49 protein-coding genes, 1 other RNA gene and 1 pseudogene (2 of these 51 cut by a window edge) are annotated in these 57,671 nt (G+C 41.1%); 25 read left to right on the top strand and 26 right to left on the bottom strand.

Features of this window, described 5'->3' with window-relative positions; all coding sequences use genetic code 11:
- Nucleotides 1–1,194: the 5' portion of a long-chain fatty acid--CoA ligase gene (locus MKI79_RS07845; RefSeq protein ID WP_241571738.1), read on the bottom strand. 435 nt of this gene lie to the left of the window's left edge; only the first 1,194 of its 1,629 coding nucleotides appear in the window; it begins with the start codon at nucleotides 1,192–1,194; its stop codon lies beyond the left edge, outside the window.
- Between the two features lie 269 nt (nucleotides 1,195–1,463).
- On the opposite strand from MKI79_RS07845, the gene ubiH reads away from it, so the two are divergent.
- The 3 genes from ubiH (at nucleotide 1,464) to MKI79_RS07830 (ending at nucleotide 4,419) form a co-directional block, all read left to right on the top strand.
- The gene (gene ubiH, locus MKI79_RS07840) at nucleotides 1,464–2,672 is read left to right on the top strand and encodes a 2-octaprenyl-6-methoxyphenyl hydroxylase (RefSeq protein WP_241571736.1); all 1,209 of its coding nucleotides are present in this window, start codon (nucleotides 1,464–1,466) and stop codon (nucleotides 2,670–2,672) included.
- A gap of 8 nt (nucleotides 2,673–2,680) precedes the next feature.
- On the top strand, nucleotides 2,681–3,937 hold the full coding sequence (locus tag MKI79_RS07835; RefSeq protein WP_407651598.1) for an FAD-dependent monooxygenase: 1,257 nt from the start codon (nucleotides 2,681–2,683) through the stop codon (nucleotides 3,935–3,937).
- A gap of 218 nt (nucleotides 3,938–4,155) precedes the next feature.
- Complete coding sequence (locus MKI79_RS07830; RefSeq protein ID WP_241571731.1) at nucleotides 4,156–4,419, top strand: hypothetical protein; 264 nt, start codon at nucleotides 4,156–4,158, stop codon at nucleotides 4,417–4,419.
- A 511-nt stretch (nucleotides 4,420–4,930) separates the two neighbouring features.
- Here the strand turns inward: MKI79_RS07830 and ssrS are convergent.
- From ssrS to MKI79_RS07815, 3 genes are all read right to left on the bottom strand, one after another.
- Nucleotides 4,931–5,113: non-coding RNA, 6S RNA (ssrS, locus tag MKI79_RS07825), on the bottom strand.
- Nucleotides 5,114–5,229: 116 nt separating this feature from the next.
- Nucleotides 5,230–5,538, bottom strand: a complete 309-nt coding sequence (locus MKI79_RS07820; RefSeq protein WP_241571729.1) for a cell division protein ZapA — start codon at nucleotides 5,536–5,538, stop codon at nucleotides 5,230–5,232.
- Nucleotides 5,531–6,103 carry a hypothetical protein gene (locus MKI79_RS07815; RefSeq protein ID WP_241571726.1) on the bottom strand — a complete coding sequence of 191 codons (573 nt, stop codon included), beginning with the start codon at nucleotides 6,101–6,103 and terminating at the stop codon, nucleotides 5,531–5,533. The genes MKI79_RS07820 and MKI79_RS07815 overlap by 8 nt, the downstream gene beginning before the upstream one ends.
- A gap of 64 nt (nucleotides 6,104–6,167) precedes the next feature.
- Here MKI79_RS07815 and MKI79_RS07810 point away from each other — a divergent pair, with 64 nt between their 5' ends.
- Complete coding sequence (locus tag MKI79_RS07810) at nucleotides 6,168–6,791, top strand: UPF0149 family protein (RefSeq protein WP_241571724.1); 624 nt, start codon at nucleotides 6,168–6,170, stop codon at nucleotides 6,789–6,791.
- Between the two features lie 125 nt (nucleotides 6,792–6,916).
- Nucleotides 6,917–8,239 (top strand): Xaa-Pro aminopeptidase, encoded by a 1,323-nt coding sequence (gene pepP / locus MKI79_RS07805; RefSeq protein ID WP_241571723.1) that lies wholly within the window; start codon nucleotides 6,917–6,919, stop codon nucleotides 8,237–8,239.
- Nucleotides 8,240–8,511: 272 nt separating this feature from the next.
- Here the strand turns inward: pepP and MKI79_RS07800 are convergent, their stop codons facing one another.
- From MKI79_RS07800 to MKI79_RS07775, 6 genes are all read right to left on the bottom strand, one after another.
- Nucleotides 8,512–8,802 (bottom strand): DUF2218 domain-containing protein, encoded by a 291-nt coding sequence (locus tag MKI79_RS07800; RefSeq protein WP_241571720.1) that lies wholly within the window; start codon nucleotides 8,800–8,802, stop codon nucleotides 8,512–8,514.
- A 70-nt stretch (nucleotides 8,803–8,872) separates the two neighbouring features.
- The gene (locus tag MKI79_RS07795; protein ID WP_241571719.1) at nucleotides 8,873–11,332 is read right to left on the bottom strand and encodes an acyl-CoA dehydrogenase; all 2,460 of its coding nucleotides are present in this window, start codon (nucleotides 11,330–11,332) and stop codon (nucleotides 8,873–8,875) included.
- Between the two features lie 438 nt (nucleotides 11,333–11,770).
- Nucleotides 11,771–12,991 carry an acyl-CoA dehydrogenase family protein gene (locus tag MKI79_RS07790; RefSeq protein ID WP_241571716.1) on the bottom strand — a complete coding sequence of 407 codons (1,221 nt, stop codon included), beginning with the start codon at nucleotides 12,989–12,991 and terminating at the stop codon, nucleotides 11,771–11,773.
- Between the two features lie 160 nt (nucleotides 12,992–13,151).
- Nucleotides 13,152–14,450, bottom strand: coding sequence for an acyl-CoA dehydrogenase family protein (locus tag MKI79_RS07785; RefSeq protein ID WP_241571714.1), 1,299 nt, complete (start codon nucleotides 14,448–14,450; stop codon nucleotides 13,152–13,154).
- Nucleotides 14,451–14,666: 216 nt separating this feature from the next.
- Nucleotides 14,667–15,092, bottom strand: a complete 426-nt coding sequence (locus tag MKI79_RS07780) for a cysteine peptidase family C39 domain-containing protein (protein WP_241571713.1) — start codon at nucleotides 15,090–15,092, stop codon at nucleotides 14,667–14,669.
- 37 nt (nucleotides 15,093–15,129) lie between these two features.
- Nucleotides 15,130–16,503 carry an ABC1 kinase family protein gene (locus MKI79_RS07775; RefSeq protein ID WP_241571710.1) on the bottom strand — a complete coding sequence of 458 codons (1,374 nt, stop codon included), beginning with the start codon at nucleotides 16,501–16,503 and terminating at the stop codon, nucleotides 15,130–15,132.
- A gap of 392 nt (nucleotides 16,504–16,895) precedes the next feature.
- On the opposite strand from MKI79_RS07775, the gene prmB reads away from it, so the two are divergent.
- The 4 genes from prmB to MKI79_RS07755 all read left to right on the top strand — a co-directional run bounded on the left by prmB (nucleotide 16,896) and on the right by MKI79_RS07755 (nucleotide 21,608).
- Nucleotides 16,896–17,903 carry a 50S ribosomal protein L3 N(5)-glutamine methyltransferase gene (prmB, locus tag MKI79_RS07770; protein ID WP_241571772.1) on the top strand — a complete coding sequence of 336 codons (1,008 nt, stop codon included), beginning with the start codon at nucleotides 16,896–16,898 and terminating at the stop codon, nucleotides 17,901–17,903.
- A gap of 12 nt (nucleotides 17,904–17,915) precedes the next feature.
- Nucleotides 17,916–19,010: a chorismate synthase gene (gene aroC / locus MKI79_RS07765; RefSeq protein WP_241571707.1), complete on the top strand. Its 1,095-nt coding sequence runs from the start codon at nucleotides 17,916–17,918 to the stop codon at nucleotides 19,008–19,010.
- Nucleotides 19,011–19,185: 175 nt separating this feature from the next.
- Entirely contained in the window at nucleotides 19,186–20,508 is a 1,323-nt protein-coding gene (locus MKI79_RS07760; RefSeq protein ID WP_241571705.1) for an NCS2 family permease, read from the top strand.
- 101 nt (nucleotides 20,509–20,609) lie between these two features.
- Entirely contained in the window at nucleotides 20,610–21,608 is a 999-nt protein-coding gene (locus tag MKI79_RS07755; protein ID WP_241571770.1) for an adenosine deaminase, read from the top strand.
- A 74-nt stretch (nucleotides 21,609–21,682) separates the two neighbouring features.
- On the opposite strand, the gene MKI79_RS07750 is transcribed toward MKI79_RS07755, so the two are convergent.
- From MKI79_RS07750 to MKI79_RS07740, 3 genes are all read right to left on the bottom strand, one after another.
- Nucleotides 21,683–22,720, bottom strand: a complete 1,038-nt coding sequence (locus MKI79_RS07750) for a porin (RefSeq protein ID WP_241571703.1) — start codon at nucleotides 22,718–22,720, stop codon at nucleotides 21,683–21,685.
- A 310-nt stretch (nucleotides 22,721–23,030) separates the two neighbouring features.
- Nucleotides 23,031–23,957: an alpha/beta fold hydrolase gene (locus tag MKI79_RS07745; protein ID WP_241571700.1), complete on the bottom strand. Its 927-nt coding sequence runs from the start codon at nucleotides 23,955–23,957 to the stop codon at nucleotides 23,031–23,033.
- Nucleotides 23,958–24,014: 57 nt separating this feature from the next.
- Nucleotides 24,015–24,575, bottom strand: a complete 561-nt coding sequence (locus MKI79_RS07740) for a PadR family transcriptional regulator (protein WP_241571698.1) — start codon at nucleotides 24,573–24,575, stop codon at nucleotides 24,015–24,017.
- 322 nt (nucleotides 24,576–24,897) lie between these two features.
- On the opposite strand from MKI79_RS07740, the gene MKI79_RS07735 reads away from it, so the two are divergent.
- From MKI79_RS07735 to MKI79_RS07725, 3 genes are all read left to right on the top strand, one after another.
- Nucleotides 24,898–26,922: an NADPH-dependent 2,4-dienoyl-CoA reductase gene (locus MKI79_RS07735; RefSeq protein ID WP_241571694.1), complete on the top strand. Its 2,025-nt coding sequence runs from the start codon at nucleotides 24,898–24,900 to the stop codon at nucleotides 26,920–26,922.
- A gap of 68 nt (nucleotides 26,923–26,990) precedes the next feature.
- Nucleotides 26,991–28,136, top strand: a complete 1,146-nt coding sequence (locus MKI79_RS07730; RefSeq protein WP_241571692.1) for an MBL fold metallo-hydrolase — start codon at nucleotides 26,991–26,993, stop codon at nucleotides 28,134–28,136.
- Between the two features lie 211 nt (nucleotides 28,137–28,347).
- Complete coding sequence (locus MKI79_RS07725; protein WP_241571689.1) at nucleotides 28,348–28,869, top strand: hypothetical protein; 522 nt, start codon at nucleotides 28,348–28,350, stop codon at nucleotides 28,867–28,869.
- 52 nt (nucleotides 28,870–28,921) lie between these two features.
- On the opposite strand, the gene MKI79_RS07720 is transcribed toward MKI79_RS07725, so the two are convergent.
- Nucleotides 28,922–29,569, bottom strand: a complete 648-nt coding sequence (locus MKI79_RS07720; RefSeq protein WP_241571686.1) for an NAD(P)H-binding protein — start codon at nucleotides 29,567–29,569, stop codon at nucleotides 28,922–28,924.
- Between the two features lie 181 nt (nucleotides 29,570–29,750).
- On the bottom strand, nucleotides 29,751–30,095 hold the full coding sequence (gene grxD / locus MKI79_RS07715) for a Grx4 family monothiol glutaredoxin (protein WP_241571681.1): 345 nt from the start codon (nucleotides 30,093–30,095) through the stop codon (nucleotides 29,751–29,753).
- 217 nt (nucleotides 30,096–30,312) lie between these two features.
- Here grxD and MKI79_RS07710 point away from each other — a divergent pair, with 217 nt between their 5' ends.
- A complete protein-coding gene (locus MKI79_RS07710; RefSeq protein WP_241571680.1) occupies nucleotides 30,313–31,524 on the top strand; it encodes an aspartate aminotransferase family protein in 1,212 nt (403 codons plus the stop codon).
- A 94-nt stretch (nucleotides 31,525–31,618) separates the two neighbouring features.
- Here the strand turns inward: MKI79_RS07710 and dacC are convergent, their stop codons facing one another.
- Both dacC and MKI79_RS07700 read right to left on the bottom strand, forming a co-directional pair.
- Complete coding sequence (gene dacC / locus MKI79_RS07705; protein ID WP_241571767.1) at nucleotides 31,619–32,773, bottom strand: D-alanyl-D-alanine carboxypeptidase PBP5/6; 1,155 nt, start codon at nucleotides 32,771–32,773, stop codon at nucleotides 31,619–31,621.
- Nucleotides 32,774–32,968: 195 nt separating this feature from the next.
- On the bottom strand, nucleotides 32,969–33,391 hold the full coding sequence (locus MKI79_RS07700; protein WP_241571678.1) for an MCR_0457 family protein: 423 nt from the start codon (nucleotides 33,389–33,391) through the stop codon (nucleotides 32,969–32,971).
- A gap of 118 nt (nucleotides 33,392–33,509) precedes the next feature.
- Here MKI79_RS07700 and surE point away from each other — a divergent pair, with 118 nt between their 5' ends.
- From surE to MKI79_RS07680, 4 genes are all read left to right on the top strand, one after another.
- Nucleotides 33,510–34,304: a 5'/3'-nucleotidase SurE gene (surE, locus tag MKI79_RS07695; protein ID WP_241571676.1), complete on the top strand. Its 795-nt coding sequence runs from the start codon at nucleotides 33,510–33,512 to the stop codon at nucleotides 34,302–34,304.
- Nucleotides 34,305–34,509: 205 nt separating this feature from the next.
- Entirely contained in the window at nucleotides 34,510–35,355 is an 846-nt protein-coding gene (locus tag MKI79_RS07690; protein WP_241571673.1) for a peptidoglycan DD-metalloendopeptidase family protein, read from the top strand.
- Nucleotides 35,356–35,424: 69 nt separating this feature from the next.
- On the top strand, nucleotides 35,425–36,336 hold the full coding sequence (locus tag MKI79_RS07685) for a LysR family transcriptional regulator (protein WP_241571671.1): 912 nt from the start codon (nucleotides 35,425–35,427) through the stop codon (nucleotides 36,334–36,336).
- Nucleotides 36,337–36,575: 239 nt separating this feature from the next.
- Nucleotides 36,576–37,217 carry a YidB family protein gene (locus MKI79_RS07680; protein WP_241571668.1) on the top strand — a complete coding sequence of 214 codons (642 nt, stop codon included), beginning with the start codon at nucleotides 36,576–36,578 and terminating at the stop codon, nucleotides 37,215–37,217.
- Between the two features lie 104 nt (nucleotides 37,218–37,321).
- On the opposite strand, the gene MKI79_RS07675 is transcribed toward MKI79_RS07680, so the two are convergent.
- A complete protein-coding gene (locus MKI79_RS07675; RefSeq protein ID WP_241571665.1) occupies nucleotides 37,322–37,465 on the bottom strand; it encodes a hypothetical protein in 144 nt (47 codons plus the stop codon).
- 315 nt (nucleotides 37,466–37,780) lie between these two features.
- On the opposite strand from MKI79_RS07675, the gene ligA reads away from it, so the two are divergent.
- Both ligA and MKI79_RS07665 read left to right on the top strand, forming a co-directional pair.
- Nucleotides 37,781–39,859 carry an NAD-dependent DNA ligase LigA gene (ligA, locus tag MKI79_RS07670; RefSeq protein WP_241571661.1) on the top strand — a complete coding sequence of 693 codons (2,079 nt, stop codon included), beginning with the start codon at nucleotides 37,781–37,783 and terminating at the stop codon, nucleotides 39,857–39,859.
- Between the two features lie 107 nt (nucleotides 39,860–39,966).
- Nucleotides 39,967–41,694, top strand: coding sequence for a DUF262 domain-containing protein (locus MKI79_RS07665; protein ID WP_241571658.1), 1,728 nt, complete (start codon nucleotides 39,967–39,969; stop codon nucleotides 41,692–41,694).
- Between the two features lie 188 nt (nucleotides 41,695–41,882).
- Here MKI79_RS07665 and MKI79_RS07660 read toward each other — a convergent pair whose 3' ends face one another.
- Complete coding sequence (locus MKI79_RS07660; RefSeq protein WP_241571656.1) at nucleotides 41,883–42,662, bottom strand: ferredoxin--NADP reductase; 780 nt, start codon at nucleotides 42,660–42,662, stop codon at nucleotides 41,883–41,885.
- A gap of 100 nt (nucleotides 42,663–42,762) precedes the next feature.
- On the opposite strand from MKI79_RS07660, the gene tsaA reads away from it, so the two are divergent.
- A complete protein-coding gene (tsaA, locus tag MKI79_RS07655; protein WP_241571653.1) occupies nucleotides 42,763–43,500 on the top strand; it encodes a tRNA (N6-threonylcarbamoyladenosine(37)-N6)-methyltransferase TrmO in 738 nt (245 codons plus the stop codon).
- A gap of 98 nt (nucleotides 43,501–43,598) precedes the next feature.
- On the opposite strand, the gene MKI79_RS07650 is transcribed toward tsaA, so the two are convergent.
- The 3 genes from MKI79_RS07650 to MKI79_RS07640 all read right to left on the bottom strand — a co-directional run bounded on the left by MKI79_RS07650 (nucleotide 43,599) and on the right by MKI79_RS07640 (nucleotide 45,527).
- The gene (locus MKI79_RS07650) at nucleotides 43,599–44,015 is read right to left on the bottom strand and encodes an HIT family protein (RefSeq protein ID WP_241571649.1); all 417 of its coding nucleotides are present in this window, start codon (nucleotides 44,013–44,015) and stop codon (nucleotides 43,599–43,601) included.
- 144 nt (nucleotides 44,016–44,159) lie between these two features.
- On the bottom strand, nucleotides 44,160–44,432 hold the full coding sequence (locus MKI79_RS07645) for a YARHG domain-containing protein (protein ID WP_241571765.1): 273 nt from the start codon (nucleotides 44,430–44,432) through the stop codon (nucleotides 44,160–44,162).
- A 222-nt stretch (nucleotides 44,433–44,654) separates the two neighbouring features.
- Nucleotides 44,655–45,527, bottom strand: a complete 873-nt coding sequence (locus MKI79_RS07640) for an NAD(P)-dependent oxidoreductase (protein WP_241571647.1) — start codon at nucleotides 45,525–45,527, stop codon at nucleotides 44,655–44,657.
- Nucleotides 45,528–45,848: 321 nt separating this feature from the next.
- On the opposite strand from MKI79_RS07640, the gene MKI79_RS07635 reads away from it, so the two are divergent.
- Together MKI79_RS07635 and MKI79_RS07630 are read left to right on the top strand one after the other, a co-directional pair.
- Nucleotides 45,849–48,740: a DNA translocase FtsK gene (locus MKI79_RS07635; RefSeq protein WP_241571645.1), complete on the top strand. Its 2,892-nt coding sequence runs from the start codon at nucleotides 45,849–45,851 to the stop codon at nucleotides 48,738–48,740.
- 125 nt (nucleotides 48,741–48,865) lie between these two features.
- Nucleotides 48,866–49,487 (top strand): annotated as a pseudogene (locus MKI79_RS07630) (LysE family transporter).
- 88 nt (nucleotides 49,488–49,575) lie between these two features.
- On the opposite strand, the gene MKI79_RS07625 reads toward MKI79_RS07630, so the two are convergent.
- The 3 genes from MKI79_RS07625 to pyrC form a co-directional block, all read right to left on the bottom strand.
- Nucleotides 49,576–50,967 carry an amino acid permease gene (locus MKI79_RS07625; protein ID WP_241571641.1) on the bottom strand — a complete coding sequence of 464 codons (1,392 nt, stop codon included), beginning with the start codon at nucleotides 50,965–50,967 and terminating at the stop codon, nucleotides 49,576–49,578.
- Between the two features lie 154 nt (nucleotides 50,968–51,121).
- Nucleotides 51,122–51,817 (bottom strand): ribonuclease T, encoded by a 696-nt coding sequence (gene rnt, locus MKI79_RS07620; protein WP_241571638.1) that lies wholly within the window; start codon nucleotides 51,815–51,817, stop codon nucleotides 51,122–51,124.
- Between the two features lies 1 nt (nucleotide 51,818).
- On the bottom strand, nucleotides 51,819–52,865 hold the full coding sequence (gene pyrC, locus MKI79_RS07615) for a dihydroorotase (protein ID WP_241571762.1): 1,047 nt from the start codon (nucleotides 52,863–52,865) through the stop codon (nucleotides 51,819–51,821).
- A 144-nt stretch (nucleotides 52,866–53,009) separates the two neighbouring features.
- Here pyrC and MKI79_RS07610 point away from each other — a divergent pair, with 144 nt between their 5' ends.
- From MKI79_RS07610 to rhlB, 3 genes are all read left to right on the top strand, one after another.
- A complete protein-coding gene (locus MKI79_RS07610) occupies nucleotides 53,010–53,771 on the top strand; it encodes a Nif3-like dinuclear metal center hexameric protein (RefSeq protein ID WP_241571759.1) in 762 nt (253 codons plus the stop codon).
- 141 nt (nucleotides 53,772–53,912) lie between these two features.
- A complete protein-coding gene (dnaX, locus tag MKI79_RS07605) occupies nucleotides 53,913–56,042 on the top strand; it encodes a DNA polymerase III subunit gamma/tau (protein ID WP_241571635.1) in 2,130 nt (709 codons plus the stop codon).
- A gap of 218 nt (nucleotides 56,043–56,260) precedes the next feature.
- Nucleotides 56,261–57,412 (top strand): ATP-dependent RNA helicase RhlB, encoded by a 1,152-nt coding sequence (gene rhlB, locus MKI79_RS07600; protein WP_241571633.1) that lies wholly within the window; start codon nucleotides 56,261–56,263, stop codon nucleotides 57,410–57,412.
- Nucleotides 57,413–57,508: 96 nt separating this feature from the next.
- Here the strand turns inward: rhlB and MKI79_RS07595 are convergent, their stop codons facing one another.
- Nucleotides 57,509–57,671, bottom strand: partial view of a hypothetical protein gene (locus MKI79_RS07595; RefSeq protein WP_241571629.1) — the 3' portion only. 224 nt of this gene lie beyond the right edge of the window; 163 of the gene's 387 nt are visible here — the last part of the coding sequence; its start codon lies beyond the right edge, outside the window; it ends in the stop codon at nucleotides 57,509–57,511.

The raw sequence follows: 57,671 nt of genomic DNA, 5'->3' as shown, positions 1-57,671 counted from the left end.
AACAATCCAATGTCCACGAATATGAAGATTACCTTGCGTCGTTCCATCATGTGGCAATGCTTGATTGTTGGCATCAGGATCGACAATACGAAGCTCTACACCAAACACAGGGCGACCTTGTGATAAGCGGAGTTTTTCCAATTGCTCAGCGGATAAATCTTTATGCTTCGCTTTAGTCTGATTCGCTGTTCCAAGTGGACTGGTTTCCGTCATCCCCCAAGCATGAATCGTTTCGCATTGATATTTATCTTTAAACATTTTGATAATCGCAGGTGGGCATGCTGCTCCGCCAACTACATTACGATTCATACTTTTTAGCGTGGTATCACGTTTAGCCGCTGCAGCAAGTAAGCCTTGCCAAATGGTTGGTACACCAAGTGCAACAGTGACTTTATAATCATCAATCAAGCTGACTAAGCTATCGCCGTCAAGATTTGGACCGGGAAGGACTAAGCTGCTGCCTGTCATCGCTGTAGCATATGGAATTCCCCACGCATTAACATGGAACATTGGTACCACAGGGAGCACGACATCTTTTGCAGAAAGGTTCAGCGAGTCAGGCAATGCAATACCAAAAGCATGCAGTAATGTTGAGCGGTGGCTATACAATACACCTTTGGGATTACCTGTAGTCCCAGAAGTGTAACAGAGTGAACTCGCTGCATTTTCATCAAGTTCTGGCCATTCAAATTCATCATGATTCGATGCAATCAAATCGTCGAAAAATAATACATCAGGCAAGGCGGCGAGAACTTTTTCATCTTTACCACCCAAACAAATAAACTTCTCAACCGTTGGAATTTTATCTTTAATCGCAGTAATTAATGGCAAAAATGTCACATCAAAAAATAATGCTTTATCTTTTGCATCATTGATAATAAATACTAATTGTTCGGGGAAAAGACGAGGGTTGATGGTATGGCACACATAGCCACTACAAGATACCGCATACCATGTTTCGAGATGACGATAATTATTCCATGCGATGGTCGCCAAGCGATCACCAATTTGCAAATTGTATTGGCTGAGTGCATTGGCAAGGCGTTTGGCATTTTTAGAAACATTGCTCCAGTTGGTGGTGGTAAATTCACCACTGACTTCTTTGGAAATGATCTGTGTATCGCCGTGGTATTGTGCTGCATGGTCAATCAGACTGCTAATCACTAATGGGCGACTCATCATTTGTCCAAACATATCGACTTCCTTGTAGGTCTGCTATTTTGAACATTTACTTTGCATGAGAAGCGAAGTAGTGACAATAGGCAAAAACTTCCAAAATCATGTGCAAATCTTTCAAAGTTAATTCATCAGTTTGCGACAAACGCACATTTTTATTTAGTCAAATGATGCTACCGATTGATAACGAATTTATGCGGATTATCGCTTTAGTCACTGTGTAATTTCAGTTATGCTTAGCTTGAGATGCTATAGATTAAATCATTGAATAAACTAAGGATAAACAGATGCAAGCAATCATCATTGTTGGTGGAGGCATGGTCGGACTCAGCCTTGCACTGATGTTGGCAAAACTTGAACTCAAAGTGACTTTGCTGGAAGCGATCAAATATCCTGATTATCAAGCGCAAGGCGGTGAAACGCCATATCATTCGAGTTTTGATGCACGCAATACCGCATTATCTCGGCGTAGTGTAGAGATTTATCAAGAATTGGGATTGTGGGAAACATTACAACAATACGCCACGCCAATTCATCAGGTGCATATCTCCGAACAGGGTAGTTTTGGCAAAGCGAAACTGGTCAATACCGAAGAAAAAGTCGAAAGTTTTGGGCAAGTCATTGAGAATGCGTGGCTTGGGCGTGTGCTTCTGCAAAGTGTGCAAAAGAATGCTTTTATTGAATTGATTGATGGCGTGCAAGTGACTCAGTTATCACAAGATAAAAATAAGGTATCAATCACAGCATTAAAAGATAACCATGAAATTCAGCTACAAAGCCAATTAGTCATTGCCGCTGATGGTCGAGATTCATTTTGCCGTCAGGCTTTGGGTATTGGTGTGGATGTACATGATTATGATCAAGTCGCAATCGTCACAACCGTGCAAACCTCTAAGCCACATCAGCAAGTAGGCTTTGAGCGATTCAGCCCTCTAGGACCTTTGGCGCTGTTGCCTTTGCATGGGGATTATCGTCGTTCCGTCGTCTGGCCTGTGAAAAAAGGCACGGAGCAAGAATGGCTTGGCGAGGAAAATGATCAACATTTCTTAGATGCGCTACAGCAAACTTATGGCGATCGAGCAGGTAAATTTGAAAAAACAGGGAAGCGTTTTAGTTATCCATTATCCCAAGTGCTTGCGCATCAGCAGATTTCAGGTCGTGTGGTGCTGATGGGGAATGCGGCGCATACCATTCATCCTGTGGCAGGGCAAGGCTTTAACTTGTGTCTACGAGATGCATTTGTGTTATGTCGCTATCTTGCACATCAACAACAGCATGGTTTGGATTTGGGTGATCATGAGATGCTGAAATCTTATGAGCAAGCACGCCTCAGTGATCAAAAGAAAGTAATTTTCTTTTGTGACAAAGTAGTGCGTGGTTTTAGCAATCACAATCCGATTTTAAAAATTGCACGTAACACAGGCTTGCTCGCATTTGATTTGATTCCGGGTGTCAAGCCGATGGTGGCGACCTTTGCCATGGGGTTAAAAGCATGAGTAAGGAAATGCACAAAACACATCAAAACAAGCACCATAGCGTGATTATCATTGGTGGTGGGTTGGTCGGTGGATTGACTGCTTTGCTACTTGCTAAAGCAGGCATTCAAGCTACCGTATTGGATGCCTCACCATTGCTTGATGCGAATAAAGTGCTCAGCCAAACTAATCCACGCGTTTTAGCACTGAATCAAGCATCAATGCACTTGATGGAGCAAGCGGGCGCATGGCAACATTTTAAAAAATTTCAGCGTTATCAGCCCTATAGTGGCATGCAAGTGTGGCACCGTGATGGACATGGTGAGATTCACTTTGGGCAAGCCTCTATTATATCGCCGATGCCTCATGATTGGCTCGGTATCATGGTTGAGCCAAGTATTCTCAATCTCGCTTTACAAACAGAATTACAGCAGAAAGTTCAAGATTATCGTACCAAAGTCAAAGTCACTCGACTAGAGAAAATACCACAACATTGGCAAGTGACTTTAGCAGATGGTGACGTGCTCACTACAGATTTAATCATTGGTGCAGATGGCGCAAACTCCTTTGTACGAGATCAAGTTGGGATTTTGCTGGATCGTTTGGATTATAAACAAACGGCGATTAGTTGTGCCATTCGTACCGAAAAAAAGCATCAACATGTGGCAAGACAAATTTTCTTAGATACAGGTCCTTTGGCATTTTTACCCATGAAAAGTTTAGATACGGAACAACAAGGACATTGGCAATCCATCGTTTGGACATTACCGACGGATTATGCTGATGAATACCGTGAATTAAGCGATCAGGATTTTGCGAAAAAAGTCAGTCAAGCCAGTCACTATATGCTCGGTGAGGTACAAGAAGTGGTTTCACGAGCGAGCTTTCCATTGGTTGCTCGTCAAGCGCAAAGCTATGTGACAGATGGCGTGGCATTGGTCGGTGATGCGGCGCATGTGATTCACCCATTGGCAGGACAGGGTGTGAACTTAGGCTGTTTGGATGCGGCGGTATTGGTCGATCAGTTGATTAAAGACCACAAGCGTGGCGCATGGGCGCATATTCAAACACTGCGTAAGTATGAGCATCAACGTCGCCTGCACAACAGCTTGATGATGCACAGCATGTCGGCGTTAGGTTGGATTAACACCACACAACTTCGACCACTACAATGGGTACGTAATGAAGCAGTGCACTTTGTCGCAAATCAGCAAAATGCGGTAGATTTTTTCAATACGCAAGCCAGTGGTGCGCCTGCATTAAAAGATACCCAATACGCACTTTAAAAAGCATTCTGTATTATGTCATCGCTCAAAATTATTAAAATTCAATCAATTGATCAAAAGTGCGATAAAAATTGAATTTTTCGATGATATTTTCACCATTTTTAACAGTCAGGGGGCTAGGCGGATACAGAATTGATTGCTACATTTCGCCTTAATAGATCAATTCAAAGCGATAGAAAAAATCGCAACGTGTAGATGATGTTGTGGAGGTGGTGAGCATGAGTGACAAGATTGATTATGATGACGACGATTTGAACGAAGGCGTCGATGAAGAAGAAAGTAAATCTGCGGAAAGTGGTGCAGATGATGGCGATGGTGAAGGCTCTGGGCATACCACAGATGCAGAGCGTGAAGAAGCAGAAAGCTTATCAGTCACAGCACGTCAAAAAGCGCGTGAATCACTTGAAGATGAATTGGCTCGCTTTCTAGCACAGGGCGGACGCATCACTGAAGTGCCACCTGATGAATCAGCACATGATTAATATCTTTGCGTTCCATTCACTGTAAATTGTATTCATGGCAACGTTTAACTCGACTTCGGTCGAGTTTTTTGTTTTAGATATTGTTTGTTTTTACCTTTAATGTTTTATAAGATTGCTGAGTGATATCATCAAGGTTAGTTTGTTATTAAATTAAATAACTTATTAAAGTTAATAAAAAACCAAAGAGGAAAATAGAAAACTCATATAGTTTCATTTTTAGCATGTTTTGTGGTCTGCTGAAAAAATGCACCTGTCCTAATCATTTATAGTAAAGTTCCTATAATAGAAATATAGAAGCCTATAGAATATAAAAGATCTGAACTTATCATGCTTTCTAATTCTTTATTACGAAAGTATAGGGTAATGGATTGAAATAAGTTTTGATTTTAACGTGACCACCAGAGTGATTTAGCAAAGGGTAATCAATATATAAACTAATAATCAGACTTTTTATATATACTTGTATTTAATATTTTCGAGATATTGTAAGTATTTATATTGAGTTGATAAAAATAACTCCGAAGATGCCGCTACTAGTCGTTACCCTTGAACCCTAAAGTTCAAGGTGGAGATGACGTATCATTTTTCGGTTTTCTACTCAAGGTAGACATACACCCAAACCATACAGAACATATCCATAAGTAATGATATCGGCTCAGGGGAATAGACCCGTTGGCGTACATCCCAGAGTTGGCTTTATTATAACGCTTGATTAAATCAATGTACAAACACCATATCAGTGATTTCACCCATTTGTCGCTTAATTGCTAAGCAATTAACACAATCAAGGGCTAATTAAATATCACTGAATTAGCCATTAGTTGCTTGAATTTGCGTGATTTGTTGATCCAACGCATCGACCATATCAGCAAGCGCATTCTCACACTGACTGTATTGTTGTAACGATTTGTTCATCTCGATCACTTCTTGCATTAATTGTAATGAAACCATGACTGCGACTTTTTGATTGTCCATACGTGGATTGGCGCTACGCATCCCTTTGAACTTTTGCTCTAGCAAATCGCCTGCGCTACGCAGTTCATCTTGTAGATTCGCAGGGCAACCTAGTTTGTATACACTATCTAAAAGCCATAATTCGACGGCGGTATTCTCAGTCATTTGCTGTACTGTCCTCAAATTCTAATTGTTCTGCATGTGGATGCGCCAATTTTTGAATGCTCAAGCTGTTGCTATCTTGTGGTGTACCCAAGATCGCAAGGCGCTGAATGATCGCTTCGACCTTTTGACGTGCTTGTTCATTTTTCTTGTGCAGTTGATCACGTACTTGACCAAGCTCTTTCAGTTGTGACTGAAGGCTTTCATTTTGCGTGCCCAAATTGTCATAATCGCTTTTGAGTTGATTCTTTTGTGTAATTAAAGCTTCAAAGCGTTTGCGTAGCTCATTACAACTATTTTCAAGTCGTTGATATTTGTCAGATAGCGTTTGATGCGCTTCTTGTAGTTGCTGATGCTGATCTTTGCCTTGTGTTAAGGCAGTAGCAGTATTTTGCTGTTCATCTCGCGCTTGTTGTAAAGCTGAATGCGCATCGTCTAACTGACGTTGCAGATTTTGTGCAGTTTGCGCATGAATATGCTGTTGATCGGTTTGCTGTTGCTGCAAATCTTGGACGTGTTTGACCAAAATTTGCACTTGCTGTTGTAAATGCTGTAATTGTTCTAACATAGTGGTATCGCACAATGCCTATTTACTCGATAATATACTAGCAGTATAGAGATTGGAAAGACGAATGCAAGACGATATTACAGGTTGGAATGAGTGGCATGATGCTTTTAACGGCATCGAAGAGTTATCAAGTCCAAGTGAGTTACACGGTATCTTGACAGGTATTGTTTGTGTAACGCAGGCGCCGACATTGGAAGAGTGGCAAGCGATCCTCGATAGTCTACAAGTGCCTGAGTTATCTGCGGAGGCTTTACAGCTTTTAACTGATGAAGCAGAAGATATTGCTGCATCTTTACATGATGATGAATTGGACTATTTACCAATGTTGCCTGATGATCAGCATTTGCTCGGTGAACGTGTTGATGCGTTGGCAGACTGGTGTGCGGGTGTAGTGCTTGGTTTTGGAATTGCATCGGGACATATTCGTGGTGATGAAGCCGAATGGATTGAGCATTTGCAAGATGTGGCTTCAGTTGAATTCGAAGCGGAAGATGACGATGAAGAGGGCGAGCTCAGCTATAATGAGCTGTATGAGTTTGTACGTTTAATCCCAGTCAGCCTGTCTACAGGACGTAAAAAAGTCGATGTGGCAGAAACTGCATTGCTCAAAGGTTCACACTTGAAAGCCTCACAAAGCAAAAATGCGTCAAATGTGGTGGAAATGTTTACACCGCACCGTCCAAGTTAAATATAAATAGAAATTAAATTTACGCTAATTTATCAAGGTATTCCTAGTGAGAAATAAGGTATACCTACATGAAAACCTCTCTAAATCTCCCCTTACAGGGGAGACTTTTTGAAAAAAGGTATGTTATGTCTAGTCTCGATCAATCCGTTTTTGCCTCACGTCGTCAGCAACTTGCTCAAGCAATGGGCGCTAATGCCATCGCCATTATCGCTACCCGTGAGGAAATGTACCGCAATCGAGATGCAGATTATAAATATCGTCCTGACAGTAGTTTTTACTATTTAACAGGATTTGCTGAGCCTGAAGCAGTAGCGGTACTGGAAACAGATGATCAAGGCGAGCTGTGTTACACCTTATTCTGCCGTGAGCGTAATCGTGCCTTAGAAATTTGGAATGGTTATCGTGCAGGGATTGAGGGTGCATTAGCGCAATATGGCGCAGATCAAGCCTTTGTGATTGAAGATTTGGACGATGAAATCATTTCTCTACTTGCTGGCAAAGACAAATTGTATGTCCGTTTTGGTCAGACTAAGAAGTTCGATGTCCGAGTTGGCGAATGGTGTCATGCGGTTCAGCTCAAACAACGTCAAGGTGATCGAGCGCCACAGCATTTGATTCAACTTGATGGCTTACTCGATGAGATGCGTTTGATTAAATCCGCCGATGAGCTCGCATTAATGCAAATGGCTGGGAAAATCAGCGCAGAAGCGCATACGCGTGCCATGCAAAAAGTCCGACCTGAAATGATGGAATATGCCTTGGAAGCTGAGTTGCATTATGTGTTTGGACAGTATGGCGGTGTGCCTGCTTACAATACCATCGTCGGTGGTGGCGCAAACGCTTGTATTTTGCATTATGTCGAAAACAATCAAATGCTCAAATCAGGCGACTTGGTCTTGATCGATGCAGGCTGTGAATATCAATACTATGCAGGTGATATTACTCGTACTTTCCCAGTTAACGGCAAATTTACTGGGGAACAAAAAGCCTTGTATGAGGTTGTGTTGACTGCGCAACTGGCTGCGATAGATGCAACACGAGTGGGTAATCATTACAAACTGCCTCATGAGCAAGTGCTTCGTATTCTTACGGAAGGTTTAGTTGATCTTGGCTTACTCAAAGGTGAGCTGAATGAGCTGATCGAAACCGAAGCGTACAATCAATTTTTTATGCACGGCACAGGGCACTGGCTTGGTATGGATGTGCATGATGTCGGGCAATACAAAGTAAATGGTGAATGGCGTGCTTATCAAGAAGGTATGGTAGTCACTGTTGAGCCTGGACTATACATTGCGCCCGATGATGAAAGCGTCGATGAGAAGTGGCGTGGGATCGGTATTCGTATCGAAGATGATGTAGTACTGACCAATGATACGCCGTTGATTCTCACTAAAGATGTAGTGAAATCCATTGATGATATTGAACATCTGATGGCAGAAAGTCGTTAAACTTTTATTGATCAATGTTATTCAAACGAAACGGTAGACTTTAAACTAAAAAAGCTATGTTAAAAAAACCAGGCAAAAAAAAGCAGTCTAGCGCTGATGTTAGACTGCCATATAACCGTGAAAACTCATTGTAAATTGGCATAAACTATTTAAATATATAAACAATTTAGATGTTTCTCACTGACTTAGACAATTTATAACTGAGTCAATCATGGAATACAAGCAATAACTTTAAAATATTGAAAATAAGTCAAAGTAACACTTAAGTTTGATCAAGTTAAAGGATGCCACGTATTTGCAAATTCTTGTTTTGCCATACGATTGAGATGATCGAGTACCACATTTTGCAATTTTTCTAAGTCTTCTTGCTGTTCGGTATGTAATGTTGCGATCAGTTGATTTGGCTGATGTTCTAGCGTTGCATGTGCAGTTTCAGAAAATGGAATGGTGGAAATATTATTTTCTTGGGTAATTTCCATCTTGTGACGCCAATGGTTGACCAGTTTTTTGATGATGATTTCGGCATTGTCAGTGTTGATATTGAGTTGACTAGAGTGTGTCATGTGTTACTCCTGATAGCATGTCATGAGAAAAGTCCCAAATCGAAATTTGGGGCTCATATTTTTGAAGGAATTAAAGTTCTTTTTCAATATAAGGATTGTCTAATGGAAGCGTTTGATCGATCTTCATATCAAAAATATCGGTCAGCATACTGTCAAAACGCTTGATGTTGTATTCAGCGATTTGTGATGCTTCTTCGGCTGTGACAAAGCTTTGAGTCACGGCATCGTCCAAATGTTCTTGGAAAGTTAAACCTTTGAACTGACCTTTGCTTTCAGCACGTTTAAACTTCTGCCAAAGTGGTTCGATCTTGAGTAACATTTGGAATGTACTTTCCATGCGACCAGTCACATCTTCTGGATCAAGGCTGTAATGCACATGTTTTTTCAGGACATCACGGAAGCTATTATCGGTCATGATCAATTGACCGAGCTTGCCTTTAAGTTTATCCGATGGTTTTTCAAATGGACGACCGAATGGGAAGCAAATCAATTTTACCAAAATCGCAGGTAAGCGAATTGGAAAATTATCAATCAAACCATAGAATGCTTCTTGCACTTGATACAAGCTCTTGTCCAAAGCCAATTGTGCATGTAGTTGATCGGCTTCGGTGCGTTGCCCATTTTCATAAAACTTCAAGATCGCCGTGGCAATAAACAGATGTGAGATCATATCTGCCAAACGCCCAGACAGCATTTCTTTACGTTTAATATCTCCTGCAAGTAAACCTAAGCACATATCTGCTGTAAAGGCGAAGTTTGCACTTAAGCGGTTGATCGACTTGTAATATGGTTCGCTAAAGTCATCAGCTGTAGTTGGTGCATCATAGCTACCGCCTGTGAAGGCATAAGCAAATGAGCGTGCCACACGATTAAAGGTATAGCCAAGATGACGATACAAAATCTTGTCAAACTCAGGCAGGGCTGTAGCAGGATTTTCCGCCTGTAGAAGTTGTAGTTCGTCGAATAGATACGGATGACTACGCATCGAACCTTGACCAAAGATCATCAATGAACGGCTCAAGATATTTGCGCCTTCTACTGTGATCGACACAGGAATCGCTTGATATGCAAGCCCTAAGAAGTTGCGAGGTCCAAGTTGAATGGCACGACCACCAACCACGTCCATACCGTGATTGATGCTTCGACGCATAGTTTCAGTCGCATAGTATTTTGCAATTGCAGTCATCATCGCAGGCTTGCCACCTTGATTTAGACCACATGTCACCATATAGCGGAACGCTTCAAGCATGTAAGCATCACTGGCAATATCCGAAGTTGCTTCTTGTACACCTTCAAAGTGACCTACAGATAATTTGAATTGTTCACGAATCTTAGCGAATGCACCGACATTAAGGTACATCATTTCACCTGCACCAGTAGACAAGGCAGGCAGGGAAATACCACGACCCACACTCAAGCACTCCATCAGCATTCGCCAGCCTTTACCTGCATTTTCCACACCACCGATAATGTAGTCGAGTGGCACAAAGACATCTTTGGCCTCGACCGTACCATTCATAAATGGTGAACCCGGATTATGTCGAGGACCGACTTCAACACCGTCATGTGACGATGGAATCAAGGCACAAGTAATACCGTAGTCTTGCTTGTTGCTATCGCCGAGCAGACCGTCTGGATCATAGAGCTTAAATGCCACGCCAATGACCGTTGCAATCGGTGCAAGGGTAATCCAACGTTTAGAAAAGTTCATTTTTAGACCAAGCACTTGCTGACCTTCAAACTCACCCATGCAGACCACACCTGTATCAGGAATCGCACCTGCATCCGAGCCAGCTTCTGGACTGGTCAAACCAAAGCATGGAATCTCTGTACCATTGGCTAAGCCTGGGAGATAACGATCTTTCTGCGCTTGCGTACCATAATGCAGTAATAGCTCGCCCGGTCCTAAAGAGTTTGGCACCATACAGCTCACCGCTGCTGTAAGCGAACGAGTTGAAATTTTACTCATGATGCGACTTTGCGCAAACGGTGTGAATTCTTTACCGCCATATTCTTTTGGAATGATTAAGCCGAGAAAGCCTTTATCTTTGATAAATTGCCATGCTTCTGGTGGTAAATCTTTGTGATGATGGTGAATATCCCACTCATCAAGCATGTTACACAATTCTTCCACTTCATTATCAATAAAAGATTGTTCTTCGTTACTGAGCTGTGGGAATGGATATTGCTCAAAAGTTTCCCAATTGGGCGCACCCATAAATAACTCTTTTTCCCACCAACTGGTCCCTGCATCCAGTGCTTCACGTTCGGTCACACTCATAGAAGGCATTGCGTTAGCAAGGGTTTTATAAGCAGGTTTTGTGATGATCGACATACGCAGTGGATCAATCACGACGATGATACTGGCAATGATCAACGGTAAGCCGAGCAGGAGCGACCACGGCGTCCATAGTGCCATCAAAATACTGACACCGATGACGATCAATGCACCAACAAAGCGAGAGAGTTGCCAAAAGAACACTGCCCACAGGGCAAATAAAATAACAAGAAGACTTAGAAGAAAGACCATAGAAACTCCTCCAAAAGTGACTGAATAGCAACATGACCATACGTCAAAAATATGAGCATAAGTCAAAGTGTTGAAATACATTCTAGAGATTAATAAAACAGCGAAATCAATAATCTACAGAGCGAAAGATTTGACTGCTTTGCCAATTTATTTTTCTAAAGTGAGCTAAACTTCTGATATACCTGAAAATAAGTATGAAGAAGATTGCAAACTCACTATTACAAATTAAGATATTCATTGAAAATGTAATGACAAATTCTCATGAATTGCAAAGCACATCCTTACTTCACAATTAAAGCAATGATGAAATATTAGTAAATAGTTGAAATGATGAAGTCTTGTTTCTTTAAGTAAATATTACAATGAGTTAAAAAAATGACGCATTCGAAAATGCGTCATCTAAATTTGTTAAATTTGTGTTGTAACAGGATCGAAGTGTTATTTTAATTCACTCGATGATTTACCAAGCTCACGTCGAGCAATGATGAGCTGCTGAATCTGCTGAGTCCCCTCGAAAATATCAAGAATCTTTGAGTCACGTGCCCATTTTTCTAACAACTCATCTTCACCATAGCCTAGACTTGCAGCGAGTTCGACACATTTCAAAGTAATGTCATTACCGATACGTCCTGCTTTGGCTTTGGCGATGGATGCTTCTTTGGAGTTTGGCATCTTATTATCTGCCATCCATGTCGCTTTAAGTGTAAGCAGGCGAGCAGACTCCCATTCGGCTTCCATGCGATAGATTTGTGCCGCCAAATTTGAAGTTTGCAAATAGGGCGTACTGTAGCTGTCATCAAGCTGATCTTTGAAGATTTGCTTGATGCGCTCTAGCGATGCTTTAGCACAACCAACAGCCATTGCAGCAACGAGTGGACGTGTATTGTCAAAGGTTTCCATAACACCAGCAAAGCCTTTTGCCACATCGACTTCGGCATTACCCAACAGATTTTCCGCAGGGACACGGCAGTCGGTAAAGCTAATCACTGCTGTATCAGAGGCTTTGATACCGAGCTTATGTTCTAAGCGTTCAACTTTCATGCCTGCTGTGCCTTTTTCCACCACAAAAGACTTGATCGCAGCACGACCAACTTTACGATCTAAAGTTGCCCAAACTACGACGCTATCGGCACGGTCACCTGATGTAACAAAGATTTTTTCACCATTTAGAATATAGTGGTCACCGTCTTTGGTTGCTGTGGTGCGAATCGCAGCAGAGTCCGAGCCACAGCTTGGCTCGGTAATCGCCATTGCTGCCCACGTATTTTTAAAGCGTTCAAGTTGCTCATCATTGGCAACCGCAGCGATCGCAGAGTTGCCTAAGCCTTGACGTGGCATGGATAGTAATAAGCCTGTATCGCCATAGCACATTTCAATGATGCTGAGCGCAGTAGACATATTTGTGCCGTTACGCACACCTTCGTGGTTGCTTTCGCTCTGCTTACTTTCACCTCGTTTCCCTGCGCCTGCAGCACCTGCATTCATGCCTTCACCACCTTCGTTCATGCCATCAACTAAGGATGCAAGCATGTCGAGTTCTTTTGGATAGGCGTGTTCTGCTTTGTCATATTTGCGTGAAATCGGGCGCAATACGTTGAGTGCCACTTCTTGCGCTTGGCTGACGAGCATGCGGAATTTTTTTGGATTTTGTAAATTCATGGTCTTTTATTCCTTAATTTTCCTTAATTCTTTGTTGAATGACTTAAATTCACCGATCGTCGAATGAATTTAATTCCAATACAAGGCACCTGAGTGAAGCTGTACATGAGGTACTGTGATCGAGGGTAACGCAGTAGTGGAGTTGAAGTCATTTGACGATCTAAGCATGTAGGCCAGATTGCATGATCGCCGTCGCCCTTAAATCACGATACCAACGCTCCACAGGATGCTCTTTGGTAAAGCCGTGACCGCCCAAGATTTGCACGCCATCGGTACCTATTTTCATGGATTTTTCAGCGCAAAGTAGGCGTGCGAGATAAGTTTCACGATGAAAATCTTTTCCTGCTTCAGCAAGGCTTGCGGCATTCCAAACCAACATGCGCATTGCATCAATCTCAATCGCCATATCCGCAATCATAAATGCCACACTTTGACGATGAGAAATCGGCTCGCCAAAAGCAGTACGCTCATTGGCATATTGGATACAGTAGGCTTTGACCGCTTCACAGGTACCAACCGCCATTGCACACCACATCAAATGTCCAAAGTCCAAGAAAGCTTGATAATCGAAATCCTCTGAACTTAAACGACGAGCCGGGGTTTGGTGAAAACGTAAGGTCACTGTTTCTGCTGCACGTAGCCCCATCGCAGGGCTTTGGCGGATACTGATGCTGTCGTCACGCTCAATGATAAAGAGCTCAGGTTTGCCTTGATACATGGCATTGACCAGTAAAATATCAGCATATTCGCCCATGACGACCATGGTCTTTTCACCACTAATTTGGAAATCTTGATCTAAGGCCTCAGCTTGTGTGGTGAGTTCAAAAGGATTGAATGCAGGCGTATTTTCTTGACTAGCAATGCTTGCACGAATATCTGTTTGCTCGGCAAAATCTGCCAAATATTGACTTTGAATATCGCTATTTCCCCAACGAGTAATGGCATTAATCACACTAAATGTACTGAGTAATCCTGCGGCTAAACTAAAGTCGCCACGTGCCAAATCTTCAGCGATCAAGACATTACTCACCGCACTTTGCTCAGTTGCGACACCGCCATATTGCTCTGGAAGCGCATAAAAGTTGAGTGCTAACTCATCGGCTTGTTCCAATAAATTTCTTGGGAAAATGCTTTGATGATCCGCTTGCATCGCACTTGGATAAATTGCATCTTTGGCGAAGCGTTGTAAGGCTTCACGAAGCATGCTTTGCTCTGCGGTGAGGCTCAGGTCAAAAAAATTTTTAGACTGGGATTGCAAGCGTTGTTGAGGTTGTTTACTTTGTGGTTTTAAAAATTTCTGCGTTTTCGAGAGTGTGCTAAAACCTGTGCGAGAACCGTGATAAAACGAGCGCTCAACGAATTTGCGTAGTTTCAATTGATCAAGTGCATCACTCGAAGCAAGTTTGGTCATCAATGACAAGCCGATGCCTTGCGCTTTATCAAACATTGTTTTACTCATCACAATCCTCTTGGCGTATTTATACGTGTGTACAACTATATTGGCACAGCCTTAAAAAAAAACTATCGCAGGGCTGACAAATTTGATTTGGATAAATTGGCAAATGATCAAATTGCTTAATTGTGATTTATATAATTGAAATATATGTGCTATTTTTAAAATTTAATTAAGTTTGTTTTCTGTGGATTGACTTTTTTGACATTTAAAATTGCCAAGCTATAAGATTTCAATAAACCATTTTGGATGGATGTCTTCAAAATCAGTTCGCAAATTTTCAGTTAAATAACTGGCAGAATCTAAAACATATGGCTTGCCTTCAATACGTTTAAACACCACCCAATGCCAAAAGGATTTGCCATTATCCTCATGATACTTTGTTGCCAATAAAGCAAGGTCGGGGAGTGCGTCCCACTGGGTAAAAGGCATTTCTAACGCTGAACACTCAAAATTGAAATGTTTTAATAGCCTACGGACATAATCCGTATCAGACCACAGCGCTTGATCTTCTGCATAGATGCCAATTGAATTGGCAACGGCTTTGACTTCGGCGTAAGAACGACCAACGAGATTGGCGACTGAGGCAAGTCCACAACCAGTTTCTTGTTCTTGGATAATCACTTGAAACGGTTGTGGCGAGTTCATTGATTTATGCTAACTATGCAATTACATCAAGGTGTAATTAAACAAAAGGTGTGATCATACGACGCACATTGGTTTTAGCATCAATGACGGTCATAAAAGTATATGCACCAATGAACTTACGGCTAATAAACATAAACTCTTTCGGTGGAATAGAGAAGTAGCGTGATGCCATCGACTTACTGGCACGCTGTATCACACGATTGTGCAATTGGCTACGTTTCCAGTCGTAGCGGTGCTCAGCATCCATCAGGCCTTCGGGCATATCAGGATTGTTAGCTGGTTCACTAAAGGCTTCGGTCGCCAATAAAAAGACTTCTGACATATCAGGTTTGACGGATTCAGGAATCGAATCGAAGAAAGTATAACCTGACATGGATTTGATCATTTCAGCTTTATCATGTTGATAACCTGAAACAATGAGATTTCGTGCGACATTCAGCAGATGTTCATCAAACTGACGAATCGCCCCAAAATCAAGGAGCACGATCTTATCTTGAATATCTTGACCATTGCCTAAACGAACCAAATAGTTACCAAAGTTTGGATCGGTCTGCATTTCGCCCCATTCAAACAACTCACGCACAGCAATCTCAAGAGATGCTTCACCGAGTGCATTACGACGAGCTTGTGGCAAGGACAACATCACTGGGCTGTTAATCGGTACGCCACGCTCAAAAGTCATACATAAAATACGATCGGTACAATATTGATCAATGATTTTTGGGACGACATAGCGGTCATCATTTTTGAGACGATCGTGGAAGCGTTGCGTGGTCGCAGCTTCCATATGATAGTTCACCTCACGGTGCATCATGCTACGGACTTCTTCGTACCACTCATCGAACTCACGCGTCTGCGGTACCATACGAGTCAGACGTAACATACTGCGAAACAAACTCATATCCGAGTCGATTGCATCAGCAACACCTGGGTATTGGATTTTTAACACGAGTTCTAAACCATCAGATTTACGCACGGCACGGTGGACTTGCGCAAGTGATGCTGTGCCAAGTGGCTCATGGTCAATTGTTAAATCGTCAAGCTTTGAGCCAAGCTCTTGCTTCAAATGTTTATGAATTGCATGCCATGAAAGGGCAACGGTTTTATCATTTAAGGTATTTAAAGCTTGGGTGATCTCCGCAGGAAGAAAATGCTCACCATACAGCGCCATCATTTGTCCAATTTTGACCACTGAGCCTTTGAGTTTGCCGATTTCTGCGACGAGATAATTCGCCTGTTCGCTCATGGCTTGTTTGCGTTTTTTATCTTTTTCTTGTTCATTGGAAAACATGCTGCTGGCATTGGCTGATGCCCAGCGTGTACCTGCGATGAAAGATGCTTTTGCAATGGAAAAGCGACGATCAAAAGCAGAGGTTTTGAGGTTGTCCAACTTGTCATTTTTATCTGACATAAAAGCAAAATCCTGAAAATTGAAAAACATACGAAGACAATTGTACAGTAAAGTTTGATAGAAAACGTATTAAAAGCTTTAACATTCTCAATAAATTTTTGAACGATCAATGTTATGAAATTTATCAAAGCAAGCATTTTAATCATTGAAGAAATTGTTTTAGATTTGAATGTCTTTAAGCTCTTGATCAACATAGGCATCTTTTGCTAAATAATGTCCTTTAAGATAGTAAGTTCCGATAAAATTCAGTAGAATAGACCGTCAAATTTTTAGCGATTTTTCATGTGTAGAAATTTCGATTTTTGGAGTAGTGCGTGGATCAATTCCTTCCTGATGAAGATCAAGCTGTAGATGATATGTTTGATGAGCAAAGCAATGAAAATGAAGGTGCAATGCAAGTCAGTAGCGAAGTGCTCAAAGAAGCATTAGAGAACTTATCAACCATTCGTGACTTTATCCGTTTTGGCGTGACGATTTTACGTCAGTACGATGCACATCTAGGTCAAGGCACGGAAGATTTTTTTGCAGAAAGCTCGGCATTGGTGATGCAAACCTTATCGTTGGATTGGTCGGCTGATGCGGAAATTTTAGACGCAAAATTGCTTCCATCTGAGAAACAAGCGGTTTTAGATCTGCTCGAAGTGCGTGTCAATCAGCGTATTCCAACTTCATATTTGCTAAATCTTGCTTATTTCGCAGGAAAACCATTTTATGTCGATGATCGTGTATTGATTCCACGTTCGCCGATTGCTGAGTTGATTGTCGATCGTTTTGCGCCATTTTTCCTAGATGAGCATGGTCAGATGCAGACTGATCAACACAGTTTGCCTGATGCGACTCAGCCGACTGCGTTAAAAACGCCTGAGCGTATTTTGGATCTCTGTACAGGTTCGGGTTGTATCGCCATTGCGTTGGCATATGCCTATCCTGATGCGGCGGTCGATGCGACAGATATTTCCAAAGATGCTTTGGAAGTCGCTGCGATCAACGTCGAACATCACAATATGCAATATCAAGTGGCATTGCTTGAGTCAGATTTGTTCGATCGTGTCCCTGCAGAAAATCAATATGATTTGATCGTGTCGAATCCGCCGTATGTCGATGCCGAGGATATGGCAGATTTGCCTGCGGAGTTCCATCACGAGCCTGAATTGGCTTTGGCAGCAGGGCAAGATGGTTTGGACTTGGTGCGTAAGATGCTTGCTGTGGCTGCAGATTATCTCAGTGAAAATGGTTTATTGATCATCGAAGTGGGTAATAGCGAGTGGGCACTCAAGCAGAATTTTAATAAAATCGACTTTCACTGGCTGACTTTCCAAAATGGTGGTTCAGGCATTTTTGCGTTAACAGCTCAGCAATGCCGTGAATATCAGAACATTTTCCAACAAGCGATTGAATAGGAGTAATTGAACATGGCAGGTAATAGTATTGGTCAATTATTCCGTGTGACGACGTGCGGTGAGTCGCATGGTGTGGGCTTGATGGCGATCGTAGATGGCGTACCGCCTAATTTGTCACTGACAGAAAGTGATCTGCAAGCGGATTTGGATCGCCGTAAACCGGGGACTTCAAAGTTTGCCACACAGCGCAAAGAACCTGATCAAGTCGAGATTATGTCAGGTGTGTTTGAAGGTAAAACCACAGGTACACCAATTGGTTTGTTGATTCGTAATACTGACCAAAAATCAAAAGATTACGGCAATATCGCTGAAACTTTCCGTCCTGGTCACGCCGATTATACCTATACGCAAAAATACGGCTTCCGTGACTATCGTGGAGGAGGTCGCTCAAGTGCCCGTGAAACGGCAATGCGTGTTGCCGCAGGCGCAATTGCCAAGAAATATTTGGCGGAAAAATTTGGCGTATTGATTCGAGGTCATGTCACGCAGATTGGCACGGAAACGGCTGAAAAGTTGGATTGGAATGAAGTGCCAAATAATCCATTTTTCTGTGGTGATGTTGATGCTGTGCCACGCTTTGAGGCGCTTGTGACTTCACTGCGTGAACAAGGTACAAGCTGCGGTGCGAAGCTCGAAATCTTGGCTGAAAATGTGCCAGTGGGTTGGGGTGAACCTGTATTTGATCGCCTCGATGCTGACATTGCGCACGCCATGATGAGCATCAATGCGGTCAAAGGCGTAGAGATTGGCGATGGCTTTGCAGTCGCAGGGCAGTTTGGACATGAGTCACGTGACGAGCTAACCCCTCAAGGCTTTAGTGCAAATCATGCAGGTGGGATTTTAGGTGGAATTTCGAGTGGTCAGGCGATCCGAGTCGCAATTGCACTCAAGCCTACCGCAAGTATCACCACCGCAGGAAAAACCATTAATTTGCAAGGTGAAGCGACGGATGTGATCACCAAAGGTCGTCACGATCCATGCGTTGGCGTGCGCGCCACACCGATTGCGGAGGCGATGTTGGCGATTGTATTGATGGATCATTTCTTGAGAAATCGTGCACAAAATGCCGATGTGGTTGCGCCACTCACACCGATTGAACCGAAATAGTTTTTGAGTTAAAAACTAAATTCTGAATTTTGAGTTAACTTAAAAGTCCCAATTTTCATTTGGGGCTTTTTTATTTAAACTTGATACTGCTCACTTTTTTTAAGTCGTATTTAAAATTGGCTAAAATTGGTTGTGACCATTTTTGTGCTTTGCAATTTGCTTTGAGGGAAAGTCTATGGAATCAAATTCCAACAATGGTAATAGTCTACTAGATCGACTATTCCATATCAAACAGCTCAATACCAGTGTACGCACGGAAGTATTGGCAGGATTTACTACATTCTTGGCGATGTGTTACATCATCATCGTCAACCCAAGCATTCTTGCAATGACAGGAATGGATCAAGGCGCAGTCTTTGTGGCGACCTGTTTGGCAGCGGCATTAGGCTGTATGGTGATGGGGCTGGTTGCAAACTATCCAATCGCACTTGCACCGGGTATGGGCTTAAATACGTACTTTACCTTTTCAGTCTGTATGGGCATGGGTGTGCCGTGGCAAACAGCTTTGGCTGCGGTATTCGTATCGGGTGTTGTGTTCTTATTTGTCAGCTTATTTAAGTTCCGTGAAGCGATGATCAATGCTATTCCAATGTCTTTAAAACTTGCAATTGCAGGTGGTATTGGTTTATTCCTTGCTTTGATTGCACTCAAATCATCAGGTGTTGTAATTGCTAATGAGCCGACTTTGATCAAAATGGGTGATCTTTCTTCTGCATCTGTATTGTTCACTGCATTGGGCTTTTTATTGATCGTGGTGATGCATCATTTCAAAGTACGTGGTGCGATCATTATCAGTATTTTAGCGATTACTATGCTTTCAACTTTGACAGGTCATAACGAGTTTAAAGGTGTATTTGGCGAAATTCCTTCGATTGCACCAACCTTTATGCAAATGGATTTTGAAGGCCTATTTACTGCGTCAATGATCGGTGTAATTTTTGTCTTTTTCTTGGTGGATTTGTTTGACAGTACAGGCACATTAGTTGGCGTATCACAGCGTGCAGGACTGTTGGTTGATGGAAAATTACCACGTTTAAAACGTGCCTTGATGGCAGATTCATCTGCGATCATTGCGGGTGCAGCATTAGGTACGTCATCGACTACACCTTATATCGAGTCTGCCTCAGGTGTTGCAGCTGGTGGTCGTACAGGTCTGACTGCTGTTGTGATCGCTGTATTGTTCCTCTTGGCATTGTTCTTATTTCCACTTGCGCAAAGTGTACCTGCTTATGCGACTGCGCCTGCATTACTCTATGTGGGTGTATTGATGGTGCATGGCATTACGGGTATTGATTGGGATGACATCACCGAAGCAGTACCTGCATTTTTGACCATGACTTTTATGCCGTTTACCTATTCGATTGCAGACGGTATTGCCATTGGCTTTATCAGTTATGCCTTAGTTAAGCTACTCACTGGCAAGGCAAAAGCTGTACCATATATGGTGTGGATCATTGCCATTGTTTGGGCGATTAAGTTTGCAATTTATGGTGGCTAATTTTTACGAATAAACTTTATTAATGGTGTAGCTTATACAAAGCCTACGCCATTTTTCTTTTTTAAATTTCCAAACTTTGGAGTACTGCGATGCAAGATCAGATGCAACACCGAGAATTGATTCAATCTCTGCCAAAAGCAGAATTGCATGTGCATATCGAGGGCACGTTTGAACCTGAGCTGATGTTTGAGATTGCACAGCGTAATCACGTGGATATTCCATACGGTTCGGTGGATGATCTCAAAAAAGCCTATGATTTTCACAACCTACAATCGTTCTTAGACATCTATTATGCAGGGGCTAATGTGCTACTACATGAGCAAGATTTCTATCATCTGACCTATGCTTATTTCGAAAAATGTAAAGCGGACAATGTGGTGCATACAGAAATTTTCTTTGATCCGCAGACCCATACCGATCGTGGTGTGCCATTCGAAACCGTGATCAATGGGATTGAGCGAGCATGCCAAGATGCAAAGACAAACCTAGGCATTAGCTCATTTTTGATTATGTGTTTCTTGCGTCATTTAAGCGAAGAAGCTGCTTTTGAAACTTTGGCACAGGCGAAACCGTATCAAGATAAAATCATCGGTGTGGGACTAGATTCAAGTGAAGTAGGGCATCCACCGAGTAAATTTGAACGTGTATTTAGTGAAGCCAAAGCACAAGGTTATCTGATCGTGGCGCATGCAGGCGAAGAGGGTCCGCCAGAGTATATTTGGGAAGCACTAGACTTGCTCAAAGTGAATCGCATTGATCATGGTGTACGCTGTGAAGAAGATGAGCAGTTGATGGCTCGCTTAATCGCTGAAAAAATGCCGTTAACCGTATGTCCGTTAAGTAATCTGAAGCTTTGTGTTATTGATGATATGCAACAGCACAATATCAAGCGTTTACTTGATCAGGGTGTCAATGTAATGGTGAATTCAGATGATCCAGCGTATTTTGGTGGATATATGAATGATAACTTCTATGCAATCACAGACGCATTAGATTTGTCATCTCAAGATATTCGTCAACTTGCATCGAACTCATTCCAAGCGAGCTTTTTACCTGAGTCTGAAAAAACCGAGTGGATGCAGAAAGTCGTCAATAGTTAAAATTTTCCACTGAGCACTAAAAAAAGCTGAACACGAGGTTCAGCTTTTTTGTTTTCACTTAGCCTAAGTCAGACTTAGAACTTAAGGTCGATACCAAGACCGAATACAGTTTCTTTGTCTTCATCAAAACCAAAGTCTTCGTCAGCTTTAGTTTGAGCAAGTACACCATACAACTTAGTTTGTTTGTTAAGTTTGTAGTCAACACCAACGCCGTAACGATCAAAAGAAACATCTTCATCATTTGCAGAGGTTTCAGCTGTTACGTATTCGCCTTTAACAGTCCACGGTGTAGATGGGATGCTATATGCAAGTGTTAAACCAAATGCTTGCTCTTCAAGGTCGTCAAAGCCAGCAATTTCTTCTGAAGGCTCAGCTTGTTGGAATAAACCACCAATTACAAGACCTTCTGCACCGGCATTCGAGAAGTCATAAGAACCTGTTAAGCGAATAGCATCAGTATAATAAGAATCACCTTCTAAAGCAGCCCACTTAGAACGTACGTCGAAGTTACCCGCTAACGCAAGTGCAAGACCGATGTCGCTTTCATAAGTCACAGAAGTAGAGATACTGTCGCCAAAGCCATCACGTGCTTCACCAGCATCATCAGTAGAGCCTTCACCTTGTTGGAACAAGATATTGAAGCCCAAACCACCAAGTAAAGATGGATCAGATTCAAAACCAACTACGTTACTCAAACGATCTTCACCAACTAGGATGTTTGTAATATCAAGGCGTGTATCGTTGAAAATGTCTTGGTCGCTACCCGCAGCAGTTTTAAAATATGTGTCAAAACGACCAGCTTTCAAAGTACCGACGTTAGCAAATTTCAAACCTGCATAACGGTTACGTTGTTTAAGGGTTTCGTCATCGCCGTCACCACTAACTTCCCATTCAGCTAAATAAACTGCAGAAAGTGTATCAGTAATTTTTTCTTCGCCTTTCACCCCAAGACGTGAAGCATTTGAGTTGACTTCAGTGACTTTATCTTCGCTGAAACCGTCATTAGAAACTTGGTCTAAGCTGATGTTCAATTTACCGTATAAAGTAGGAGCGGCTTGAACTGTATTTAGGCTTAAAGCTGCAACTGCAGAAGCAAGTAGCAATTTTTTCATTGAATCTTCTCCAAAATTTTTTAGGGAAAACTTATAGTGCGTTACAACCCATTGTTATTTATGCACTACAAGCGGTAAGCCTTGTTATGTCTTATGCAACTTTGACTCACAGACTTGGAAGATCAGTCTAAAAGTTACATAAGGTTACGAACTTGTGAGCAAGTATCTATAACTAATGTTACAAAAATATGAAATTTGTGAAGACATGAAATATTTTTATGCTTTTCAAAATAAACTTTGTAACGACAACGCTGAATTGTATTATTGCTGAAAATATCGAAAAACTATATTTCTATTTTTCAATACCTTATCACAATAATTGATTTAAAGTCTGTGTAAATAAAAGGGGTTGATTGATCACCAAAGCATGCCCAGAACGTGGAAGAATATGTATTTTTGATTGTTTTAATTGCTGTGCAATCGCAATTTGTCCTCGTGATGAATACAAAGCAGAACGCTTCCCGATTATAAAATGTGCAGGATTTTCAAATGAAGTCAGTGCTTGGCGATAGTCTTCATTATGTTGTTGGTAGCTTTTGAGATACCAATACAAATAGTCCAAAGTCTGAAATGGTAAAGATTTGATTTTTAGATACTTTGTGATTTGAAATTGATCGAGATAAGAAATAAACGCATTTGAACTTTGTAAAGCGACGAATTCATTGAATAGCGAAATAAGTTCGTTTTGAACGTGATGTGGAAGTGTAGAGATTGGTTGGTGTTGATCTGAATAAGGCAAAAGTAGCGCCAACATTCGATCTAAAATATTTAAAAAAGTACCTTGTTGAGTACCGTATAGACCATATTGCCAATCATCTTGATTGCGGATACATGCGCTTTGATCCATATGGATATATTGTTTAATTTTTGCAGCAAAATTACCGTATTTCATACCGTGCATGGTTGTGGTGGCACCCATCGAGTAGGCAATCACATCAATACCATTTTCAAGGTTTTCTTTTTGGCTAATCTGCTCCAACAAACAGTTTACGTCACGCCAATGGCTACGGATCGCATCTGTTTTGAATTCTGCATCCGTTGGAATCTTACAGTGTTTGGAGTGACCAAAACCACGGAAGTCAGGAATATAAAACTTTCGATCCCGAAGGCTAGGTGCGATATAAGGCAACCATTGCCAACTACTCATGCCTAGCCCAGATAGCACTAAAACAGGCGCACCGTGTCCATTTTCTCGTACATAAAGACGTTCTTGATCGGGCATGGTGTAGTGTGGCATGGAGGTTCCTTTTCCCTAGATGTTTTCAATGTTATTTAATTAAAGATGATATTTCGTTTAGTTGTTACGTTCAGGATCAAAAGAATCACTTTCTAAAATTTGAATGATTTCTTGAAGCCATGCAAGCCAGCCCATTTCGAACTCGATACCAAGTTGTAAGATTTTGCGTTGTATGAGCCCAGTACGATCAGATTGATTGATTTGTTTTTGTTGATCACGTTGTGCAATGTGTTGATACAGTGTGTACTGCGCATGATGCAAGTCTAAGTGGCGACGTAGTTCGGGCAATATGGTCGCACCGCCAAGCTGTGCTTCGGCACGTAGTTTGACCATCAGTTCATCACGTAGTTTGCTTGGCGCATCTTGCTGAGCCACCCAGCGTTGTAGTTCTTCTCGACCTTGTTCTACGACTTGGTAGGTCTTTTTACGTGAATCGCTATCATCGGTTGCAAGGGTGCTAATCCAACCGTTGGTAAGCATTTGTTTGAGCTCACGGTAGATTTGCTGATGCGTCGCATTCCAAAAGAATCCCATAGAACGGTCAAAGCGACGAGCCAATTCGATGCCTGTACTTGGTTTTTCTAAAAGACTGGTTAAAAGTACGTGAGCTAAGGACATCGCTATTCACCAACTCCATGTGATTCAAATCAAATTTGATGCAATCTATTGTGATCTTAAACTTTTAAACGTCTAAAGGAATATATAACATTCTGCTTAAATTGTATAAACATGATCTGATGAATCATGATGCTATTATTGCAGAATAGAATCTAGTGATTGCATCGTCGATAGGCATCGTTTATAAAGTTTACAGGCGATTAAAGCCATCAATATAAAGCCAATAAGGTACGCCAAGCCGTTGTTTATTTCAATATTTTAATGTCTAAGATACTGAAAAATATTAAATGGTTTACGTTGCTTACAGCCAAAAGGAACAATCATGTCGCAATATCCGCATTTACTTCAGCCATTGGATTTAGGTTTTACTACTTTAAAAAATCGTGTCTTGATGGGTTCGATGCACATTGGCTTGGAGGAAGCACCGAATGGCTATGCACGTATGGCGAGCTTCTATGCCAAGCGCGCGCAAGGTGGTGTGGGCTTGATTGTGACTGGTGGTATTGCACCGAATGATGCAGGGCGTACCTTTGATCATGCGGCAAAACTAGATACCACCGAAGAAGCAGATAAACATAAAATCATCACCGAAGCAGTGCATGAGTCTGGTGGTAAGATCGCCTTACAGATTTTGCATACGGGACGCTATTCTTATCAGCAAAATATCGTTGCACCATCTGCGGTACAAGCGCCGATCAATGCGATTAAGCCGAAACAACTCAGCGCAGAAGAAATCAAACAAACCATTGCAGATTTTGTCCAATGTGCCACGCTTGCTCAATATGCAGGCTATGATGGTGTGGAAATCATGGGTTCGGAAGGCTATTTGATTAATGAGTTTATCGCTGAACGAACCAATCATCGTGATGATGAGTGGGGCGGTAGCTATGAAAACCGTATGCGCTTCGCTGTGGAAATCGTCAAGCAGACTCGTGAAGCGCTGGGTGAGCATTTTATTATTATTTACCGTCTTTCGATGCTAGACCTTGTAGAGGGTGGTTCGACTTTAGAGGAAGTGATCCAACTGGGCAAAGCCATTGAGAAAGCAGGTGCAACGATTATCAATACAGGGATTGGTTGGCATGAAGCTCGGATTCCGACCATTGCCACTAAGGTACCTCGTGCGGCATTTACATGGGTCACAGAAAAATTAAAAAAACATCTCACTGTGCCGTTGATTACGTCGAATCGGATTAATACGCCTGAAGTTGCCGAATATGTTTTGGCACAAGGGCATGCGGATATGGTGTCGATGGCTCGTCCGATGCTCGCCGATCCTGATTTTGTAAACAAAGCCAGTGAAGGACGTAGCGATGAAATCAATAGTTGTATCGGTTGTAACCAAGCGTGTTTAGATCATATTTTTAGCAATAAAATCGCCACTTGCCTTGTCAATCCAGAAGCGGCGTATGAAACAGAGTTACTCTTTCCATTGGCAGATGAAGCTAAGCAAATTGCTGTCGTTGGCGCAGGTCCTGCAGGTTGTAGTTTTGCACTTTATGCAGCGAAGCGTGGTCATCAAGTGACACTATTTGAGGCTGATCATCAAATCGGTGGTCAGTTTAATATTGCCAAAACCATTCCAGGCAAAGAAGAGTTCTATGAAACCTTGCGTTATTTCAAACGTCAGATCGAATTAAGTGACAATATTAGCTTGAAGTTAAATCATCGTGTCACTTTTGAAGAGCTAAATAAAGATGAATTTGATGCTGTCGTCGTGGCAACAGGTGTTACACCTCGTCAACTTGATTTTGACGGCGCAGATTCTGAGCAAGTCATCAGCTACCTTGATGTGCTCAAACATAAAAAATATGTAGGGAAAAGTGTAGCGATCATTGGTGCAGGCGGTATAGGTTTTGATACCGCAGAATATCTACTGCAAGAAGGTGATAATGCGACGATGAATCCTGAGTTGTTTTATCGTCAGTGGGGCATTGATAAAGACTATCAGGGGGAAGGTGGCGTAAAAGCTGCACAGCATGATGAGCCGATCCGAGAGATATACTTGCTACAACGTAAAAATAGCGCAGTGGGTGCCAATCTAGGTAAAACTACAGGTTGGATACATCGTACAGGATTGAAAAATCATCAAGTCAAAATGCTATCAGGTGTGAGCTATGACAAGTTCGATGAAGATGGTTTACACATTCATGTCAATGATGAAGCGAAATTGTTAACCGTAGATCATGTGGTGGTTTGTGCAGGTCAGGAGTCATTTACTGCAATGTATGATGCACTGAAACAAGTGGGTAAAAATGTCCATTTGATCGGTGGTGCAAAAGAGGCAGGTGAGCTTGATGCCAAACGTGCGATACGACAAGGTGCTGAGTTAGCAGCGAAGATTTAATGATACTTTTGAAGATGTATTGATTCGATTTTTGATGCTTTTTTGATGTTTTTATTTGAGTGTAGGCCATGTTGCGTAAGTTGTGGTTATTAATGAAATGGTTGATCATCATTTTAGTGATTTTGATTGTACTGGCTTATTTGTTTTTACGTTTTGCACCAACTTTTGGCGGGCAACCTGATGCAAAAAGTCAGCAGAAGATTGAGGCATCAAAACATTTTAATGGTGAAGTTTTTAAAAACTTAATTGAAACCAAAAATGATACATCAACTGCAGAGAGCCCATCCTTAGCATCGACGCTGTATCAACTTGTATATCCACCTGCGGAGAAGAATCCCACTGATATACTGGTGATGCGTGCTTTAAATTTACATCAACAACCTTTGCAAAATGGACAATTGGTCTGGCTTGGGCATTCTTCGGTGCTGTTTCGGACAGATGATCTCACCATCATGACTGATCCTGTATTTAATCGTGCCTCACCGATTCCAATCGGTGGAAAAGTCTTTGCAATGGTACATACGCCAAAGATCGACGACATGCCTAAGATTGATGCCGTAATCATTTCTCATGATCATTATGACCATCTCGATCATCAGGCGATTCAAGATATTAATGAAAAAGTAGGGCATTTCTATGTACCACTAGGGATTAAAGCACATCTGCAGCGTTGGGGTGTGAGTGATGCCAAAATCACCGAAATGGATTGGTATGAAGAAGTAACGCTTAAAAATACCCGTTTAGTGTTTACGCCATCTCGTCATTTCAGTGGACGTAAGTTTGAGCGTAATCGTACATTGTGGGGCTCTTGGGTGGTGAAGTCGCCGAATCTATCTTTGTATTTTAGTGGTGATGGTGGTTATTCACCTGAGTTTGCCAAGATCGGTGAGCAGTTTGGTCCATTTGATATTGCTCTGATGGAAGATGGTGCATACAACCAAGCTTGGGCACAGATACATATGTTCCCAGAGCAATCTGTGCAAGCGACACTCGATCTAAAAGCCAAAGCGATGTTACCGATTCATTGGGGCAAGTTTGATTTGGCATTACATGAATGGCGTGATCCAATCGAACGTGCACAAAAAGCCATTGTGAATACACCAATAACACTGACCACACCGATGATTGGAGAGATATTTTCCATTCAGAATTTGCCACAAAGCGAATGGTGGAAATCGCCCTATGCACCAAGAGAATCGTATCAAGCGGATTAATATCTTTTCATGATTGTAAGTTTGGAGTAATGACAATGTCGATGCATGAAATCGAAGATCTTGTGGAAGCCACAATTCGCATCATTGATATCTTAGGTATTTCAAGTCATGAACAACGCCAACTCATCGCCAATTTTATCGTTTACAGGCTTATTTTGATACCAGTTATACCCACTTTCGGCTGATGGATATATTGCTTAAAAATGACTATATGCAAACTTTTCGCATACATAATTTTCCATTAGCAAAGAAATACCCTGAATATTATCAATCACTCAAAACGCAAAATTTTGAATATATTTTTGAACATCCTGTGAATGATCAAGACGATATAGAAACATCGAATGAGATCGTTGCTGTATGGGATCGAGATTCAGACTTTATCTATGTTGAGTTTGGTACGCCTTACTATGCTTTGCATGATGAAGTTGTGGTGTATGACAAAGCATTGGCGGCTGCTAAAAAGATCATTCTGTTAATTCATCAGTCACAGCCAAATCTTGCTTATGATTGGGCATTATTTATGATTTTCTATTTACTCGAAGAAGTGGAAGTTGGTGAAGCAGATCAGATGATTCAGGATTATTTTGCTGACATTCAACCGATCATTGCCGAGATCAAACCTAATAAAGAAGATTTGTGTCTTAGCGAAGTTTTTGAATACGAGAACGAAGAACGAGAAGAGTGGTTAGGTGAAACCACCAACTACGTTTTGCATTATATGAAGATGTAAATCAGTTAAACAACGATGCGCACTAAATAAAACTATGCGCTTTCTATGCAGATTATTCAGCCAGTTGATCTGCAGATATTACGTGCATCCCAAGCTTTTGCTCTAGCGCAGATTGTAATAGTGCTTTAGCAATATTTTGTGCAGGGCTTAAACGCCAAGATTTCGGCAATAATCCATTGAGCGGTCGCATCACATTCAATGCCAGTTTCTCACCTAAGCGAAACTCATCACGATTGCCTTCAATCAATCCAGGTCGGACTAAAGTTAAGGATGGAAAATGTAAATCTTTTAACGCCTGTTCCAACTCACCTTTGACTTGATTATAAAAAATCATCGAATCTGCATTTGCGCCCATTGCAGAATTTAGCACATAGGTGGAAATATGATTTTGCTTAGCAATTTCAGCGAATGTTAATGGATAGTGATGATCGACTTTGCGAAAAGCATCTTTTGAACCCGCTTGTTTCATGGTGGTGCCGAGTGCACTGATCACCGCATCGATTTCTTTTAAATTGATCTGTGTTGGCAGTTGCGCCTCAATGTGCCCAAAATCCAATTGAAATTGTTGAAGTTTATCATGCTCCAACGGCATGAGTTTGCGCACAGGACAAAAGACTTTAGTCACTCGTGGGTGGTGTAAAGCCTGCGCAAGCACTTGTTGACCCACGACACCAGTTGCACCAAGTAATAAAATTTTCATCTTATAAATTCCTTAATTTTTCAATCATTCATCTTTTCTATTTCCAATATAAATAAGACGATGTCTAAAACAAGGTTTTCTTTGTGAATTTTTTTACTTTTACAATGTTGTAGATAATAAAAAACCTTTAACAGATTTATCCATTAAAGGCTTTGAGTTTCTTAAAGCTGAGCTTTAAATATTAGTTTTCTTCAGGTGCTGGACTATGTTCTTCGACCAATGTACGGAGTTCACCATTTTGGAACATTTCCATCATGATGTCGCTACCACCGATCAATTCTTTATTCACCCAGAGTTGTGGGAAAGTCGGCCAGTTGGCAATCGCAGGAAGTGTTGCACGAATATCTTGATTTTCAAGAATATTTACATAAGCAAAAGGGCGACCGATTTGGCTCAAGATTTCGACTGCACGTGCAGAAAAACCACACTGTGGAAATTGTGGTGTGCCTTTCATATAAAGTAATACCGCATGTTTCTCGATTTGATCACGGATCAATGCTTCGGTATCACGAGCTTGTTCAGTCATTTTCATTTCCTCTATTTCAATGCGGCTATTATAGCCAAAATCCGATCATGACTAAAGCATCATTTTTACTGGATTACATATGATCAAGGTATTTCCACAAGACAAAAAATCACTTGGATTGACCTAGCTTTCGTTATACATTGGAAATGCTTTTATCTTTTTCTTTTGGTAGAAGTTTTTTAATTAATTCCATTTATTTTTTATATAGAGATAAATCATGGCACAGTTTACTAAAGCTCCTGTTCAAACTAATCAACCATCACATCTGATGCAGACTTATGCACGTCAGCCGATTGCGTTTGTTCGAGGACGAGGTGCTTATCTCTATACCGAAGATGGTACGGAATACTTAGATGCACTATCTGGTATTGCCGTGTGTGGTTTAGGTCATGCACATCCTGCGATCGCCGAAGCGATTGCCGATCAAGCACAGACCTTAATTCATACCAGTAACCTTTATGAAATTCCGTGGCAAACTGCTGCGGCGCAAAAGCTCGCTGAAATATCAGGCATGGATGAGGTATTTTTTTCCAATAGCGGTGCAGAAGCCAATGAAGGTGCGATCAAGATTGCACGTAAATATGGTAATGATCGAGATATACTTAATGGCAAAATTATCGTTGCTGAGAAATCTTTTCATGGTCGTACTTTAGCGACGCTCTCTGCAACGGGTAATGCCAAAGTTCAAGAAGGCTTTGCGCCATTGGTGGATAATTTCTTACGTGTACCATTTGGTGATATGGATGCTATTGAAAAATTAGCATTAACCAATCCTGATATTGTGGCGATTTTTGTGGAGCCGATTCAAGGTGAGGGCGGTATCAATACTGCACCACAAGGCTTTCAATATCTGCAACAGCTTCGTGATATCTGTGATAAAAACGATTGGCTATTAATGCTCGATGAAATCCAAACAGGTAATGGTCGTACAGGCAAATATTTCGCCTATCAACATACCAATATTCGCCCTGATGTAGTGACCACGGCGAAAGGTTTGGGCAATGGTTTTCCCATTGGTGCAGTACTCACCAGTGGTAAAGCTGTTGGCGTACTTGCAGCAGGCAATCATGGTTCGACCTATGGCGGTACGGCACTTGGTAGCCGTGTAGTTTGTACCGTGATTGATAGTTTGATTGGAGAAGCTGCGATTATCAACGCATCAAAAATTGGTCAATATATTGCGGATGAGTTGAATCGTCGACTCTCTGTACATGATGTCAATGTGCGTGGTTTCGGCATGATGATTGGTATTGAGTTGCCAAAAGATTGCGCAGAATTGGTTGCTCGTGCACGAGATGAAAAGCAACTGATCCTCAATGTCACAGCAGGAAACGTGGTGCGTTTATTACCACCGTTGAATCTGACACAAGATCAAGCAGATGATTTACTCAATCGCTTAGTCCCATTGATTGAAGACTTCTTGGCTTAAAGGCTTTTTAAAGTTTTAGAGTAAAGAAAAAGGTTCTCATATGGAGAACCTTTTTTTAATTTGGCATTACAGTGTAATGACGATAAATCTAAGATTAGAACAAACCACTAAAGAACAGTTTGATATGGTCGATCAAACGAGCAAAGAAGCCTGATTCTTCAACTGCTTTTAGAACGACCAAAGGCTGTTCTGCAACGACTTTACCATTTGATGTTGCTGTGATTTTACCAACGACTTGACCTTGCTTCAGTGGTGCACGAAGCTCAGGGTTAACTTGCAGTTTGGTTTCGATATTGTCTGCTTGACCTTTTGGCATGGTCGTCGCAAGCGCGTCAACGATACCTAGCTGTACAACATCTTCTTGACCAAACCACACTGGACTTGTAGCTAATGCCTGTTTGGCAGGGCGGATAATTGTTGTTTCAAAGTTGCCAAAGCCCCAGTTGAGCAATTCACGTGTTTGCGTTGCACGTGCTTGCATGGTTGGTGCGCCCATGATCACGGTGATCAAACGCATTGGACCACGCTTACTTGAAGTGGTTAAACAAAATCCTGCTTCTTCGGTATGTCCAGTCTTAAGACCATCTACGCTTGGATCGGTATAAAGCAAAGCATTACGATTACCTTGCTTGATGCCATTGAAGGTAAATTCTTTTTCTGAATAGATTGGATAGTATTTTGAACTATCGTGAATAATGTGTTTTGCCAAGTTCGCCATATCGAGCGCACTGGAATAGTGACCTTCAGCTGGCATACCTGTTGAGTTGATGAAGTTGGTATCGTTCATGCCGATACGTTTCGCCTCTTGGTTCATCATATGCGCAAAGGTGCCTTCATTGCCTGCAATATGTTCAGCCATCGCCTTTGACGCATCATTACCCGACTGGACGATGATGCCACGAAGCATTTCTAAAGCTGTTGCTGTACCGTTTAGCGGAACGTACATACATGATTCGCTACTGCTCCCACGACACCATGCCGATTCATTCATACGAACTTTTTCGTCTTCGGTGAGTTCACCTTTGAGTAATTTTTGTTCGATGATGTAGCTCGTCATCATCTTGGTCATAGATGCAGGCGCAAGATGCTCATTTTCATTTTTTGATGCGAGGATTTTACCTGAGTCAAAATCCATGATGACGTATGATTTATTATCCAGTTCAGGTGGTGAAGGGATCACCGTTGCAGCATAGCTCAGCTGGGCAGTTGAAGCGATCAGTGTTGCTGTGAGAGTTGTTGTGTAGGTCATTGTTGATGCGAAACGGCGAGCCATGCGATGTTATCCAATACGAAATTTAACAAAATCTAAAAACAACATTCTAAAATAGCAATGCGCTTAAACCAAATGATTTAAGCGCATTTCAGCTGTATTTTTGTTAATTGATTTTGCTGGCTTGGATAATCTAAAGATATACAAGTCACTCAGTTAAAACACAGACATCATTTAAGTCGTTTTTTTACCCCATTGCACCATTTCTAGACACACTTCACGATTGTCTTCACGGCTGTATTTAGACGCATTTTGGCGAGCTTGGGAAAGGACTTCTTGATAGTCACCTTCTTCACTCAATGCTTCTACAGCAAGTACAGGGTCTGAAATACCTGGTAGCATTTCGGTGAGCATACGCTCATAGCCTTTGTTAAAATTCTGATTTTTGCCAATGATGTCAGGGCAGATTTCTGAGAGTACATGTACCACAGCGACTTCTTCTTTCGTGGTTTGAATCGCAGGAGTGATCTCGATGTTATTTTCTGCTTTCTCAGCAGACTTTGATTTGTCAGCTTCAGCAAATACTGAAAAGCTAGAAAGCGTTAAAAGGGTTGCGCTCAATGTCACAGCCAATACATTTTTTACCGATTTTTGCATTATAAAAACCTTCAATTCATACAGAGTTTGCAAATTTCTTTTACAATAGCCAAGCTTACAATTCGTGACTAGATGACTTTTGTAGACTTTTTTGTAGATTGTTTAACCGAGTAATAACGTGAATATATTAATTTCTAATGATGACGGTGTGTTCGCACCGGGTATTCAAGCCTTAGCAAAAGCTTTATCTGAAATTGCCAATGTGACTATTGTTGCACCCGAAAGTGAGCGTAGCGGATTTTCATCTGCACTGACTTTAGATCGTCCGCTTCGTGCGACAGAGATTTCTCCAAAAGTTTGGGCGGTGAATGGTACGCCAGCGGATTGCGTCTATCTTTCGATGAATGGGTTGTTTAATCATCTTGCGCAGAGTGATACGCCAGATCAGCATTTTGACTTGGTGGTGTCAGGGATTAATAGTGGTCCAAATCTTGGCGATGATGTGTTGTATTCGGGTACGGTTGGCGCTGCATTTGAAGGTCGGTTGATGAAACAACCTGCGATTGCGGTTTCTTTTGCAGGGCCAAATGTGCGTAGCTATGAACATCCTGATGATTATGCAAAAGCTGCAAATTGGGTTAAAGACTTTGTCAAAGCAGGGCTACCGAGTTTGCCACCACGTCATATTTTGAATATTAATATTCCAGATGTTGAGGAGTATGCAGGGGTGCAAGTCACGCATCTTGGACGTCGTACGCAATCCAAGCCAATCACAAGTCATGTTGATCCACGTGGTCGTCAGGTGTATTGGATTGGACTTTCTGGTGAAGCGATTGTTGAAGTGAATAAAGAGGCAGGTGCGATACAGTCGGATTTTTACGCAGTGCTCAACAGCTATATCAGCATCACGCCGATCAAGATGGATTCGACAAATTACGAATTGCTCGAGCAGTTGGCAGAGCAAGTTGGTTAAAAGACGCCAAACAATTGATATTGAAGAATTGACTATGATTCAAATATGCATAAAAAAACAGCAAATGTAAGAAAATATGTTATTGCTTTGTGACATTTTCAATCTGCAATGCAAAGTTTTGGCAATATTTGGTATCCTCAAAGGCATCGATAGATGATGTTATTTTTATTTAAAAAATTTGTTTAGAAGTCAGGAATTTTGATTCATGGAATACCGTGTTATCCGTAATGTAATGGTGCTTAGTGTATTGTCAGGTACGCTTTTCGTTGGATGTGCTTCGAAACCGACCATTAATCAACAAAGCTCACGGGTATTTTATGTCCCAGAATTTTATACCGTAAAATCAGGCGATAGCCTCAGTAAAATTGCGCAGAAATACGGTTTGGATTATCGAGAGATTGCCCGAATTAATAATATTGAGACTATGGATATCATCTACGTTAATCAATCACTGCGTTTACGAGGAAACAGTAAAAACACCTCTAGACTGGTGCAAACTCGCCCAATCCAAGAGCAAGGCACGATTCAACGCGAAAGTGTCTTGACCCAAGCGCAGAATGCGACAGTACCTAATCAAGTCAATGTGGTTCAGCCTAACATCCCGACGACTGCACCAGCTGTTGGGCTAGGCAATACACCCGCACCAACGATTAATCCAAATCCAGTTGCAACCTCGACGCAAGGTTTGAACTGGGTGATGCCGAGTAATGGTCGAGTAATTGATCGCTATGACTTGAGTCAAAATAAAAAAGGCGTTCGATTTGCAGGGAATTCAGGCGATCCAATCTATGCAGCCGCAGCAGGTGAAGTAGTTTATGCTGACGATGGGTTGAAAGAATATGGTCAATTGGTCTTGTTGCGTCATAGCAATGGCTACATTACAGCCTATGCGCACAATAGCAAACTGGTTGTCAAAAACGGTGATAAAGTCACTGCAGGTCAAAAAATTGCTGAGATGGGTAGCACAGGAACGAACAAAACCATGTTGGAATTCCAAGTTCGACTTGACGGTAAGCCTATTGATCCTGTAAGTATTTTGCCAATTAGTTAAGCTGATTGTATTTTATTTGCTGATCTTTTCGTTTAAGATCAAGTTATTAAATAAGTTGAGTATCAAGTTGTGTTAGAAAATCTTCGTGCGATGGGTGTATTTGCCTGCGTGGTAGAGCGTGGATCTTTTAGTGGCGCTGCCAAAGATCTAGGTATTACAACCAGTGCGGTGAGCCAACAAATTCGCTCACTTGAACTTGAGCTCAATGTCACCTTGCTTCATCGCTCTACACGTAAAATTAGCATGACAGAAGCAGGGCAAGCTTTTTTTCAAAGCTGTCAGGAGATGATGGCAGCTGCTGAGCGTGGCAAAATACGCATTAGCGAACTTCAAGACAATCTGATTGGTGAACTGCGCCTTGCAACATCTCCAGAGCTTGCTTCACTGCATATTGTGCCTGCATTATCTCGATGGATCATGGCGCATGAAACATTGAAAGTGAACATTCTTGCATCAGAGCAATATTTGAACTTGATTGAAGAGCGCATTGATGTTGCGATTCGTATGAGTCAGCATATCAGTGATGATGAGTTTGAAGTCTATCCGATGGCTCGTGTTCAGCAAATCTTGGTTGCATCGCCAAGTTATCTTAATCAACGTCCTGCGATTGAGCATCCTAAAGATTTATTGGAGCATCAACTATTGCCTGTAGATTTGATGAAGAATTTTTCTAAACTCAAATTTAGCAATGAAAAAACTGGCGAAAATGTTGAGCTTGAAGTCCCTGTAAAAGTACGCACTAATAATGTTTTTGTGATGAAAACATTATGTCATGAAGGGCATGGTATCGGTCGAATCTTGCACCTCGATGCACAGCAAGAGCTCAAGCGTGGTGAGTTTGTCGAAGTATTGCCTGATTGGAAACTTCCTGAATATACCTTGTATGCAGTGACCTTGAAGCGTGAGCAACAACCTGTAAAAGTGATTCGTTGTATTGAAGCGCTGAAAAGCTATTTTTCACAGCTACCTGGTGGACGTTAAATACTAAAATTTAACAATGCAAAAGCGAATACTGAAAAGCTAAATTTCATAAAGGTTGATTCGTGTGAATCAGCCTTTTTTTTTCGAACAAGTTTTTTGATTATTTTTCAGTTAGCAATTTTTATGATCGAAATCTTAGCGATGAGATATACATTGCAGATATAGACAAAAGCATTTTGTTCTCTGTAATATGCAAAAACGGTCACATTCTATAATGATGAAGAATTAGGGAAAACGTCATGACAAATCTAGCGAGTTTAGTTGAAGCAATTGCCAAGCAAGCACTTGGCGGGCAAACAGGCGCAGGGCAACAACAAAGCACTACTCAAAATCATCAAAATACACAGCAAAATGCCAATAATGCAGGTGGCTTAGGCAGTATCTTGGGCTCTGTGCTTGGCAATCTAGGCGGTGCATCTCAGCAAAATGCAAATAATGCAGGTGGGCTAGGCAGTATCCTCGGTTCTGTGCTTGGGCAACTCGGCGGTACGCAAGGTCGTACTGGCGGTGGTGGTAAGAGTGGATTGTTGATTGCAGTGTTACCAATCGTTTTGGCGTGGATTCAAAAGCAAGGTGGTTTGCAAGGTGCACTTGATAAACTCACCAAATCAGGTCTTGGTAGTCAAGCTCAATCTTGGGTAGACCCAAGTACAGCGCAAAACCAAAGTGTACAAACTGAGCAAGTGCAACAGTTATTTGATGAGCAAGACATTGCACAAGTTGCAAATCAAACCAATGAGCCGACTCAGAACGTCTATGCGGCGATTGCGACGGTACTACCACAAATCATTGATTCGTTGACGCCACAAGGTCAGACAAGCAACTCAGGTGAAGCGAATAATGATATTCAAAATATCCTGAATAGCTTGAATATCAAATAAGTTTTCAGTTTAAAATTGAGATAAACGCAAAAAGCTGAGCATCATGCTCAGCTTTTTTGTTTTCTGAAAAAATCTATCGAAGCGTTTTGAAACTTATTAAAAAACTACTTCAACTTTTTCAGCTTCTTTTTCAGCTTTTTAACTTTGCTTTCTTGCTTACCGATTTTGCTCAAACGCTGTTTGATTTCAAGTTTTACAGATTGCAATTTTTTCTTTACCGCAGTTTTTTTGCTGACTTTCTTCGCCATTCTAATACTCCTGTGTTTTGTATGGTTTTCAAAAGACTTGCTGTACAAGATCTATTTCAAAAACCTCTACAAATTTTTAATCATTAAAAAATTGGCTTAAGTTACTTCAGGTAATTTAAGTCCTACATATTTACCTTAAAGACTACGGTCGGTCGGCGCAAGTTTACTTACGTTTTGTAATATGAATACAACATGTCCTAACGTGGTAAAAACGTACATTCAACGCATAAAGTTGCTATGCCGAAACAGTCGATTATGCTTAAATATCGGCTATTCGTTTTTATATTATTTCAAGAAATTAGGGATAATTCGTTGATGCGCTCCGATCAAAATAGTTCAAATCAAAATAGCAATGATCCAGAAATCATTGTGCAGATGCGTCAGTTGATTCAGATTTTAGCGAAACATAGCCATGCTTATTATGTGATGGATCAGCCGAGCATCAGTGATGCGGAATACGATCAACTGTTCCATAAGCTCAAAGATTTGGAAGCACGCCATCCTGAATACATTCAAAGCGATTCGCCAACGCAGAAAGTTGGCGGTGAGGCCTTAAAGAAATTCCAATCCATTAAACATGCTGTACCGATGTTGTCCTTGGGCAATGTCTTTAACTTTGATGAGCTCAAAGCCTTTGATCAGCGTATTCAAGATCGTCTACCCAATCAAAAAGTGCAATATGATGTCGAACTGAAACTTGACGGTTTGGCGATTTCACTGTGGTATAGAAACGGTCAACTGGTGCAAGGTGTTACTCGTGGCGATGGTGAAACAGGTGAAGACATTAGTCAAAATGTCCGTACTGTACGCAATATTCCATTGCAACTTATTGCTAATAGCAAGGGTAGCAATGCGCAAGGCGAGATTCCTGAATTACTAGAAGTGCGTGGTGAAGTTTTAATTCCCAAATCAGGCTTTGAAAAGCTCAATCGTGAAGCAGAACAAAAAGGTGAGAAAACCTTTGCCAATCCACGCAATGCCGCAGCAGGTAGTCTACGTCAGCTCGACCCGAAAATTGCCGCAAGTCGTCCACTGGCATTTTATGCGTACGGCATTGCGCAGTGTGAACCGCATCATGACTTAGATTCGATGAGTGCCAGTCTACACTGGTTAAAAACTTTGGGTTTTGAAATCGCCGAGCGACAATGGCTCGTGGATAGCATTGAAGATGTCGAAAATTGCTATCAAGAAATTATGCAAGAGCGTCCAAATCTCTCCGTTGAGATTGACGGTATGGTAATTAAAGTCGATAGCTTACAACAGCAAAAACAGCTTGGTTTTTTGAGTCGTGAGCCACGTTGGGCGACTGCGTATAAATTCCCTGCGCAAGCAGCGCTGACGACGGTTGATAATATCGAATGGCAAGTCGGACGTACAGGTACATTAACCCCTGTTGCACGCCTAAAACCTGTCTTCGTCGGTGGTGTGACGGTATCTAATGTCACGCTACATAATATCGGCGAGATTCATCGCCTTGATGTGCGAGTTGGCGATACAGTGAGCGTGTATCGGACTGGTGATGTGATTCCCAAAGTCGAAAAAGTTTGGCAAGAATTCCGTCCTGATACAGCCCAAGTGGTTGAATTACCAAGCCAATGTCCTGTGTGTGAGTCGCCTGTAGTCATGCCTGAGGGCGAAGCATTGGCACGTTGTTCGGGTGGTCTGTACTGTGCCTCACAGCGCATCGAAGCGATTCGGCATTTTGTGGCTCGTAAGGCGATGGATATTGAAGGTTTGGGTGATCGTTGGGTAGAGTCGTTGTTACATCTCGAATTACTGGATAATGTCGCAGATATTTACAGTTTACATCTGCATCGTGAAAAATTGCTCATCATTGAAAAGATGGGCGAAAAATCCGTTCAGAACTTAATCGATGCGATTGAACAAAGTAAAGAAACCGAGCTTCACCGATTCATCTATGCGCTGGGTATTCGTGGCGTGGGTGAAACCACAGCACGGATGCTTGCCAATCAATTCCAAACTTTAGATGCGTTGATGTCGGCGGATTTGGAACAACTCAAGAAAACGCCTGATGTGGGTGACATTACTGCAGAATGGATTTTTGATTTCTTTCATGCTGAGCATAATATCGAAGTGATTCAAGCCTTACTTGATGCAGGGGTTCACTGGGCTGCACCGCGAGCGCCGACACGTCAGCCACTCAATGGAGAAAGTTGGGTAGTCACAGGCACGCTTGCCAGTATGGGGCGTGATGAGGCGACACAGCGTTTGCAGGCGCTTGGTGCGAGGGTGTCGGGTAGTGTGTCGAGTAAGACCAAGTGTGTGGTGGCAGGTGAGAAAGCAGGCAGTAAACTCGATAAAGCGGAAAAGCTTGGTGTGGCGGTGATGAATGAAGATGAATTTTTGCAGATGTTGGGGGAGTTTCAGGTTTAAAAGTATTAAAATTCTCAATCTTAAAATTGGTTTAAGGATATGATGATTGATAATTTGGTAAATCAATTGTTAAACCTCAGCAAAATTGAATAATAAGGACGAAGTTAATGGAAGCAGGAAAAAGAACAATTAGAGATATTTTCAATAGAGGAAGAAATTTAGAAATTCCTTTTTTTCAAAGAGCTTATGTTTGGGATACCGAACAATGGCAAAGATTTTTAGAAGATATGCGTATGGTTTCAATAACCAAAAGACCATACTTTTTGGGCTCTGTCATTCTAAAGCAACAGGAAACCGCTTCCAATAAGGATTCGATATTAACTGTTATTGACGGACAACAACGACTTACGACATTGAACATTTTTTTAAAAGTGTTGTGTCTTAAAAATAACGCTGTTTCTGACTTTACAGAAACTTTTAAAAAGCAAAGAGATAAGTCAATTATTCTACTTCACAACCACAATGACCAATATTCATTTAATAAAGTTGTAAATCTTGAAGCAATTCAAGTTTTTAAAGACGTTTCAGAAAACGACCACATTCTCGCAGCTTATAACTTTTTCAATGAAAATATTACAGAAGACGACTTAACAAACTCTTTGGACTTCTTCAATATTTTAGACAATATCCTATTCGTTGGCATTGACCTTGGTTATGAAGAAGATGAACAACAAATATTCGATACAATAAACTCACTTGGTGTTCGATTGACAACAGCCGAACTGCTAAAAAACTACTTCTTCAAACGTGATGAAATCGAAAATTACGAGAAGTATTGGAAAAAGATATTTGAAAAAGATGATGAAACTAAAATCTACTGGGATAGAGAAATCACAACAGGTCGTTTAAAGAGAACATTCATTGACCTATTTTTCTACTCTTATCTTCAAATCAAAATTCAAGAACCAGAATTAAAAGTAAAAACGGAAGATAAAATTGAGTTTTCAAAGGTTGAAAGCCTTTTTGAATCATATAAGCGTTTTATAAGAGATTACAATTTGGATAAAACTGCAATCCTTGATGAAATCAGAGATTACGCAATCTTATTTAAAGACAATTTCGACTATGACATTGTAAACAATGAACTCACTAATGAAAGCGGAATTGAAAGAATTAATGCAATAATCTTTGGGCTTGACACTTCAACTTTAATTCCATACACGCTTTACATTCTCAAAAATGTAGATGACCAAAATCAACGGAATGAATTGTTCGAGTTTATAGAAAGCTATGTAATGCGAAGAATGGTTGTTAAGGCAACTACGAAAAATTACAACCAACTATTTACCGACAGACTTATATCAAACAAAATTCTATCAAAGGAGCAGTTTATCCAATTCCTCGAAACAAAAAATGATAAAGTAAACTATCTGCCAAATGACACGGAATTAAAACAAGGATTTGAAAATTCTGTACTAATCAATAAGCAAACGGCAGGAATTATTTACCTCATTGAATCTAAAATTAGGAACAGACACAAACAAGCAACCCAGCTTTTAGGAATTAATAAATACAGTTTAGAGCATTTAATGCCTAAAAAATGGGAAAATAAATGGAATAGTGTTTCAACCAAAGAAGCCAAAGACTATCGGAACTTCAAATTAAAGACTTTGGGCAATTTGGCTATTATCACACAGTCGTTAAATGCTTCTATTCGAGATGCAAATTGGCCAACCAAGAAAAGAGGAAGCGGAAATAAAGAGGGATTAACTCACTATTCGGGCGGAATTGAAACTCTTGCACCATATCTTGAATTAAGCGAATGGAACGAAACAGAAATTGAAAAAAGAGCTGAATTTCTATTAAATAAAGCAAAGGAAATATGGAAAGCATAAGAAGTTGATAGTATCAGTACTTAACACTCATCGATAATGTAAGCATCGTTAGATTTATCACTATTTAGAGCTTTATATTGTTACCTTATGTTAGAAATGAAGTACTATGATTATAATTTGTTAGTAAGTAAAAAATCCAAACGCCGTAACATTTGGATTTTTTAACGCATAACTTTTAAAGAAAAAAATTACTTTTCAACAAAAGCACGTTCGATCACATAGTCGCCCATCACACCCATACGAGGTGACTCAACCAAACCATGTTGATCAAGCAACGCCGCCACATCTTTTAAGAATGCAGGGCTACCGCAAAGCATGGCACGGTCAGTTTCACGATTGAATTTTGGTAAACCGATCTTTTCAAATAGCGTACCTTCTTCGATATGCGTCGTGACACGACCTTGCGTATGGAACGGCTCACGCGTCACAGTTGGGAAATAGATCAATTTTTCTTTGATCATCAAATCTTCAAACCATTCATTGTTTGGTAGTTCATCCAAGATCAAATCTTGATAAGCCAACTCACTGATATAACGCACACCGTGTACCAAGATCACTTTTTCATATTTTTCATAAGTTTCAGGATCACGGATCAATGAAAGAAATGGCGCAAGTCCCGTCCCTGAAGAAAGGAGATACAAATTTTTCCCAGGTAACAAATCATCATGTACCAAAGTACCTGTCGGTTTTTTTGAGATTAGAATCTCATCACCGACTTGGACTTTTTGCAAGATCGACGTCAAAGGACCGTCTTGTACCTTGATCGAGAAAAACTCTAACTCTTCCTCGTAGTTGGCACTAGCAATCGAGTAGGCACGCATCAATGGTTTGCCATTCACTTCCAAACCGATCATTACAAACTGACCATTCTTAAAGCGCAGGGCAGTGTCACGAGTGGTTTTAAAACTAAATAAAGTATCATTCCAGTGATGAACGTGAGTGATACGTTCTACATTAAATGCAGCCATTTACTTCTCAATAATTGCTCAATAAAAACAGACTGCTATTCTAATCTAAAACGATTCTCGATACACTGAATATAATTAATGGGCTTTATCAAAAAAAGTGATGAACGATCAGATTTCCATGCCGATAATCGGTTATATGTGTTCGCCATTCGTGGAAAAATTTGGCATTCCAAGACAGTCAAACCTTGTCAATACAACGAGTTATATTAAACTGATTGCGCCTTATGATGATATCAACGCATTTCAAGGGATTGAGCAATTTAGTCATCTGTGGTTGCTTTGGCAATTTCATGCTAACGATGTGAAAAAAAGTGATAACGCTGTCGATAAAGCTGGAATATTTCAGCCGATGATTCGTCCGCCACGCTTAGGTGGCAATCAGAAAATTGGTGTGTTTGCCAGTCGTAGCATGTATCGACCATCACAGATCGGTCTATCCGTAGTACAGTTCCTTGAAGTGAAAAAGGTTAAAGATGAACTGCGTTTGTATGTACGAGGCGCTGACATTTTGGATGGCACGCCGATCGTGGATATCAAGCCGTATCTCGCCTATGCCGATGCGATTCCTGATGCGGTGAGCGGTTATGCGCCTGATGCACCGCAGATTTTACAGGTGGTTTGGTCAGAAGAAGCAAGCATTCAAAAGCAAAAACTATTAAATGAAAATATATGTACGGAACAAATATTTCAAGAGTTAGAACAAGTGCTTGCACAAAATCCCAAACCTGCCTATCAGAATGATCCTGAACGGGTTTATGGACTCAGTTTTGCTAATCTCAATGTGAAGTTTCAAATTTCAGAGGAAACTGTGAAAATTTTTGATATGTATAGTTTGTAGGATATTTTAAGTTGAATGACTGAGTTGTAGGAATTAATTTGATTCGTTTTATTTATAGCGTTTTGCGCCCATATTTATGAGCGCAAAGATTTCACAGTTTATTCAATTGACGCTTTAATCTTTTCTGCCAAAGCTTTGATTTTCTCTTGATCACCCATTGTACTTGCATGTTTACCAAGCTGATGCACTGACGATGGAATTAAGTGGAAGTGAATGTGTGGCACAGTCTGACCTGCTTCTTCACCAGAGAGTTGCATGAGTACAATCCCTTTATGATCTAATGCTTTTTCTATGGCTCTTGCGACTTTTTGTACAATTTGAATTGTATATGCTGCGTCTTCAGGATTGAGGTCAAGTAAGGTGATAGCAGGGGATTTTGGAATCACCAAAGTGTGCCCATCTGCTTGCGGCATGATGTCCATAAAGGCAAGGGTTTTCTCATCTTCATAGACTTTGATGGCAGGGATTTCACCACGGAGAATTTTTGCAAAAATATTTTGATCGTCATATGCCATGATGCATTAGTCCTTGTTCAGTTGTTCTTAAAAATATGAATTGCTAACAGTGTATCGTAAAAAAAGCCGAATGAAATGCTCATTCGACTTTCTTTTTGACGAGTTTAACTAACTTAGACTGGGACTCAGAAACTGCAACTCAGATTACAAATCTTTTTTAGGGCAATTCAGCTCTTTTTCTTTCTCTTCGATTTGCGCTAAACGTTTTGCTTCAGGTCCGCTGAATTTTGGCTTTTTGGTATGACAGTCACTATTACCATATTTCTTTTTGGCGTCTTCATCTTTGAAGCAATAGCCGTGTGCTGCGTGGATTAAGGCTTTTTGTTGTTGTAATTTGTCGCATTGTGCATCGGCTGCATATGCGCTACCAAAGCCTGCGAGAACAAGACTAGAGATGGCGATACTTTTCAAGACCATGCTTTTTATAGCGATGCGTTTTAAGCTAAGTTTCATGATATGTATTCCTCTTTTGTATTCGCTGAGTACATGTGTTGAGTATAAAACATATATGGTGTCCATGTGAATATGTTTCAATTTATTTCGAATGATTAAAGTTGTACAAGTGTAAATTAAGGCAAACATTCATGCGAATATCATCATGTTTTCTTCACATTTTTGTCAAATTCAGCCTTTTAAACGTCATTCAATTTTAATATTTGTCCAGCTTTCATAGAGCTTGACTGCACTAGAAAAGTCACTTTCAGCATCACTGGTTAAGTTCGCCGTTTGAATAAGGTTTTGGGTGAGGCTCAGCAAAGGTGTAGGGAGTTTGGCTTGTTGTGCTAAAGATATGGCGATTCCTGTATCTTTTGCGAGTAAAGGCAGGGCAAAGGTCAGCGGAAATTCACGGTTTAAAATACGCTGAGGTAAGACCATTTCCGTCACTGCGCTTTTACCACTGGAAGCATTAATACATTCGAGTGCATTGTTTAGATCAACACCATTGGCTTTGAGCGTGGTGAAGCCTTCTGCGGTTGCCCAGAGGTTGGCTGCGAGGAGCATATTATTGACTGCTTTGACCGCAAAACCTGCACCTGAGTCACCCACATGTTTGATCAATCCACCAAAGGGTTCAATTGCAGAATAAGCTTGCTCAAAAGCTTTGGTATCACCACCAATCATGACGGTTAATGTGCCTTTTTCCGCACCGATGGTTTGACCTGATACAGGCGCATCAAGAAAATAAGCACCGTGTTCTTGCAGAAACTTCGCCATTTTTACCGCAGATTCAGGCACGCCACTGGTACAATCGACCCAAATTGCACCTGATTTGGGAGGATATTGCGTAATGATCGCTTCTACTTCGACACTGGTCGGTAAGCAGGAGAAAATAATGTCTGCTTGTGTTGCGGTTTCAATATCGACGGCTTGTGTGCTGTATTCTGAGGCATGTTGTTCGGCTTTGGCGAAATTACGATTCCAAACTAAAACTTGTTCGAATGACTTCGGCAAATGTGAAGCCATACGATAACCCATTGCACCTAAACCGATGAACGCAATAGAAATAGACATCATAGCTCCTGAATCTAATAACGATATTCAAATGAAGCACTTAATCTATCACGCTGAGGCGAATGCGCAAAACGGAGATATATGACTTTTTATTAATGTTCTAAGGATTTGTTTGAATAGAAGACATTTGCATAATTTGACAAGATTTTCGCATCAAAGCTGTGCATAATATAAAATTGCTGTTTTTTGTGCTGTTCTGAATATCAATTCAAACTGTCATGTGAAAGAATTACAGTGTCAAGGTAATAGTCGGATCGTTACGTTGTATCTCGTTTGTATAGCGTATCTAGGCTAGAGGTTTTAAGAATAATAGGATTGTTCATGAGTGTAGCGACTGGTCAATATGCGCATCGTGTCATTAGTACCATTTTCCTCGTATCATTTGGTATTTATTTGTTTTTGGCGACGGTGACATATACACCTTTTGATCCGGGTTGGATGCGTGTGTCGAGTGATACACAGCAGGTCAGTAATGCCAGTGGCGTAGCGGGAGCTTGGCTTGCCGATATGTTGTATGGCTTATTTGGCTGGGCGGCATTGCTGTTGCCTGTGTTTTTGATTATTGAAGCGATCCAAGTGTGGTGGCCTCGTAGCTATTTAACACGACCATTTCGCTATGCGGCACAATTCTTCATCATTTTGACCACTGCGACCTTGTTGTATTTCTTTTGGCAAGTGCCTACAGATTCTTTAGTCAACGCTTCGGGTGGTATTATTGGCTATGAAGTTGGGCGTAGTTTATCTAGTTTGGTGGGTTTGTATTTTTCAATTTTCTTTTTAGTGGTGTTTGTATTTGCCTTATGGACTTTAGCCTTTAAAATTGAATGGTTGAAAACAGGGCAACTCATTAAGAATATTCCTGATTATCTGAATGATTTATTCTATAAAAATGTACCTACGGATTCTGAAGACTTTGATCTGAGTCTAGGTAAGCAGTCTACATCGAGCACTGCAACCAATTCATCACATGCGAAATCTAAGGTACAGCCTTTAGATGAGTTTGAAGAACACCACGCAGTTCGAAATGATGATGATCAAAGTTTCTTACATCAACAATTTCAGGATGAGATACAGCACGATCTTGTAGAACATCAATTAGAAAAAAAGATCGCCACGCAACCGAATGCGCATTCATTTGATGATGCGTTTGCCTCGAGTTCTAACTATGATAATTCGCAAATTCAAAAACCGATCCCAAATGATACGTATCACAATGATCCATCGCATGATGAAATTAGTCAGTTGATTGCAGAAGCAGATCGTCATTTGAGTGAGCAACACGCTCGACCAAATTCAGCAGATTTTTCACACGCTTCATCTCAACAATCACAACAACAAAAGTCAGTATTAGACTGGAGTGATGATGAGGTTTTTGATGAGCTTCTTGCTGCTGTACCTGATGCACAACAACATCATCAAGCTACTGCGAAACATGCCATATTTGATCAAAAGCCTGTTGAAGAATCAGACTTAGATGCAGAGCAACGTGCTTATTTGAATGATAGCTTTTCGCAAGCGGTGCAAAATCATGAGCAACTTGTGCAAAATGAGCAGAAAGATTTACATCATTTAAATAAAGAAGAATTCATCGAAGCTTGGCAAGAAACAGCAGGTAAGCCAAAAGAAGAGCAAAGTGATGATTTTTGGGATGATTTGGATGCACCTTTAACTGATGCGTCAGGTCGTCCTGTGTCTGCTGCCATGCAAGTAGTTGAGAAACGTAAGCATTTATCCAAACTCCCTGAGATGGAATTGCTCGACAAAGTTGATCCGAATAAAAAGGTCAATTTCACCAAAGAACAATTAGATCGCTTGTCTGAATTGCTAGAAATCAAACTGCAAGATTTTAATGTTAAAGCAACTGTGGTGGAAGCACAGCCCGGTCCTGTGGTAACACGATTCTTACTTGATCTTGCACCGGGTGTAAAAGCTTCGAAAGTTACTAATATTTCACGAGATTTGGCGCGTTCTATGTCTATGGCATCGGTACGTGTGGTCGAAGTGATTCCGGGTAAACCGTATATTGGTATTGAGATTCCAAATAGTGCACGTGAAATGGTACGTTTGGTCGAGCTTTTGGAAACGCCAACTTATCGTGATCCAAGTGGTTTGATCAGCATGGCGATGGGTAAAGATATTTCAGGTAATCCTGTATTGACCGATCTTGCCAAAGCACCACATATGCTCGTCGCAGGGACAACAGGTTCAGGTAAATCTGTGGCAGTAAATGCCATGATTCTGTCGATGCTCCTCAAATATACACCTGATCAATTACGTTTAATTTTGATTGATCCGAAACAGCTTGAACTAGCCAACTATAATGATATTCCTCATTTGCTCACACCCGTCGTTACCGATATGAAAGATGCGGTCAGTGCGCTCAACTGGTGTGTGAATGAGATGGAACGACGTTATAAGCTAATGTCGTTCATGAAGATTCGTAAAATCACCGACTACAATCGCAAAGTCGAAGAGGCGTTAATTAGTGGTGAAGATTTGATTGATCCAACGTGGAAGCCAAGTGATTCTGCAACACAAGAACGTGCACCAAGATTAACACCGCTACCAATGATCGTCATCGTTGCCGATGAGTTTGCGGACATGATCATGCAAGTCGGTAAAAAAGCTGAGGAAATGATCACACGCCTTGCGCAGAAATCACGTGCAGCAGGGATTCACTTATTACTTGCGACACAGCGTCCGTCGGTTGATGTCATCACAGGTTTGATCAAAGCCAATATTCCGACTCGTGTCGCACTTCGTGTAAATAGTAAGATTGACTCTCGAACGATTCTCGATGCAGGCGGTGCAGAGGATTTGCTTGGTCATGGTGATATGCTGTTCTTAGGACCTGGGAAAATTGAGCCTGAACGTGTGCATGGTGCGTTTATCAGTGATGATGAAGTGAATCGCATCTGTGACGCATGGCGTGAACGTGGCTCACCTAATTATGTCGATGAAATCCTGACACCATACGATGAAGAAGGTGGTTCTGCGGGTGGTTATGACTCGGGCGAAGGTTCGGCGGATCGTGATGCACTTTATGATGAATGTGTATCCTTCGTACTTGAGTCACGCAAAGTTTCTGTGTCGTCATTACAACGTAAGTTCAGTTTGGGTTATAACCGTGCTGCACGTATTGTTGATCAAATGGAAGAAAATGGTCTAGTTAGCCCAATGGGTGCCAATGGTAAGCGTGATATTTTAGTTTGATATGACAGTCTGATCTTTTAGTCTAATTGGGCTTAATTTAACGGTCTAAATGATAGAGAATAGTTTTGTCATTTAGACCGTTTTGTTTTTACGATTTTTTATTTTATAGATGTGTTGAGGAAGCGATGTTTATTGCCTTAGCGACCTTAGTGTTTATTCACTTTTGCGCATTAATTACTCCTGGCCCTGATTTTTTTTAGTTTCTCAGACGGCGATTAGTCGCTCTCGATGTGATAGCTTAATGGTCGTAGCAGGGATTACGCTGGGTGTGATGATTTGGGCGATGTTGGCATTATTGGGGTTAAATATTTTATTTGAGCAAGTACATTGGCTGAAAAGATTACTCTTTGTCGCAGGTGGGATTTATTTGTGTTGGCTCGGCTATCAGATGCTCCGTTCAGCATTTGCTCAGCAAGATGCGAATCGTACAATGCACATTCCAACTTTCCCTCAATCCGCTTGGCGTTTCTTTTTACAAGGTTTTTTGACGAATCTGCTAATCCAAAATCAGTGATCTATTTCGGTAGTGTATTTTCACTTTTCTTAAATAATCCTTTTTTGGATGATTTGCATGGCTTACTTTTTGTGATTGTAGCGGTTGAAACTTTTTTGTGGTTTTTTGCTGTGACTTTTATCTTCTCAATCCCTAAGTTTAAGCAAGCTTATGAAAAAGCACAGCAATGGATTGATGGTTTTTCTGGTGGTATTTTTACCGCATTCGGCTTGTACCTCTTAGGTCAGAAGTAATTCAATGCTAAAAAAATTAAGGATTCCATAAAAAATGCGAGTAATCAAACTCGCATTTTTTTGAATAAGGACTTAGGCTCAATGCTACTTAATGACTTGGCTTGACGCGCCAGTAATAATGCACATAGCACAACAGCATAATCACGATACAACCAATAAAACTTGCACGCATACTTGGGTCAAAAGCCATACTCATGCCAGTGATCACACAGAAGATACCACCCAAGATCGGAACAATTGGATAAAGTGGCGCTGAAAATTTCAACTCTTGTCGAGTTTTACCTGCCTTGTACCACTCACGGCGGAAGTTGAATTGACTGATACAAATCGAAATCCACACAATGACCATCGTGAAAGCGGCGATGTTCAACAAATTTACAAAGATCGCTTCAGGTGCAAAAAACTCAGACAACAATCCCGGCAGAGCACCCATCATCGTTGCCATAATGGCGATCAACGGTGTACCTGAACGTGAAAGTTTTGAGAAGACTTTTGGTAATTTATTTTGATCGGATAATGACCATAGCATGCGTGATGCAGCATAAAGCCCTGAGTTGGCAGCTGAAAGCAATGCCGTGATGATGACAAAGCGAATAATATCTTCTGCATAAGGAATACCGATGCGTGAAAATACGCTGACAAATGGACTATGACTTAGTCCATGCGCACTATCGACAGCAGTGGCTTGATACGGCAACAGGGCGCTAATAATGACAATCGTCCCAACAAAGAAAATTAATAATCGCCAAATCGCCGCATTGATCGCCCTAGGAATATTCTTTTCAGGATTTTCTGTTTCACCTGCAGCAACACCGATCAACTCTGTGCCTGAGAATGCAAAATTCACCACGAGCATGGTTGCAAAGATTGGCCCTAAGCCTTCAGGAAACCAGCCATGTGCAGTTAGATTACTAAATAGTGGTGCAGTATCGTAGCCTTGCATTGGCAAAATACCAAAGATCGCCAAACATCCCAGCAGAATAAAGACGATGACTGTGACAACTTTGACGATTGCCAGCCAAAACTCAGATTCTGCAAAGAAACGTGTTGAGCTGACATTCAAAATAAAGACCGTCGCCGCAAAAATAATCGTCCAAATCCACATCGACACATGTGGAAACCATTCCTGCATGAGTAGTGCAGCAGCAGTAAACTCCGTTCCTAGTGTGACAGTCCACGTCAGCCAATACATCCACGTGATCATGTAGCCTGTGGCTGGATTGATATAACGATCTGCATAGGCACCAAATGAACCTGCCACTGGCATATGTACAGCAAGCTCACCTAAGCACAACATGACCATATAAGCGATCAAACCACCAAGCGCATAAGCGATGATTGCGCCGATAGCGCCAGTCTGGGAAATCACTTCACCAGACCCTAAAAATAAGCCTGTACCAATCGCACCGCCTAGTGAGAGCATCACCAAATGACGTCGTTGCATGGCACGTTTTAATTGTGGAGTAGCTGTATTCGACATTTATGATTCAAACGAAAAAGGAATCTATTGTAGGTGCAGTTTTATTAAGAATAAAGTTTTGACTGCAATTCACTGGGAAAATTTGCCGAAATTGACAGTGTATGGATCAATTTTCGGCAAAAAAACATTATTTGAATTATGATGAAAAAAATTTTTAAATTTCTTGTTGCTGAGCAGGCGTATATTGAATCGCATTATTCATTAAGTGACAGAATAATTCGGCAGTTTTCTGGGTGTCGTATAATGCAGAATGTGCTTCTTTACCATCAAACTCAATCCCAGCCTGAATACATGCACGTGCCAAAACAGTTTGCCCAAATGCAGCAGCACTGAGCGATACCGTATCAAAAACAGAAAAACTATGAAATGGATTTTGATTCTTCGTACTTGTGCGAGCAATTGCAGCTTGTAAAAAACCCAAATCAAAATGCGCATTGTGACCGACAAGCACGCAGTGCGTACATTGCTGTTCTCGGCGAATAGTATTTAATGATTTAAAAATACGTTTTAATGCGTCACGTTCATCTTCTGCCATTGCCATTCGCATCGGATTGAACGGATCAATTCCAGTGAAATCCAGCGAGCGACGATCAAGATTTGCGCCTACAAAAGGATTGATATGTGCTTGAAAAGCTTCGCCTTGCGTAAATTGTCCATGTTCATCATAGACAATTGGAATACAGGCAATTTCTAAGAGTGCATCAGTCTGTGCATTAAAACCTGCTGTTTCTACATCGACAACAACTGGTAGAAACCCACGAAAACGCTGTCCAATCAGAGGGATTTCATTGCTAGATTTGCTATTGGTAGCTTCGTTTTGACTTTGTACAGCTTGATTTTCATTACTCATTTTAACTTCCCCCCGAAACAACAGACCAGTCTATCGTCTGTCCTGCATGGAGCGGGATGATGTCATCGTTTGGCAAATAATCCATACGCTCAGCAATGGTTTGTGGTTTACGCACTAAAGTGATGGTATCAGTATTGCGAGCTAGACCATAGAAGTCTGCGCCAAAGTGACTTGCAAAACCTTCAAGTTTTTCAATTTTACCCATTTGATCAAAGGCTTGGGCATATAGCTCAATCGCATATGGCGCACTATAACAACCTGCACAGCCACACGCATTTTCTTTTTTGCTTTGCGCATGTGGTGCAGAATCTGTGCCTAAGAAAAATTTTGGATTGCCACTGGTTGCCACTTCAAGCAAGGTGGTTTGGTGACTTTGACGTTTTAAAATTGGTAAGCAATAGAAATGCGGTTTCACGCCACCGACCAATAAATCATTACGATTAAACAATAAATGCTGTGGTGTGATCGTTGCTGCGACATTACGACCTTGTTCTAAGACAAAGTTGGCTGCATCAGCTGTGGTAATGTGTTCAAGTACCATTTTTAAGTTTGGGAATTGACGTAATAAAGGGGTCAATACTTCATCGAGAAAGCGTTTTTCACGATCAAAAATATCGACGTGATTGTGTGTCACTTCACCATGAAGTAAAAGCGGTACTTGGTGTTCTTCAAGCTGCTCAATAACATGATAGACCTTGCGAATATCACTGACACCACTGTCGGAGTTTGTTGTCGCACCCGCAGGATAGAGTTTAATCGCATTGACTTCATTTGAAGCTTTAATCTTTGCTACTTCATCAGGTACGGTATGATCGGTGAAATACAGCACCATCCGTGGATCGAAATTCACACCTTCAGGCACATGCGCCATGATACGTTCACGATATGCTTGCGCTTCGCTCACTGTTTTTACTGGTGGCACCAAATTTGGCATACAAATCACACGATTAAACTGACGGGCGAGGTCAGGTACTGTTCGTTTCAACGATTCACCATCACGAAGATGTGCGTGCCAATCATCAGGTTGTAAAATAGTGATGCTATCCAAGACGTTCATACCACAAATGAAATTGCGCACATGATAAAGCAAAATCCTTAAATTTCCTAAGTGTATTGTGCGAAAAGTTTGCAGTTATTTCGGCTATTTCTTGTTAGACTGAAAACAAGTTTTATGAATATTTTGATTGAAAAAATGGCGACACTTACAGAAATATTGGCGTGGTGCGAGCAGACTTTACAGGTTTCGCAGTTTAAAGATTATTGCCCAAACGGTTTGCAAATCGAAGGCAAAGCTGAAGTGCAAACTTTGGTAAGTAGTGTTACGGCTTCTCAAGTGGCGATTGAGCAAGCACTGGACTTAAAAGCTGATGCGCTCTTGGTACATCATGGTTATTTTTGGAAAGGCGAACCTAGCCCTTTGACAGGAATTAAGGGCAAACGCATCAAACAACTGATGCAAGCGGATGTGTCTTTAATTGCTTATCATCTACCACTCGATGCACACCCAACGCTGGGTAATAATGCAGCTTTGGCAGAATTATTAGGTATTCACATCACAGGTGCTTTGGATAGTTCAGAGCGTTTCCCAATCGGGAATGTCGGTGAACTAGAAACGGCATTGACTCCTGATCAATTTAATCAGCGAATTATCGACGTGTTAGAGCAACAGCCGATTCATATTGCATCAGGCAAATCGACTATTCAAAAAGTTGGCTTTTGTACAGGCGGTGCGCAAGATTTCCTATATAAAGCAGCGGCTTTAGACTGTGATGCCTATATTTCGGGTGAGGTGAGTGAGCGTACTTATCATGAAGCTTTGGAATATGATGTAGATTATTTCGCTGCGGGTCATCATGCCACGGAGCGTTATGGTGTACAACGACTAGCAGAAGCATTAGTTAAGCAATTTCAATTGACGCATCATTATTATATTGAATTGCCGAATCCAATTTAAACTTAACTAAAAGTCATCTCAAAGTAATGTTGATGAAATTTCTTTGTCATTACACTGTTGGTTTTGATTTTAGCAAAATCATTATTGATGAAAGCGAATGAAAAACAAGGTATGCTAAGCAGGCTTACTTAAGGATCACCCATGTATCAGGTACTTGCACGCAAATATCGTCCACAAAATTTTAGTCAATTGGTGGGACAAAGCCATGTTTCTAGAGCATTAAGCAGTGCTTTGTCACGAGGGCGTTTGCATCATGCCTATCTGTTTACTGGGACTCGTGGCGTAGGTAAAACGACCATTGCGCGGATTTTGGCAAAGTGTCTAAACTGTGAAACGGGTGTAACCGCAACGCCTTGTGAGCAATGTAATGTTTGCAAATCGGTCAATGCAGGGCGCTTTATTGATCTGATCGAGATTGATGCCGCGTCACGGACTCGTGTTGAAGATACTCGAGAATTGCTTGAAAATGTACCTTATGCACCGACGCAAGGTCGATACAAAGTCTACCTGATCGATGAAGTGCATATGCTGTCCACGCATAGCTTTAACGCATTATTAAAAACCTTAGAAGAACCGCCTGAACACGTTAAATTTTTATTTGCGACCACCGATCCGCAGAAGTTACCAATTACGGTGATTTCTCGCTGTTTGCAATTTACTTTACGACCGCTCGCCAAAGATGAAATTTTTCACCATCTTGATCAAATTCTAAATACGGAACAGATCGAACATGAGTCCGATGCGCTGTGGCAACTCGCCGAGTCTGCTCAAGGCTCGCTCCGTGATGCTTTGTCTTTGACCGATCAAGCGATTGCCTATGGTCAAGGTCAGGTGGCAACGCAAGATGTGATCGACATGCTGGGCTTGATTGATCAAACTTTAGTCTTTGATTTATTAGATGCGATTCATCAAAATCAAAAAGGTGTTGTAGCGCAGTTGGTGCAACATATGCGTCAGCAAGCGATTGATGTCCAACATGTGTTAGAGCAACTGATTTCAATCCTACATGAATTGGCGGTGATACAAATTTTGGGCGATGTGAATAATGCACAGACTGCACAAAATGCCGATTATAAAATAAAGTTGGCAAAGCAAATCCAAGCGCAAGATTTGCAGTTATATTATCAAATCGCTGTGCAAGGGCGATCTGATTTGAGCCTTGCTTTGACACCAGAGCAAGGCTTTGAAATGTGCATCATGCGACTATTGGCATTTCGTCCATTGTCCGTTAATGAAGTGATTCAGCCAACAATTGATGAAAATACTGACGTCAATAAAGTTACAAATTCAACTGTTCAGCATAGTGTAGAAAATTCAAAAATTGAACAAAATTTAAATCAGAAAATTACTGAAACTTCTCAAGTCAACGAACATATTTCAGAACAGATTACAGATCAAAATAATGATTTTGATCATGAACAGCACATTGAATCAACAAATGAAAATGTGGAATTAGAAAACCAAAAATTAGTGAATAATGAATTACAAAATCAACAATTAGCAAATCATGACGTTGAATTAACGCAGACGCAGGATATTGAATCTTCTACTGATACTACGCAAAGTGAAGCAGAATTAAATCTTAAGGCGCAAACCGAAATTTCATCTGAAACAGGTGTTGAAGAACCGATTCAGCAGAACGAAACAGCGCAAGAATTAATACACGCTCAAGAAATTCAACAGGAAGAATTAGAACCTGAATTAGTTCAAGCAGAACCAATTCAACAAGATGATTTTCAAGAAGAAATAGATACCCAAGAAACGGTTGATCAAGCAGTTATTCAAGAACAGACCATTTCACAGAAAGAAGAAGTTGTTGTTTTAAATCCAATCGAAACACTGAATGTTGATGATCCACGCACCTTATTACAACCTCAAGTGCAAACTTTAGAAGGTGAGTGGGATGTGGCGAAATGGGATTATTGGATTCGTCAGTCGGCATTGTCACCCGCAGTAAAAGAGTTGGCGCAACGTGGTGTGATGCAAGGTGAGATTGCAGGCAAAAGTACGCTACATATCGAAGCCAACTACTTAAATATGTTGCAGAATTTTTTGCCTGATTTAAAAGATGCTTTAACAGCTTTAAATCTAAATATGCAGCTAGAACTGAGCGATACAGTGCTTGATTCACATAGTCCGATTCAGTTACAACAACAGCGTAAGCAAAATGCCTATGATGTGGCAGAACAGAAGATTCGTTCGCAAAATGTGGTGAAACAGTTGCAAGCACAATTTCAAGCGGAATTGGTTGATTTAAAATTAAAAACCTAAGCTACCATCTTTAAATTCGCTCTTCAAAAATGGAGGTAACTTTTTAGTGTGTAAAAAGTTAACGCTGAAATAAAACCCATCATGCAAAATTTCAGCGTATAATGCCGAAGTTTTATTGATGTGACTTCCGTTTGTTGCGCATCATTAATAAATCATTCTGAATTTTCTCGATTTAATTCAAAGGACAAGACCTTTATTGGTCGCAAAAGCACTCAATTATGACCCGTGGATTTGACCAATTACAGCTACACCCAAAACTCAAACGTGCAATTGATGCGTTGGGTTACACCCATATGACGCCGATTCAAGACAAGGTACTTCAATATACTTTGGGTGGACACGATGCGATTGGTCGAGCACAAACTGGTACGGGTAAAACTGCGGCATTTTTAATCAGCATTATCAATGATTTACTCAATAATCCGATTGAACAAGATCGCTTTCGTGGTGAACCTCGTGCTTTAATTCTTGCGCCGACTCGTGAGCTTGCTTTGCAGATCGAAAGTGATGCCAAAGAACTCACCAAATTTACTGATTTGCATATCGTCACTTTGCTTGGTGGTGTGGATTTTGATGTACAGAAAAAGCGTCTTGATCAAAATTTTGTAGATATCATGGTGGCAACGCCAGGTCGTTTGATCGATTTCGTTGAACAAAAAGAAGTGTGGCTCGATCAGATCGAATTTTTGGTGATTGATGAAGCCGATCGAATGCTCGATATGGGCTTTATTCCTGCAGTGAAAAAAATCGTGCGTTATTCTCCGCCAAAAGATTGCCGCCAAACCTTATTTTTCTCTGCGACCTTTAATATTGATGTGTTGAATCTAGCACATCGCTGGCTATTTGAGCCGATCACCGTTGAGATCGAACCTGAAAACAAAACCAATGCCGACGTAGAACAACGTGTCTATATGGTGTCGAATTCGGACAAATATCGTTTACTCGAAGATGTTTTAGCAAATGAGCCAATCGAAAAAGTGATGATCTTTGCTAATCGTCGTGATCAAGTGCGCCGTCTATTCGATCGTCTGAAAAAAGATGGTTACAAGGTTGGCATGCTCTCTGGTGAGATTTCACAAGATAAACGCACCAAGATGTTGGATAATTTTAAGAAAGGTAATATCAATATCATGATTGCGACTGATGTTGCAGGGCGTGGGATTCATGTTGATGGCGTGTCGCATGTGGTGAATTTCACTTTGCCTGAGCAGTCGGATGATTATGTACATCGCATTGGACGGACAGGTCGAGCAGGCGAGCAAGGTGTAAGTATCAGCTTCTTATCGGAGGATGATGCCTTTAACTTGCCGAATATTGAAAAAGCCATTGGGCAGAAGTTGCCACTGACACGGCTTGATGGGTATTGTTAATATCTATTTGATGGTTTTTAAAAAAAGCGTATTGAAATCAATACGCTTTTCTTTTTATAAAGTTTTTAGCCAACCCAAACATGAGAATCAAGTCAATTAAGACTTACAATAAAAATCTAGTGTCACTTGATAGTCAGTATCTTGGCTGATGTTGACATTTTTACCTATTAAGACACCTGCAATCGTACCTGCCTGATTGATCATTTTCCCAGTTTTTTCATCGACGACACCGTTGTATTGCACAGCTTCGTTGGTTACG

Source organism: Acinetobacter sedimenti (genome assembly GCF_022601685.1).
Lineage (GTDB): Bacteria > Pseudomonadota > Gammaproteobacteria > Pseudomonadales > Moraxellaceae > Acinetobacter > Acinetobacter sedimenti.
Note: the sequence above shows the minus strand (reverse complement) of the source record. Positions and strands in the feature narration are given on the sequence as shown.

Coding starts and splice junctions, on each gene's coding strand:
- ubiH (WP_241571736.1), top strand. CDS start 1,464: ATGCAAGCAATCATCATTGTTGGTGGAGGCATGGTCGGACTCAGCCTT.
- MKI79_RS07835 (WP_407651598.1), top strand. CDS start 2,681: ATGCACAAAACACATCAAAACAAGCACCATAGCGTGATTATCATTGGT.
- MKI79_RS07830 (WP_241571731.1), top strand. CDS start 4,156: ATGAGTGACAAGATTGATTATGATGACGACGATTTGAACGAAGGCGTC.
- MKI79_RS07820 (WP_241571729.1), bottom strand. CDS start 5,538: ATGACTGAGAATACCGCCGTCGAATTATGGCTTTTAGATAGTGTATAC.
- MKI79_RS07815 (WP_241571726.1), bottom strand. CDS start 6,103: ATGTTAGAACAATTACAGCATTTACAACAGCAAGTGCAAATTTTGGTC.
- MKI79_RS07810 (WP_241571724.1), top strand. CDS start 6,168: ATGCAAGACGATATTACAGGTTGGAATGAGTGGCATGATGCTTTTAAC.
- pepP (WP_241571723.1), top strand. CDS start 6,917: ATGTCTAGTCTCGATCAATCCGTTTTTGCCTCACGTCGTCAGCAACTT.
- MKI79_RS07800 (WP_241571720.1), bottom strand. CDS start 8,802: ATGACACACTCTAGTCAACTCAATATCAACACTGACAATGCCGAAATC.
- MKI79_RS07795 (WP_241571719.1), bottom strand. CDS start 11,332: ATGGTCTTTCTTCTAAGTCTTCTTGTTATTTTATTTGCCCTGTGGGCA.
- MKI79_RS07790 (WP_241571716.1), bottom strand. CDS start 12,991: ATGAATTTACAAAATCCAAAAAAATTCCGCATGCTCGTCAGCCAAGCG.
- MKI79_RS07785 (WP_241571714.1), bottom strand. CDS start 14,450: ATGAGTAAAACAATGTTTGATAAAGCGCAAGGCATCGGCTTGTCATTG.
- MKI79_RS07780 (WP_241571713.1), bottom strand. CDS start 15,092: ATGAACTCGCCACAACCGTTTCAAGTGATTATCCAAGAACAAGAAACT.
- MKI79_RS07775 (WP_241571710.1), bottom strand. CDS start 16,503: ATGTCAGATAAAAATGACAAGTTGGACAACCTCAAAACCTCTGCTTTT.
- prmB (WP_241571772.1), top strand. CDS start 16,896: ATGCAAGTCAGTAGCGAAGTGCTCAAAGAAGCATTAGAGAACTTATCA.
- aroC (WP_241571707.1), top strand. CDS start 17,916: ATGGCAGGTAATAGTATTGGTCAATTATTCCGTGTGACGACGTGCGGT.
- MKI79_RS07760 (WP_241571705.1), top strand. CDS start 19,186: ATGGAATCAAATTCCAACAATGGTAATAGTCTACTAGATCGACTATTC.
- MKI79_RS07755 (WP_241571770.1), top strand. CDS start 20,610: ATGCAACACCGAGAATTGATTCAATCTCTGCCAAAAGCAGAATTGCAT.
- MKI79_RS07750 (WP_241571703.1), bottom strand. CDS start 22,720: ATGAAAAAATTGCTACTTGCTTCTGCAGTTGCAGCTTTAAGCCTAAAT.
- MKI79_RS07745 (WP_241571700.1), bottom strand. CDS start 23,957: ATGCCACACTACACCATGCCCGATCAAGAACGTCTTTATGTACGAGAA.
- MKI79_RS07740 (WP_241571698.1), bottom strand. CDS start 24,575: ATGTCCTTAGCTCACGTACTTTTAACCAGTCTTTTAGAAAAACCAAGT.
- MKI79_RS07735 (WP_241571694.1), top strand. CDS start 24,898: ATGTCGCAATATCCGCATTTACTTCAGCCATTGGATTTAGGTTTTACT.
- MKI79_RS07730 (WP_241571692.1), top strand. CDS start 26,991: ATGTTGCGTAAGTTGTGGTTATTAATGAAATGGTTGATCATCATTTTA.
- MKI79_RS07725 (WP_241571689.1), top strand. CDS start 28,348: ATGCAAACTTTTCGCATACATAATTTTCCATTAGCAAAGAAATACCCT.
- MKI79_RS07720 (WP_241571686.1), bottom strand. CDS start 29,569: ATGAAAATTTTATTACTTGGTGCAACTGGTGTCGTGGGTCAACAAGTG.
- grxD (WP_241571681.1), bottom strand. CDS start 30,095: ATGACTGAACAAGCTCGTGATACCGAAGCATTGATCCGTGATCAAATC.
- MKI79_RS07710 (WP_241571680.1), top strand. CDS start 30,313: ATGGCACAGTTTACTAAAGCTCCTGTTCAAACTAATCAACCATCACAT.
- dacC (WP_241571767.1), bottom strand. CDS start 32,773: ATGACCTACACAACAACTCTCACAGCAACACTGATCGCTTCAACTGCC.
- MKI79_RS07700 (WP_241571678.1), bottom strand. CDS start 33,391: ATGCAAAAATCGGTAAAAAATGTATTGGCTGTGACATTGAGCGCAACC.
- MKI79_RS07690 (WP_241571673.1), top strand. CDS start 34,510: ATGGAATACCGTGTTATCCGTAATGTAATGGTGCTTAGTGTATTGTCA.
- MKI79_RS07680 (WP_241571668.1), top strand. CDS start 36,576: ATGACAAATCTAGCGAGTTTAGTTGAAGCAATTGCCAAGCAAGCACTT.
- MKI79_RS07675 (WP_241571665.1), bottom strand. CDS start 37,465: ATGGCGAAGAAAGTCAGCAAAAAAACTGCGGTAAAGAAAAAATTGCAA.
- ligA (WP_241571661.1), top strand. CDS start 37,781: ATGCGCTCCGATCAAAATAGTTCAAATCAAAATAGCAATGATCCAGAA.
- MKI79_RS07665 (WP_241571658.1), top strand. CDS start 39,967: ATGGAAGCAGGAAAAAGAACAATTAGAGATATTTTCAATAGAGGAAGA.
- MKI79_RS07660 (WP_241571656.1), bottom strand. CDS start 42,662: ATGGCTGCATTTAATGTAGAACGTATCACTCACGTTCATCACTGGAAT.
- tsaA (WP_241571653.1), top strand. CDS start 42,763: ATGAACGATCAGATTTCCATGCCGATAATCGGTTATATGTGTTCGCCA.
- MKI79_RS07650 (WP_241571649.1), bottom strand. CDS start 44,015: ATGGCATATGACGATCAAAATATTTTTGCAAAAATTCTCCGTGGTGAA.
- MKI79_RS07645 (WP_241571765.1), bottom strand. CDS start 44,432: ATGGTCTTGAAAAGTATCGCCATCTCTAGTCTTGTTCTCGCAGGCTTT.
- MKI79_RS07640 (WP_241571647.1), bottom strand. CDS start 45,527: ATGTCTATTTCTATTGCGTTCATCGGTTTAGGTGCAATGGGTTATCGT.
- MKI79_RS07635 (WP_241571645.1), top strand. CDS start 45,849: ATGAGTGTAGCGACTGGTCAATATGCGCATCGTGTCATTAGTACCATT.
- MKI79_RS07625 (WP_241571641.1), bottom strand. CDS start 50,967: ATGTCGAATACAGCTACTCCACAATTAAAACGTGCCATGCAACGACGT.
- rnt (WP_241571638.1), bottom strand. CDS start 51,817: ATGAGTAATGAAAATCAAGCTGTACAAAGTCAAAACGAAGCTACCAAT.
- MKI79_RS07610 (WP_241571759.1), top strand. CDS start 53,010: ATGGCGACACTTACAGAAATATTGGCGTGGTGCGAGCAGACTTTACAG.
- dnaX (WP_241571635.1), top strand. CDS start 53,913: ATGTATCAGGTACTTGCACGCAAATATCGTCCACAAAATTTTAGTCAA.
- rhlB (WP_241571633.1), top strand. CDS start 56,261: ATGACCCGTGGATTTGACCAATTACAGCTACACCCAAAACTCAAACGT.